The following is a 44,023-nucleotide window of genomic DNA, read 5'->3' as shown; positions in this document are numbered from 1 at the left end:
CTAAAAATGCGGTATTTAGTCAGCTTTTCGCCGCGTTAATTGCCTATGTTTTATTAAAGTTTTTACACAGCCGCATTCAATTGAAATCAGACGTAGACTCCTTGTCATTCGCAGGTTTTACACGCCTGTTTCTTTGGCATGCGCTTCCGGTGAAATGGCGAACGTACGTCGAAGAAATCTTATCATCAGCTCGGATGATTTATCAAAAAAGTGTTACGTGATTTTGGCTAATCAACACGCGTGTAAAAATTTACTTGTATAGCATTCCGTACGGTGAACCGTATCACAAGTAAGTGCGGTTTATAAGAAAGTCATTAAAGCATTGAAAAATGAATGCTTTGATGGCTTTTTATATTTATATTACGCCACAAATCATAACATGAATGTTATATGACGTTGGTAGATTGGGTATGTAATCCTTTATGTGGGTCTTTATTGAGTAAAAAAGCGGCAGTAGGCTTATGTGGTTCATTATTAACGAACTTAACCGCATTTTTATCTGGTGCATGGTTTGATGTCTCATTAATTGGAGGCGCTTTTGAAAAAGTCGCTTATGCGCTTCCGTTCATTCACGCAGTTGATTTAGTTCGAGCAATTGTAGCAGAAGACTTTAGTGCAATATTTCCTCATCTATATGTTGTCATAGGCTATGCAACCGTCCTGTTTAGTCTTTCAATTTTTGTTTTCAAATATAAAATTCAGAAAAATTAATAGCTTTGTTAAAGTTGATTATTGAAGTAGCAAATCTTAGCATTCGTTAAAGTGCTGAAAATTAAAAGTACTTGATAAATGTTTTAAACTGGCGCAAAGGAGGGTAAAGCGTAGCTAAGGAGTGATGACAATGGAAAAATCATGGCAAGCAGCGGGCTTTCGTCAATATAGCGGCTCGCAAATTGACGTTTATTACAACAAAGATATTTGTAGCCATTCCGGCAACTGTGTAAAAGGCAATGCGCATGTTTTCGATGTATCACGTAAACCTTGGATTGTACCAGACGCTGACCGTTATGAAGCGGTGGAGCAGACGATTGATACGTGCCCTTCTGGTGCGCTCCGTTACGTACGTAAGGAGGAAGCGCTGTGAACATTTTACAAGAAGAAGGTCGTTTTTACGTAGCCAACGGTGAACAAACAGTAGCCGAAATTACGTACACAACGCCCAATGACTCGCTCATTATTATTGATCATACGTTTGTAGATGATGCCTTGCGTGGGCAACATATTGGCGAACAACTCGTCGCAAGCGTCGTCGGGTTAGCGCGCCAACAATCGCGTAAAATTATACCACTCTGCCCTTTTGCGAAAAGCGAGTTTGAAAAGAAAACGAGCTATGTCGATGTGTGGCAAAAATAAAAACGTTAGAAGCCTCATGCCTCTAACGTCTTTTTTAAGCTCTTTTCACTTCAAGCGGTGGCAATTCGCGCTGCGGGATGGCGCTCGGTTTACCAAATAAATAACCTTGAAACAGCTCATAGCCCGCTTCACGTAACCACGCAAAGTCCGCTTCGTCCTCTACACCTTCCGCTAATGGCGTAGCGCCTACTTCTTGCGCTTTTTGTAAAAACAACTGCGCCACGCGTTGTTTTTCGGCATCGGCGTGCACCCCGCGCACATAGCCGATGTCTAACTTCATATAATCAGGCTGTAAATCCGTTAAACGCTCGATCGTATTAAAGCCTTCCCCTACATCATCGAGGGCATATTGAAAACCTTTTGTCTTATAATACGCTAAAATTTCTCGCAAATGTGCGATGTCCGCTACGTCATCGGACTCTACTACTTCAAATACAAAACAGTCGGGGTCTACACCGAGTGTGTTAGCGAGCTGTTCTGTTGATTGTAAACAATGTGCAGGCGAATAGATCGATGTCGGAATAAAGTTAATGAATACTTTTTCGTTCACCACTTTTGCGTGGCGCACTGCCGCCATGCGACACATGCGGTCTAAGGCATATAAACGCCCGCGTGTACGCGCTGCATCAAACACTTCATTAGGATAAATGAGCGAACCATCTTCACGCACAAAACGCGATAAAATTTCGTAAGCGATAATTTGACGCTCACGGTTAACGATTGGCTGCGAGTAACTCACGACAGCGCTCGCTTGCAGCAACTCGTCAATCCAGCTCGTCGCTAAAATTTCGCGCATTTCTGATAGCGGTCGCCACGGACCATCATCCACACAAAATGTTAATTCATGCATATCTAAAATGTCTTCGCTAAAATCTAAAAATTCTTTAGCACCCGCTTCACCAATCTTGATTTTTCGGTCACGAATGTCCGCCTTAAACCCGCGGCGCGCTAAATGTGTGCTTACTAATGGCAGCAATGCAATATTTTGTGAACCTTCAAACTTAATCGTGTACGACAATGCCGTCACGACACAATTTTTACAAACCATTTTATCCGCCTCCTTCTAAAATTGCTGTAATATCATTCGTAAGCTGAATATGCTGTAATGTGCCAATTTCTTTCGTACCTGCTCCGCCTAAATAAAAACGTGCGGTTTGTTCGCCCGCAAACTGATCGAGCTGCGCTAACATGTCTGGGTAAAGCGTAAAAGGACGCGTCGTCGTAGCTGACAACAGTACGATTTGCGGTCGCAACGTTAACACGGTGCCTTCGATAGCGCCAGGGGCTGGTAAACTGCCGACTAAAAATGTGCGACAGCCTTGCATCGTAAAATGCAGTAACGCGATATGAAGTGGCACTTCATGCGCCTCCCCCGGTAAACAAGCCCCTATTAATAAAGGCGCGTTCGGCTGAGGGATAAAAGAGCGACGCACGTGCACTAAATAGTCCCGCACGACCATCGAAGCCGCTGCCTCTTGGTACTCGCTCCACTCACCTTGTGCCCAGTACTCCCCAATTTTTCGCAAAAAAGGACGCACGACTTGCTGTAAAAAGGGCGTTAACCCCATATTATGATGCGCTTGCTGTAAAGTCGCCTGCATTTCCACTTCTCTACATTGTACACCATATTGTAATAATTGGATAACATAAGGATGTTCGAGTGGCGGTAATTGATGGGCCAAGTGCGCTTGTTTTGTAGCTTCTACCAATGTATAACCTTGTGCAGCGAGATCACGAACATAGCACAAACGTTGTACATCCGCTTCACTATAACTACGGTGACCGTTGGGCAAGCGCTCTGGCTGAACGACAGCGTAGCGCTCTTCCCATTTACGAATCACTTGCTTTGACAACCCCGTATGCGCAGCTACTTGCGTAATCGTATACTGTGCCATTCGTCAACCCTCCCCGTATTTGTACGCCTAGTATATCACGTTTTGTATAACTTTTGTACAACTAAAAATTTGACATCCTATTCGGAGACGTGGTAAATTTCTCACAAAGGAGATGGGACAATTGAACTTTTGGCGACGCAAACAACCGTTACAAAACGTACATTCTTTAGCATCCTCACCATCACATGCACCGATTATCTTAAAAGATTCACCTGAATTAACGAAACAACTTCGCTTAATTGGTATTGGAGAGGCAGAGCTTTATTGTATAACCTCGTATAAGCCATATGTCGAAGCGGGCATCGATGAAGTGACCGCTATTTTTTACGACAGCGTACTGGCCGTGCCAACGCTACGCAAAATTATTGAGGAGCGCACGGTCATTGATAAATTAAAGCGAACATTAGCCGCCTATTTAGTGCACATGTTTGACGGCAACTTATGTGCGGACACGCTCGCCGCAAAAAAGCAACTCGCGCGCCGTCACTTTAAAATCGGGCTCGCACCGAAATGGTATATGGGCACCTTTCAAAAACTGCAAGAAGTCATTGTAGCGCTTATTGTACAAGAGGTTACGGATGCTAAGTTACGCGAAGAAGTGGCGCTAAATGTAGCCAAACTCATTAATTTCGAAATGCAAATTGTACTAGAAGAGTATGACCTCGAAAATAGCGCACTGCGCGAACAACAATACAATGTGGTGAAGGATGAACTAAAAGGCTCGATGTCTTCAATCAGTGAGGAAGTGGCGGAGTTAACCGATAAAACGAGTGCTTCGTTAACACAAGTAATGACACATACCGACGTAATTTATACGACGATTACTGAAACGAAACAAACCGCGGCACATGTACATACCACAGCGGCACAAGGTAAGGCGGAAGTGGCGCGCCTTGAACAACAAATGGCGATGATTTTTAGCGATGCCCAGGCGATGACCGCTAAAATGGAAGAATTAAAACAAGCGGCAGCACAAATTATTAATATTGTAAGCTTAGTTAAAGCGATTGCCGAACAAACGAATTTACTCGCCTTAAACGCCTCAATTGAAGCGGCGCGCGCAGGTGAACACGGCAAAGGCTTCGCTGTCGTTGCGCAAGAAGTGCGTAAACTTGCCGAACAATCTAAAAATGCGGTCGAAACGATTACCGCATTAGTGGAAAATTCGACAACGCTTACGACGGATGCCGTACAAATGATTGCCCATATGCAACAAGAAGTACAGGACGGCAAAACGGTGACGGTAGCGACACAGACGACCTTTAGCGGCATTGTGGACGCTATTGCGCAAAACGAACAACAAATTCAAGCAGTCGTTGCTGACGTTACCGCGCTGCACGGCGTTGTGACGACCATCGACCAAGAAACCCAGCTCGTCGCTGCTTCTGCTCAGGCATTATACGAGACGACCAAGGCGTTATAATCTACAACAAACAACCGTTAGCTGTGCGTGCTAACGGTTGTTTTCTCCTTACAGTACGCGAACGGATTGATCGACCTCATGATATTCCATAATTTCAACATCATTTGGAATGAGATGCCCGTAGGTACGGATGTAGTATTCACCTAGCGTTTCTTTCCTCTTCTCGCTCTCATCGCGCAAAATAAAAAAGATTTTACGATAGTCTGGTGGCGCTAAATAAAAGTAATACATCGCCTCGTTCCAAACCGTTAATTTCGCACTCGGTACATTATCACCTGAAGTCCAGCGATGCGATTTACATTCAATAATGATTTTATTCGCTGCATTCTTAGTTTGCCATTTTGACAAACACGGTTTCTTCTTTTCCGTAATGTTCAGCTAGTGCACTAATAAAGTTATAAATAGCATGTGCACTTAAATTCGTTTCGACCCATATACCTGTGACTTCTAGTGGCAAACGAAAAGCATCTTTACTATAGTTGAGTAATTTCTGAAAACTTTTTTGTTTAGGTAAAGCTAAATAGCGTTCTAAATCATAGTCGGCTAACCACTCTAAATATGTTACTAACATCTTTTTCCACGTATCAACTGGATACTCTTTTTCATCAATTTTAATCGACTTCGGCTTCCTACCTGTCACTTCTAATGGCTCAAATACCGCATAGTAATTATCACTCATAATTGCCTGCGGCTCATCTAAAATTTGCGCTTCTTGCGGAATTGGCCAAAGTTGCAAGATTTGTTGCACCAGTTCTTCTCCGCGTGCCAAAATCGTAGTTTTATCCCAAGATGGGTACTCCCTTAAATCACGTGTAATTTTAATATTAGACACCGCATAAATCTCTTTTTTCTCTTCAAATAGTTTATTAGACAAATTAGAGTTATAAGCCGTTAGTGTTAAGTTACCTAAAACGTCGCCATATAATTTATGATCATCTGCCGCACTTCTTCCTAACGTGTTACGCCAACCAGGTGTTAAGGTTTGTGGCATAATATGTTCAATTGTCACTTCTTCAAAATCTACCGTTTCCTTATGCATATTTTGCTCAATTTGACTTAAAATCATCTTCGTTAAGCGAGGATTACGGTTATAAATATCGTTCGTTAGAATACTTTCGCGCACTTTATTATCCCGCGGAAATAGCGCTGTACCTGTACGGCTGCCTAAGAAACTATTCACCACTTGCTCTTCTGTCTTTCCTTCTGTCTCTGACGTTACTTTTACAAGCGTGCTAAATACTTTATTTAAAGCGTTGGTCGGAAAGTTTACAATAAGACGACGAATTAAATAGGCATTAAGTGTTTGTAAAATAGCCATTAATTGTTGTTTGGTAATACGCTGTTCTTCATATAAATTAAGTAGGCGCAGTAAATACGGATAGGTAACGGTAGACTTTAGCTGTAAAACACTCGTTAAATAATGTTGAATATCTCTGTCCATACCTTCTGGATTTAATAAAATGCTATAATGTCGCGCAAATTTTAATAAGTCTTTTAATAAGATTTCACTTGTTAAGTTTTCTGTAAACATGTACTGCTTAAAACTTTCATACACCTTACTTTTATTCGGAATTGTACTTGTTTTCATCGTTAAATAATCACGAATATAGTCCGATATTTTAGCGTTCGTTAACAGCTCCTCCATGCGAAGCCAATAATGATAATACAAATTTTTTTGCACTTCTGGCTCTTCATTCATCAACAAAAAGTTTCGAATTAAATCTGACTCTGTTAACGAGAGACCTGTCGAGTTTAAACTTTCGAAGATGACTTGCGGATTTTCGTCTTTTTTGCCTTGCTCTAATTGAATATATACGATTTTAAGTTTTTGTAGCGCTTCATAAAGAGCCATAGGCGAAGCGGATGAATGCAAAATAAGTGTACGCAAATACTTGTAGTTCATATGTATTTTAGATGTTTTTGTAGAAACATTATGAACAATTAACTCTAAAAAATCTTTGCGGTCATCTTCTACAGAAAGCAATTTATACTTATACGCTTCTTCTACATTACGGTTTTCGAAATAGGTTTCCCTAATATCTTCTTTGGTATTTTCATCTTCTATCGCATCTTGTAGCGCTTTTAACATAAGAAATGTTGTCGTAATACGCTGTTGTCCGTCAATGATAATATAGTCGCTACCCATCCCAGGAAACGAAGCTTTAACAAAAACAACGGTTCCTAAAAAATGCCCCTGCATATCTTCATTTAACGCAATGTCCTCAATATCTTCAAAATATTGTTCCACCTGTGCCTCTGTCCATTCATAACGTCGTTGATAAACAGGTATGCGAAATACCGATTTTGGTGAATATAAAAACTCTAACAATTTAATTGTACCTGCATCCATCTCTACACCTCATCACTTTTCTATTGTTATATTTATCAATATAACACAAAAAATCACACTGGCATAAATCCAGTGTGATTGCGCTACTCAAATCAAACAGCTACAGGCGCTTTAATGCTTGGATGCGGGTCGTAGCCTTCGATCGTTAAATCTTCCATTTCGATAGCGAAAATGGATGTCTTTTCTGGGTTAATCTTTAATGTTGGCAAGTCGCGTGGTGTGCGCGACAGTTGTTCTTCGATTTGTGCGATATGGTTATTGTAAATATGCACATCACCAAAGCTATGCACAAAATCACCAACGGCTAGCCCGCACTCATGCGCCACTAAATGTGTCAGTAATGCGTAGCTCGCGATATTAAACGGCACGCCTAAAAAGGTATCTGCGCTGCGTTGGTACAGCTGACAGCTTAACTTGCCATCTGCCACATGAAACTGGAAGAAAGCATGGCATGGTGGTAGTGCTGCTCGGTCTTCTTCTAAGTCTTCGGGATTCCATGCGGAAACAATAATACGACGTGAGTTAGGGTTATGCTTAATTTGGTCAATCGCCACTTGTAGTTGGTCAATGGTCTCGCCTGTCGATGTCGTCCAGTTGCGCCATTGTTTGCCGTACACATTGCCAAGATCACCATACTTACGCGCAAAGTTATCGTCTGTCAGTACGCGTTGTTGGTAGTGCGCCATTTGCTCGTCGTACTGCGCCTTAAACGCCTCGTCAACTAAGCTACGACGGCCAAAGTCGGTCATATCAGGGCCTGTGTACTCGCTTGACGTCACCCATTTTTTAAAGGCCCACTCATCCCAAATATGATTGTTATGTTCAAGCAAATAGCGAATATTAGTATCGCCCTTAATAAACCACAATAGCTCACTCGCAATTAAACGAAAAGGTACGCGTTTTGTTGTAAGTAGCGGAAAGCCTTTCGTTAAATCAAAGCGCAGTTGATAGCCAAATAATGAGCGTGTACCTGTGCCTGTACGGTCGCCCTTTTGCGTGCCTCGTTCTAGCACATCGCGGCACATTTGCAAGTAGTGTTGTTCCATTTTTTCATCACTCCAATTTTTTTATTATAGCATGTTACATCTGAGAAGAAAAAAGGTATAGAAGAGAAAGGAGTGATTTTATGCAGTTACATCACGGGACATTATATTGGCCTGCAACGACGACACCATTTGTAGCAGAAAAAATTAACGAGCCGCGCTCACATTACGACGTGGTCATTATTGGCGCTGGGATGTCGGGCGCACTAACCGCGCATTATTTAATGCAGCAAGGCTTAACGGTAGCGGTGCTTGATAAGCGTAACGGTACGGTGTACAGCATGATGGGCGCGAAAATGTTGGCGGCGCTACTGCAAGGCGCTACGCCAGAAGGAGCTAGCATCGTGGCACTCGAAGGACGAATGGGGTAACAAAAAAAGCGCATTGTTGTAAGTTAACAATGTGCTTTTAATACGTAGTATGTACACTTCACTAAAGTAAATCTTTAATTGCGAGTAGGTGAAGCCTATTAAAAAGTGTTTCTTCTCACTGGTGTATTAACACTAACCTTAAGAAATTCCGCTGTTTTTTTTATATGCAATGGTTCGAGTACTTCCTCCTTCTACCACTTGCCCCGATGGTATTATAACCTCTCCAAACAAACGAAGATCAGCACCTTTATAACGTTTCAACGAATTCATAAAGGCATCATCTTGACTAACATCCTTAGCAAATTCATAAAACATATTTTTTAAAGGTGAAGTTTCTAAATTACCGTGCCTATCATCAGAGAGCCATCTGTACAATGAAAACGCAAAAAATGCAGCCTTGTCATAGTCGGATAGATTATCAAATATTGTGTTATAAAGATACTTTTTTCCTGCACATCCAGAAAAAATAATGTTTTTAGCATTAGCAAACTCAACCAATTGTGCACTAGGCGCGGAAAAGTCTTTTTCTTCCACAAGTCTAGTGATTAACAAGGAGACATCCGATTTACTAGCCCACTCAGGTACAGGTATACCAAGATTTTTAGCATAAGCTAACTGTTTATCCGTAGGGGTTTTATAGTTATTTTCCTTAAAATTTTGATTTGTAAAATCAATAAATTCTAACTTTGTTGCTTTTGGACTTTTCTTTATAGGCGTAGGGCGCAAAGTACCTTCATAATCTGCCCTGTGCTTCTCAAGAACAGCTTTTGATTTGGTCTTAGTTTTTTTCTTACCAAATATTTTTTGTAATATCTTATTCATAAGTTTTACCTCCTATCTAAAATAATCATACCATTTTTATACATAAAAAAACCCAATTAGCGTACTAATTGAGTTTGCTTTTTTAAGGTCGCATAAAGTTTTGCGTAATGTACGGGGCGTATTCGGCATTAAACGCCGTCGCGATGCCAATATGCGTAAAATCGGCTTGTAAAATATTATCGCGGTGCCCTTTGGAGTCCATCAACCCTTCATGCGCTAAAATACTGTTAGTATAGCCGTAGCTAATGTTTTCACCTGACATGCGCGGCGATAACCCGCCTCGCTCTATGCGGTCGTGCGGCGCTTCACCACTTAGGTTCGTATGGCTGAAAAAGTTGTGCGTTGCCATATCTACGCTGTGTAAACGCGCAATTTGTGACAGTTTATCATGCCACAGAAGCGGCTGCAATCCGTAGTGCACACGCGAGGCGTTGAGGAGTTCAAACATTAAGCGCGAAGCATCTTGCGCATACGTTTCGCTCGGTGTGCGGTAAAAGCCGTCTTTTGCTTGCTCCATATCTTCACGCACCCATAAGATGGCACGAATGCGATTTGCGTCGTGCACATCGACAATATAACTGACGTAGCGCCCCTCGGTTAAATACGTCATTACGCGGTCCGTATCATTTAATTGATAGCGCACATTGCCTTTAACAATTTCGGTAAGGGGTTCGCCGTACTGCGCGAGCACATCGCTTTTTTTCATCCCTACTGTAATCGGTAAATCAAACGCTGTCGCTGGTGTCATCGTATACCCTGCGACGACTTCACTGCCGCGCTTACCCGTTAAGTAAAAATCTTGGTACGTGCCTGCCGCTTGCCATACGAAGTTATAGTCACTTTCGTACGTCGTAAGTGGCTTATCCGTTACGGTGAACGTATAGGTTTGTGCTGTTAACGCCTTGCCGCCTAAGTTTTTAATGCCCGCGGTAAACACCGCTTCATACGCACCTGGCGCATACGGTTCAATTGGTGTAATGGTAATCGTTTTATCTTTAGCACGCACTTTTACAGGCCAATTTTGGTCGCCGCGCTTCATCTGCACATTACCTTCTACCGTATGCACGTCAATGGTGTCCGTTAAAATCGCGGTAAACACGTGATCTGGCGCAACATCTTCGCGGTCAGCCGCTACGACAGGTAAAGCCGCAAAACAAAGCAACACGAACACGAACCATTTTTTCATCGCATTCCCTCCAAATACGCGCGCATCACGTTGCGGCGATGCTTCACTTGATGATGGTAGCTCAGCCAAATGACAACAGGCGGCACCACGCTATAGAGCACAAGTACATACCACGCACTCGTCACGCCAGGTAAGGTCAGACGCCACGCAAGCCCTGCCACATGAAAAACAAGTGTCAGCACAAATACAAGCAGGGGGTTGTAAATAAATAACCCACTACACAGCGCGCCCAGTAAAAAATAAAAGCCGAGTGCCGCTACCACAAAGAGCCACGAAAATTGCGCCCCTGGTACGACAAAATTTATAAGCACCCCACCTGTTACAAGCAACATCAGCGCCACAAAAACAAAGAGTGGTGCGCGGTAGTTCGCTAGCTTTACGTAAGCTTGGTGGTTAAACATTATAAATAGCGTTCCTTCTTCTTATTGACGTCAAGCACGTCGATTTTGGCATCAATCGCAAGGGAAAGATTGCGCAAACGATCTTGGATGGCGTTATAATCCGCATCGCCTGCCCCGCGCTGCATGACTTCAGTAAAATACGCTTCGTCAAAATTACCTGCTGTGCCAAACTGCGTAGCGGTATAACGCTGTGCCGCTTCGTTTGTCTCAGGCACTTGTTGTAAAATATTATCGCGCAGCTCCCAAATGCTTGCGGGAATGTCCTCGCGATTGGCTAGGATTAAGCGCTGTGCGCCCCAGTTACTATGGATAGAAGCGATTTCATTTCGCCATTTATATAAATACGGTACAGTTGTCATTTGTTTTCCTCACTTCACATAATATTTCGCAATCACTTTTTCATTGCGTACAGTAACTTCTTTTAAGCCAAGCTGTTTGGCTTCTTGTTGTTTCGAAAATAACGGCACACCATCACCTAACAGTACAGGTAGTGTAGTAATGTGGTATTCGTCAATTACGTTTTCGCGCTGCAATTGCCCGACAAGCGATGTGCCCCCCAGCAACCAAATATCTTTGCCCTCTTCGTTTTTCAGCTCACGCACGACGTCACATACGGACGCATGGGTGTATGTAATGTGCTCGGTATTTTCGCGCTCACTGCGTGTAAATACGTAGGACTGTACGTTTGGGTAAGGTTGTGCTTGACGCTCAATTTCATTAACGATTTGGTCATGCGTCACGCGCCCGAGTAAAATCGTATCAACCGTGCCGTGAAACGTCGTTAAATCTAGCGCGCGCAAATTTTCGGCAAGCCAGTCATAGCTTCCCTTCTTATCCGCAATATAGCCGTCAAGACTTGTTGCCATATACACAATTAGTTTTCTCATGCCCATTCCCCCTTTGACTTACGTTTACTATACCATGTTTAGTTCGGGCAAAAAAGCGCGCGCCTTCACGCATCGCACAGCTTAGCCGATAGTAAGTGTAAGGAGGTGGCAAATGATGAAGGTTAACCCTAATCCATTGCTCGGTACGTTACCACGAGCGAAAGCAGAAGTAGCGGCAGAAGGTGAAGATTTTTCGCAATTGCTTGCGGCTCGTTCCCGCAAGTTTTCAAAAGGTATGACAAAGGCAGCAATTAATAACCCTTATATTACGCGCCCTGATATGTCAGATGATGACGTCACAAAACTGATTAAACAACTGCAAAAAATGTTACAAGAGCTCCTTTTGTCGTTCGGTTTAACAAAAGACCCTAAGCTGTTAGCGGAAATGAAACGTGTGCAACAAGCGATTAAAGATTTGCAGGGCGGCATTGATACGAGCGAGTTCGAAAATCTGTACAACCGCGACTAAACGTCGTATGATACAACTAATCACATAATTTTTGCGGGGGAACTTTTCGTTGAGAAGGCGTATGCCTGACCCTTTGAACCTGTTAGTTAATACTAGCGTAGGGAGCAAATAATATACCGATGCTTCGGTCTATTTTTTCATGCGCCCACACGAGTTGGCGCATTTTTTTATGGGTAAGGTTGAGAAAAGACGCCTTCCCTCCTTATGGTGTGGCGAGGCGTTGGTGTTTTGCGCAGGTGGAGAGCCTTCGTGCGCACTTCTTGGTGCTTGTTGCGCAGGTGGAACACTTTCGGACGCACTTCTCGGTGCCTTTTGCGCAGGTGGAACACTTTCGGACGCACTTCTCGGTGCCTTTTGCGCAGGTGGAACACTTTCCGTGTCTGCTTTCCAACTGCGTTGAAGTTGAGCAGTCGTCCTAGCTTTAAAATGCTCCAATGCCTTGCGAAGCTTAACGCCTTTCTTAAGCTTTTTGGTGTAATCCAGTGAAGTGAGCTAAATCCTAGGGTCGTGTTGCACTTTCATTCGAAGTAAAAAACACTTCGTATTCAAGCACTACCACGCCCGACGGATTTTACCAAGCTCCCTTCACATTTTGGAGTTCCAACGCCTATCGGAATTGACCAAGCCCTCTCAAGCTTTTATCTTTATCCAGTTTCGCAAAGCAGTTGCTCGGTCACTTCGGTCGCTCGTGGAAAGACAAAGAACGTCTTTCCCGAACGCCCTCCAGTGCCAGCGCAACTGAGCGCTTTGCTCAAGCTTTTTGGTTTTATCCAGTTTCGCAAAGCAACGACTCGGTCACTTCACCCGTTCAGTGAAAGGCAAAGTACGCCTTTCCTTCACGTGTTTCAGTGCCTACGTCGTTAAACGCTTTGCTCAACTTTTAATATAATGGAGGTAGATTATGAACGCTTACAACGTGCGGCAAGCTACGCCGCTTATTCACTGCATTACCAATACTGTCGTTGCCAACTTTACCGCCAACGGTTTGCTCGCAATTGGTGCCTCGCCCATTATGGCAGATGCGCCGGAAGAAGCGGGCGCGATTACGGGCATCGCAAATGCCCTACTCCTAAACATTGGCACGCTGAATGCACGTACGGTCGAAGCGATGACCTTAAGCGCACAAGCGGCCAACGCTAAAAATATTCCTATCGTACTCGATCCTGTCGGTGCGGGGGCGTCGCCGTTTCGCCTTCATACGACGCAAGTGTTGCTCAATTACCGCATCGCTTGCATTCGCTGTAATGCCGGCGAACTTGCAGCCATTGCGGGTGTAGCGTGGGACGCAAAAGGTGTGGATGCAGGCAGTGGTACAGCCGACATTATCGCGCTCGCTAAAGAAGTGGCGCACCGCTACCAAACGATCGTTGCGGTCACAGGCGCACGCGATATTATTACCGATGGCACGCGCGTCGTAAAAGTGTACGGCGGCAGTGCGCGGCTCACCGAAATTACAGGTGCTGGGTGCTTATTATCTGCGGTCGTCGCTGCCTTTTTAGCGACGGAGCGGTCACTTGAATCCGTGGCGCGCGCTATGAAATTTTATAAGCGTTGCGGCGAAAAAACGCAGGATGCGGCATTCGGGGCGATTACGACTGCCCTTCTCACCGCACTTCATACATTAACGCAAAAAGGAGCGATGTCACATGAAAGTAGCATTAACGATTGCAGGTTCTGATTCTGGCGGGGGCGCTGGCATTCAGGCCGACCTTAAAACATTTCAAGAGCTTGGCACATTTGGCACGAGCGTCATTACAGCCATTACCGCCCAAAATACATTAGGGGTGCACGACGTCCATCCTGTGCCTGTCGCAACAATCGAAGCACAGCTTGATGCGGTGCTTGCCGATTTTGAAGTAGCCGCGGCGAAAACGGGCATGTTGTTTTCAGCAGCTATCATTACGGCGATTAGCCAAAAGCTACGCGGAACGAACATCCCACTCGTCATCGACCCTGTAATGATCGCAAAAGGCGGTGCGAGTTTACTTCAACAACAAGCGATTGATGCGATGAAAGAACAGCTCATTCCGCTTGCGACCATTATTACACCAAACATCCCAGAGGCGGAAGTGTTAGCGTCGATGACCATTTCGTCTGAAGCCGATATGCAACAGGCGGCGCGTACGTTGCTATCTATGGGGGCAAAAGTCGTCATCATTAAAGGTGGTCATGCCGACAACCCTACGGCGGCGCGCGATTATGTGGCGACCGCACAGCAAGCATTTATTGTCGAAACGCCGTTTGTGCCGACCAATCAAACGCACGGCACAGGCTGTACGTTTTCTGCGGCATTAACTGCCGAACTCGCAAAAGGTACGGCGCTTGAAGAAGCGGTCATCATTGCGAAGCAGTTTATCCAAAGCGCCATTGCGCATCAATTATACTTAGGTGCAGGTCATGGCCCGACAAATCATAGCGCCTTTCAGCGTTTCGAACGTTTTGAGGTGAAGCGCTATGAAGCGTGAACAACTTCGCACGTATTTTATTATGGGTAGCACGGATGCCAGCGCTCCGCTCGATGTGCTTGAACAAGCGTTAGCGGCGGGCGTTACGCTGTTTCAGTTTCGGGAAAAACAGCTCACGGGTGCGGCGTATGAACAGTTTGCGCGCGACTGCCAAGCACGCTGTAAGCAGTACGGTGTGCCGTTTATCGTCAATGACGACGTGGCACTAGCGGTTAAATTACAAGCTGACGGCGTGCATGTGGGCCAATCGGATATGGCGGCGACAGCAGCACGCGCCTTATTTGACGGCATACTCGGCGTATCGGCGCATAACGAAGCTGAAATCGCTAAAGCTATCGCAGACGGTGCCGATTATGTCGGCATCGGGCCTATTTTTGCGACGACGTCTAAACCAGATGCCGAAGTGCCGTGCGGTGTAGAAAAGTTGCAAGCGATGCACGAAGCATTTCCTGCATTACCGAAAGTAGCGATCGGTGGCATTTCGCACGCCAATGTCGAAGCAGTGCGCGCCACAGGTGTTGACGGGGTTGCGGTGATTTCGGCAATTGCCGGGGCGAAAGATGTAGCAAGCGCTGTAAAAGCATTCAATTTATAGCCGTTTCGTGTTACTATAAACGAGAGGTGGTTAACATGATTAATGTATTACGTACGAAGCAGCATGCTTTATATCCTTTAAAGATTACTCTTGCGCTCGTAGGACTAACCATGTTGTTTTTTGTACTTGGCACTTTACTGCCAGACGCAAGCGCATTGTATGAGGCACTTTTAATTATTTCAGGCGCTGGTTTTTTAGTAGCGCTCGTTCTTGGTTTTGTGACACATAACAAAAATGTCATGGTGATTAACACCATCGTGAGCGTGTCATTTGTAGCCATCGTCGGTATTTTACTAAATTACGTATGACAGAGAAAATCAGTACCGCGTCTGTGGGTGCTGATTTTTTTTGAAATGGAGGCTTATTATGTTGACCCAACAACAAATCGTCGAACAGCTCGTGCACAAAGCGCGCGTTGTCATTGTCCAACCACTCGGCTGGGGCAAGCGCGACATTTACCTACAAGCGACGCAACAGTTGCGCGACCAAGATGAAGGCGTAACTGTTGTTATTAGCCGCGTCGCTGTTCAGACGGCTACGAGTGCTTGTATCGACGCCGTAACGAACCAAACGTTTGCAGAACGTGCCCAGTTAATTGAAGCATGTAACACGCAACAGTGCGACACGCTCTATATTTCGCCTGAACAATTAGCCGATGATAGCTTATTTGCGGTGCTCAGCCAACTGCGCATCGCCCTACTCGTCATCGAAGAAGCGCATCATTTATCCCAGCTTGGCGCAATGAGTGACCCGCATTATTTACGCATCGCTAAGCTGCTTAACGTCTTACCCGAAAACATTCGTGTACTCGCGACAACGGCAACCGCCAATCGCCGCGTGACCGAAGATATCGCTAAAAAAATTGGTGCTAGCGTGTGCAGTAAAGGACCTGTGAGCTTAGGTTCTGTTCACTTACATAAAGTTCTGTTACCTACGACCGAAGCGCGCTACGCCTGGCTTTGGCAAAACCGACAAACGCTTCAGCGACCGAGCCTCATCTATGCCGCTACCGTGCGTGAATGCGAGCGCTTGAGCGAATGGCTCAACGAAGCGGGCTGTCAGACGCTCGTCTATCACACAGGGCTCAGCTTGCGCGAACGCACAAAACGCGAGACGGCATTTACGGAAGGGCGTGTCCAAACGTTAATTTGTACGACCGCTACGACCACATTTTTTAATAAGGAAGATATTCATACGATCATTCATTATGACCGCCCGCTGTCGATCGTGACGTATTACCAACAACTGACGAATGCGGGGCGCGGCATTCAAGCAGCACTCGCCGTCATTTTATACGATAATGCGCTAAAGCCGCACGTGCCAAATCCAGCGACCCAACAAGCGAACTACCAAGCGGTCATTGACTGTATCGCGCAGCACGACGGCATTACGCTCACCCAGCTAAAAGCGCGCTTAAACCAAGCTGATCATCAACTGACTGCACATTTACAGCATGCGCTCATTGATGGCTTAATCGAAAAGGAACGCACCGTATATTACCGCACGCCAAAGCCGTTTCTTTTACAACAAGCGTATACGCGTCACGTCGAAGAAGCGCGTCAGCTTGAGTACAACGGCCTTAGCTATTTACTACAAGTGCCGACTTGTTTAATGCAGACGATGGCCGCTGCGCTTGACGACACGACCGCCGCTCCGTGTGGCAAATGTAGCTACTGTACGCAGCTTGCACCGACGGAAGACCGCATTCGCCCACAAGCGAGCGACGCTGTGACGAAGTTTTTCGAAGCGCGTGCTGTGACGTTTACGCCGCATAAAAAGTCAGCGATTTACGGACGTGCACTACGCCACCGCCTATCCGCAAGCCTTGCGCTTGGCAGTAGCGATGAGCCGCGCGGGATACAGATGATGCAAGAGTATAAGGCGCAAGCGTTTTCGGAGACGACTTTACACCGAGCTGCGAGCGCACTACAACCGCTTTGTACCGAAAACACAGTTATTACGGCACTGAGCACAGGGCAGACGTTTGCCAAAATGCTCGCAAAACGCCTAGCGCTTCCTTATATCGAAGCGTTTGCGCCGCTTCCTGTAACTACAGAGACGCGCTTAAATGACGTACAACAAGAGACGTATGCGCGCGAGGCCATTACGTGCTACGACGTTGATGTAGCGGACAAACATGTGATTATCGTTACCGCGGTAACACGCTCTGGCTGGACGCTCGCCATTGCGGCAGATTACCTCGGCGCAAAACAAACGACGGGCTTTGCGCTCATTGACGAAAAGGAGGAAGTACGCGATGGCCTTGACACAAAGTGAACGCGCGACGTATTTATTTTGCGCACCGCTCAGCCATACCCGCACGACTCCGCTGACGTTAGCGGAGTGGCAATTGGTACGCGAAACGCTTGAAGCACAACACGCCCGCCCGAAACAATTGCTTACGACAACGTTTGATTTACCCGCGCCTATCCACACTAAAATTATGGCGCGTCGGCAACTCGGCATCGCCTTATACGAACTCGAAAACGCCATTCACCAAGGGTTTAGGGTGATGTTTGAAGCGGATATGCCCGTGCGGTTAATGCGCCTCATAAGCGCAGCACGCCCGCCCTATTTATACTATAGCGGCGACCGCTCCTTGCTTGCTTTGCCGCACGTACTTACGATTTTGCAGACGGATTTGCTGACTACGCTTGCGCCGACTGTCGTTATGACGACGCAAGTTGATGAAGCGGTCATGGCGTACCTCGCACGCGGTGGGCGCGTTATCGCCATCGTCGCCGAAGGGTTAAATACGTATACACGCCAAAAAGCCGTGCGCGACTTAATCGCCCACGGTCAACTCGTACTGTTAACGATGCAGCCGCTCGGTAGTAAAACGACGCAAACGGACTGGCAAATCTACTGTGCCCTTCATAGCGCTGATGCTGCCCTACTTGGCGACGTAGCGCGCGATGATGCGCTAGTTCCTGCAATACAGCGCGTGTGCGAAACGAACGCAACGCGCCTTTATGCGACAGGCGAAGGGCCGTTTGTCGACGCGCTCATTTCGACCCAACAAGCGACGCGCTTTACGACGCTTGAAGCGCTAACTAGCGGTCAAACGACGACGGACGCAAGCCGCTTCCCTGAACTGCTTGCACGCCTTACAAAAAAAGAATTACCCGCTTGGCAAGTGGCGCTTTACGACGCACTTGATGAGGCGAGCGCACACGTGTCAAAAGATGCGTTAACTGCACTCATCACTGCACATCTTGCCGACGACTAATAAAAAAAGCGAACGCTGCATAAACATCTGCGCGTTCGCTTTTTACCATATTATACGCTTGCGTACTGGCTACGCAGCTCTACTTTTAAAATTTTGCCGGACGGGTTACGCGGTAGTTCGTCTACAAAGCGCACAGACTTCGGCTTTTTATAGCTCGCTAAACGCCCTTCGCAAAACTGAATAATATCTTCTGCTGTCGCTTGAGCCCCTTCTTTTAACGCTACGACCGCTTGTACCGACTCACCCCATACAGGGTCTGGTACGCCGATCACCGCTACTTCTAAAACGCTCGGATGGTTGTATAACACATCTTCAATTTCGCGCGGGTAAATGTTAACGCCGCCGCTAATTAACATATCTTTTTTACGGTCAATGATGTAGTAATAACCGTCGGGATCTTGCATCGCGAGCTCCCCAACTGAGAAGTAACCGTTCCAAAACGCTTGCTTTGTCGCCTCTGGGTTGCGGTAATATTCATCGAGTAAGTAAGGGCCTTTAAAGTACAGTTCGCCTACCTCACCTACTTTAACGGGCTGTTTATCTTCATCGACAATAATGCACTCCACAAATGGGAATGGCTGCCCTACTGAGCCGTCTTTATGAATGTCTTTCGGTTTAATATTTAACGTGACCGCACTTTCCGTTGCGCCGTAAAACTCATGTAAATCAACGCCTTGGAAGTACTCCACAATTTTATATTTCGTTTGTGTCGGTAATGCCGAGCCTGCTGAAATAAAGACGCGCAGTGAGCTCGTATCATATTTTTTAATCGTTTCCTCTGGTAAATTTACGAGGAAATTATACATCGTCGGTGCCATAAATGTATTCGTAATGCCGTATTTTTCTACGTCCGCTAAAAACTTCTCAGGACGATACGCTTCCTCTACGATAATTGTGCCGCCTGCTGTAAGTTGCGTCATAAGGAAAATCCACGGTGCTGCGTGGTAAATTGGACCAACGACCGCATGCACGTCCGACTCATCAATTTTATATTCTGCCGCTGTGACAAGCGCCGTAAGCATACGTGAGCGATGCGAAATAACAACGCCCTTTGGCTTGCCTGTTGTGCCTGATGTGTACCCGAAATACATCGTGTCGGTTTCGACGACATCACTCGGAGGCACGTCAGGTGTGCCGCTTTGTAAAAACGTATCATACGTTGAACCTACAACTAAAAACGTATCAATTTGGTTACTCGCACCACCGATACGCTCATACTCGCTAACGTACTCAGGCGTCGTAATATAGCCGCGGCTCTCAGAGTGCTCTATAATGTAGGCAATCTCAGGACCGACCGCGCGGAAGTTAATCGGCACGACAATTACCCCAATTTTCGCTAAGCCGACGATAATTTCGATATAGGTGCCGTTATTTTTCATCATAACCGCGACCTTATCCCCTTTTTTGTAGCCTTGTGCTAAAAACGCATTCGCGAGGCGATTGGCACGTTCATTTAACTCGGCATACGTGTACGCCGTATCCTCAAAAATGACCGCCGTTTTATCGCGGTACTTACTCGCATTCTGATTCATGATGTTACCGAATGTTAACATAAGCTACTACCCCTTTTTGTGTAATATTTCTACTTCATCCCCAAAATTATGACGTTATTTTCGTAAAATCATTTTTTACTATAACGTTACTTACTATCTTAACGAATATTCCGACCATTTATCATAAGCTATTATACCCAAAATAACGAAGAATTTTTCACTAATTTTAATAATTTTCAGTCATTTTTAATATTCTTTAGATTTTTCCGCAAATTCCCATACTATTACACACAAGCTATTACAGTTATGCACCATAAGCATAATAAAAAAAGTCACCCAACAAATGTTGAGTGACGTTACGTTATTTTGTGCTAATGCTCGGTGCTGGCGGTGCGTTATACACGCGTGAATGGGGATCAACCGAATGCGTCAGCCAAATGTTACTGCCGATGACGGTATCGTGCCCAATTTTCGTTTTGCCGCCTAAAATGGTCGCCCCTGCATAAATGACCACATTGTCTTCGATATCAGGATGACGTTTAACGCCTTTGATCGGGTTGCCGTCTTCATCTAATGGGAAGCTCAGCGCGCCAAGCGTTACGCCTTGATACACTTTAACGTTGTTGCCAATCGTACATGTTTCGCCGATTACGACGCCTGTGCCATGGTCAATAAAGAACGACTCGCCAATCGACGCGCCCGGGTGAATGTCGATGCCCGTCAGTTGGTGGGCGTACTCCGACATAATACGCGGTACGATTTTAACGTCGAGGTTATACAGCTCATGCGCAATACGGTGGAAGCTCACCGCCGTAATGGTCGGATAGCTCAGTAAAATTTCTTCTGTCGAAAGCGCCGCTGGGTCACCATTATACGCAGCTTGAATGTCCGTTTGAATTTTACGGCGAATTTCAGGGAACGCGTCAATGAGCGCCATTACAATGCGCTCCGCTTCTTTTTGGCACGCATCTGGGCAATCCGCAAAGTGATTGTAGATGAGCACGCGCTGCAAAATATCACGTAAATCTAATGCCGACTTGCGAATATTGTTGCTGATGGCAACGTTAACGCGCGTATGATCTACTGGTTTATATGTGTACGTACCTGGAAACAACACTTTGTGGAACGTATGCAAAATTTCGATGACTTTATCGCGCCCTTTAAAGCCGATGGAGTTTTCCAAATCGAAGTTCGCCTCATTCATCTCTGTCAAAGCGTTCGCAATGCCCGGTACTTTTAAGTTTAGCCAATCATTTAATTCCATAGTTGCACCCCTAACCTTTAATGTACCCTACATTGTACACTTTTTTGACGGAAAATGCTTCGGATATTGCTAACAGAAAAGATGAGAAGAGCGAGATGTACATTTTCTTTAAATTTTGTATAATATTAATGGAATTAAATTAAACATTTGGAAAAAGAGGTTATACTATGTCAATGATTACGCCAGCGTTACTCACTTATTTAACAGAGCATGATAAACAATATGATCAATATAAAGAAGGCATCGTTATTTACGAGCAAGAAATGCCCTATTTATTTATCCCTGTTACGGATGAGACATTTGAGATTACACGATTTACGGAACTACATAATCGGTACAAAGCTCCTTATGTCGCATTAAATAAAGACGGTGTACCTACGATTTATAATTATTTTTTCGGGCATGGCATATATTTTACGGATATTTCAAATATTGAAGCATTTTTAGACATCCCTTACCTAGATTTATTTGAATATGATATCTGTCACCGCGTTTACGACTACAACACCATCACAGACGATGCGATTACGTCATCATTTATTACAGGTGGCATTGGCACTATCTAAATTAATTGTGAAACATTGGACGATGCAATTAGCAATTTTTAATATTGTTTATGAACTTGTTGCCACTATAATACTTATCGTTATTGTAACGAATTCAAAATTATTAAATCCACCATTTGTTACGTACATGTCGGATTTATTTACGGTTACGGAAGGCAAGTTTAAAGGTGGATTAGTTGTCGGGGTAATCGCAATTTTTGTAGTATTTGCGATTTGGAATAGTATGGATGGTTTCCGAAAAGCAAATAATCGATGATTGAAAAGTTTCTTTCACAATGAATAAACCAATAGAAGTTCTAAAAGGTTACATTTAGGTGAGCGGACCAAGCACACAAGCCGCGAAGCCACGTTTTGAGCGTGTCTTCACGACTTGTCTTCGTGCTTTGTGTAAGGTCTGCTCACAAGTAGATCTAGCTCCTAATCTTTCGAATTATATGGGCGGCTTACAGTGGTAGGCCGCACTTTCTAAAATTAGGCTATTCTTCTGTAACGTTTATACTTGAAGAATTGTTTAATAGAAGGTCTTTTTCAATCACAATCGCTTTGAAATGTGGTCGATAATGGCTGTTGGTGTGATGCCATAGTTTGACTGTTCTTTCCCTAATTGTTCAGCGCTCGTTGCGTGATAGTAGCTAGCTGCCTGCATTGCTTCTAGTGGAGTGGCGCCTTGTGTAGTAAAAGATGTGAGAAGTCCTGTTAATACATCTCCACTACCACCTTTTCCTAAAGCGTCATTTCCATAAGGGTTAATCCATAGTTTTCCTTCGGGTGTTGCAATAATTGAACGATGCCCTTTTAATAACAAATACACTCCATATTTGACGGCGAATTGTTTTGCTACATCAATTCGGTTTTTCTCCACTTCTTTTACCGACACCTCTGTTAATGTCGCCATTTCTCCAGGATGAGGTGTTAAAATGATATCCCCTTCATAATCTTTCAATTTATGCAAATGGTTTTTAATAAAATAAAGTCCATCCGCATCGATAATAATTGTTTGACGATTTAATTTGGATAGTAATGTTTCGCATATTTTTTCGCCGTCTACTTCACGACCAAGTCCAGGACCGAAAGCGATTACTTTAAATTTTGAAAAGTCTACTTCATCCAAGTTGCTCTCATCTTCTATTGGGAACAATAAAATTTCTGGACACTGTGTTGCAACGATTGGGTAAATTGCTTTAGGAATAGCGAGTGATACAAGTCCGACTCCTGTGTGAAAAGCAGCTTTTGCTGTATAAATAGGCGCTCCAATATAATTAGTACATCCACCAATAACGAAACAATGTCCGAAAGTCCCTTTATGACCGTGTGGAATTCGTTTCGGAAGTGCATCTTTTGCAATCGGTTCATCGAGCAATATAGGCAAATCGAGTTCTAAAGTATCGACAATTTCAAGGGGAACTGAAATATCGACCACTTTCCATTCTCCGATAAATTGTGGTCCGTCACCGATGAAAAATCCGATTTTTGGCATTGCGAAAGTGACTGTTTTCGTTGCTTTTACCGCTACGTTTGCCACTTCTCCGGTATTTGCATTCACACCAGATGGTATATCAACCGCAATAATTTCTTTGTTTGAACGATTAATTGTTTCGATTATTTCTTTAAACGGGTAGCGAACGTTTCCGATAACACCTGTTCCTAAAATAGCGTCAATAATGACATCGCTATTATTTATGTAGCTTTGTAATGTTTTTTGATTTTCATCATTGTATTGGAAATAGGGGAGATTTCTATTTTTGTATGCTTCGAAATGAATTTTTGCATCGCCTTTTAAACAATCCTCTGAAACAGCTAGGCAAAGCATCACATCGAAACCATAGTCAATTAGTCGTCTAGCGATTACAAAGCCGTCACCTCCGTTATTTCCTCCACCAGCAATAACAAATACTTTTGCATTAATAGAATAATGAGCAATTACTTCTTGAACAACGGCATTACCTGCATTTTCCATTAATACAACACCAGGTAATCCTAGCTGCTCTATTGTATAACGGTCGCATAGTTGCATTTCTTTTTGGCTTGCTACAAACATGAAATAACCTCGCTTTCAACAGAATTTCATCACTCTATCTTCATTATAAAGAATAAAAATCAAATATAAAAATAAACAAAATAGGATATGTGAGTATATAATCCTAATTTGCATTAATTATATTAAAAAAATGGTCTAGAATAAATTTAAGGTACTTTCAATATTTTTGTGTAAATGACGATTCACCCGTTCAAGGGAACTCATCACCTGTGTATTCAATTGTACCTATTCGAAGTATTGATTTGAGTGTGTTCATTGGTTTAACAACATTCGAATTCACGGAACACTAGGCTATTTAACGCCTATGGAATTCAAGCTACAACCCCTATAATTTTTGTCCAGTTTAGTGTTGACATTCCACCACTCTCTCATAAAGAGAGAGACGCGTTTGGGAGCACTGAGCGAGCATCTTCTTGTTGACATTCCACCACTCTCTCATAAAGAGAGAGACAATCAATCCGCTCTGAGGTTTATCGTGCATTAATATTTCAATCCACTCTCTCATAAAGAGAGAGACCGTATAAAGCGTACGAGCTGCCAATTTGCGAGATAATTTCAATCCACTCTCTCCATACAGAGAGAGACCACACGTACGGACGACGCTGAAGGGCTAATTGTAATTTCAATCCACTCTCTCCATACAGAGAGAGACGACTGTGGGTAGAGATGGCACGATATAATCCAAAATTTCAATCCACTCTCTCCATACAGAGAGAGACGGTTATTTTCTTATCATTTATAACTACTATAGATAATTTCAATCCACTCTCTCCATACAGAGAGAGACTTTGTTGGCGCTTATTAAACTAAAACTAAAAAAGATTTCAATCCACTCTCTCCATACAGAGAGAGACGCTCGACGTCATCGCATCTTTCCAGCCGTAAAGTATTTCAATCCACTCTCTCCATACAGAGAGAGACCATCTCTTTTAACACTTGTCACTACCGCAGTTGTAATTTCAATCCACTCTCTCCATACAGAGAGAGACTGCGACCATCTTCATTGTTGTTTACTTTACCAATATTTCAATCCACTCTCTCCATACAGAGAGAGACCATGATAGACTAAACCTCCATGTGTCATACATGATTTCAATCCACTCTCTCCATACAGAGAGAGACGCTCATGTTCAAAATAAAAAATATGTGTGAGGAGAATTTCAATCCACTCTCTCCATACAGAGAGAGACGATTAAGTTGCTATCAACGTATCTAGATTACCGTATTTCAATCCACTCTCTCCATACAGAGAGAGACATACATCTTAAAAAAGAAAACCCAGCAATTGTAATTTCAATCCACTCTCTCCATACAGAGAGAGACTGCGAGGGGTTGTGTCTCGCTATGTTTATTGTACTATATATAGAGATTTTTACCAGTTTGATCATGATATTTGAATAAAATTATAGCAATCAATTGAATTTAGTGTGCGAACCTCCCAGGAAAAGCATGGGCGCTTAGGGTTCGCCGCACACCTTATTCCGCTAAATGCGTTAAGACCTACTTCTTATTAACAAAGAGCCAATTGCTGCTTTTTGACCCGGCTTCATCCTCAATAGTAGGTAAGGTTTGACTGATGTTATTTTTCTTCTTATTATTTGTAAACCATTGGTGTGAAGCTTCATTATCCCCTTTTTCAGTCTTAGGGTATGAAACTTTATCTCTACGTTTCATATATAAACTCAATATTTTTTGTAAGTCCGTATTAGTAATAGTAAAATTAGTAGGTCTCGGGATATCAACTACCTGATATAAGCCTTGTTCTGTGATCTTTCGTTGCTTGATTGTATTTATTTTGATTTGTATACTCCCGAGCCCCAGTGGTTTACCACGCCCTATTTTGTGTGCGTGTTTTATAGACTTATTAATATCTAGTGTATTACAAAGCTGCCCAAGTTCCTCAGTTGTTAGATTCTCAAAATAAATCGTACTTGTAAAATGAGCACCTGCTTGAAGCATTTGTACATTGGTTTCCATCTCACTTACTATTGCTAAAGGTGGATTATGATGTTCTATTACATTTTTAGAAGGTGTATGATGCCAATAAAATTTGCGTCCATTAATTTTAATATCTTTAGGCTGTAGGCGTTTATTGTCTGCGTAATCATACGTCCAGTAGTTCGCATCACGCGGGCGTTTTGTATAAAATTCGACCGCTCCTGGATTAGGCTGTCCTAGTGCTTGTAACTTAGCGTAACCTTGATAGAGCCCCTTACCCCCAGTATATTTAGCGTCGCCAAAACGAATGCGAGATGCTAACATATCATTTTCACTCACAAAACCAAATAGATTACATGTTGGACATACTTTACTTTTACACGTACAAGGTTCATGTCCTTCAATGATTGCTGGTAAGCTATTAAAAAATACTTCTTGTGATAACATAGCGGGTGCTAAACGAGTTTTCTCTGTGTAGTATACAGGTAACATTGCACCTTCCTTAGCTGTTGCAAAAAAGTCTCGTGATAATCTATACGAATCTTCGCCATTTTTAGCATTGCTTTGGTATACCTTTAGCACTTGCTTAAAATTTTCAACACATTCATCTGAGACAGATACAGTACCACCTGTCTTAACAAAAACTGACTCATATTTTTTAGTTAAAAAAGGTCCGCCTTTGTAAAATACACCTTCTTTATAATCTTTGTGATACGTGGTGGAATAGTTTCTAACTTTGTCTTTGTCATTTCTGTACTTCCAATAAATTTTCTGCCCTGATTTAGGTAGGTTTCGATCATTTTTACTAACCTTCACCCGTTCACAATAAGCAATTTTCCATTGGTCACTGTCTTTATAAAGTAAGCCTAGTCTTTGCTTGGGTATTGTTGAACGGCGATGGAACGGGGCTTCGTTGATTTGTGAAAGACAGCCGTTGTATGCCGCTTCGTGTACACTACGCAACATCCCTCGCAGCTCTGAGCCAGGGATTACAGGGTCACTACTCGTAGGATAGGTAAAAAAATCGAGCGCATCTGTACTTTCCTTTTCTTGATAGCCAGGAATAACTAGCGGGGTTATTGTAGTAATTGTATATGTGAGGTAGCCTGTTATGTCACCTTTACTTGCTTTCTTACGTTCACAGCTCTCAGACAGTGGTACAAAATTATAAGGGTTAACAAAATCTTCTTTAGTCATCATTTTGCCTCCTTAAATGTAACAAATTTTACAAGTCGCTCGTCTTCAATGCCATACGTAAATGGAGTATCTCCAGCAAAGTCCTTATCTTGAAATACAATATACTTACGGAACACTAGTCCCACTTGTTCACATTTTTTAGATGCTATAGGCACTGTGATTGTTGTACCCCGTTGTTCTTTGAGTATCGCTTTGCTTTTACTACTGCATGCTACAGTACCCCACAGTTTATGCGTCTCATCAATATACACCGTAGGCTCACCTTCACTACCGTCTTGGATGGTACGCCAAATAAAGGTATTGGTATCTCGACGAACAATTTTAGTTTCTGCTTGTTCCGTAAAGAGGCGCACTTCTTGCACATAATCTGTATTTAACTTAATGTCTTTTATGTGACATAAACTTACCTCAGATGCCGTCTCGATATAAGCATCGCTGTTTTCATGTTCTTGAATAAACGCTAGCAGCTCACTCGCCTTGATAAGCCCGTTTGTTCTAATCCTTTTTCCTTTAGTCGCTTCTAGCTTCATTTACACGCGCCCCCTTCATATAATCCATCGCTGCCTTGCAATACTTTACTTCATCTTCAAGTGCTGTCTTTACTGTCAGTAAGCCACGGCCAATTGCTGTTTCCCCGCCGATTGCTAGCAACCCTTCGTTCATATCTCGAATGACCCAGTATAATAACCCTCGTATCACATCGCAGTCTAACAACTCTGTTTTATGCCAACGAATAGTTAGTGTAGTGTTACCACCACAAAGTGACTCACCTGTAAATAAAGCACCATCCATCGTAGCACCTGAAAAACGGTCAATAGCATTACGTGTGTACTTTATAAAGGTACTATCTACAATGCTAGATTCTTCAAACCTCAGTAGTGATGCACTGCCATCGCCATGCTTATCACCAAACAATTGTTGTACTACACTTGTATTGGCACTCGGTAGTTGCTGTAGAATCGTTGTCAGTCGCTGTCGAAATGCCCCTGCCCATGTAGTGCCTGGTATCACAGGAGTTCCTCCCATTTGAAGCGGGCTATGTGCATATTCTGTCTGTCGTACATCTCGAATAACTAACGTATCTTTAATCGCTAGTTCTAGCGAAAGGTAGCTCATTTGTGTTGTGATAGAAGGTAATTCGACTTTTTCAAATCGATCCCAGTCCCAATCTAGCCACACTAGGCTATCTCTTGGATAATCAAACACTTGCTTTTCTACTTGCGTTAATTTTACTTTGCCATAACCTCTACTTGTTTTACCGCCTAATGTTAACTCACCACTATAAAGTGCCGTCAACAATTTTTGCATTGCACTAGCGTCATCGGGTTGCTTATCTTTCTCACGTGCTATAATTTCAAAACGCATCGTAAAAGATGTACCTGTTGGCAATACTTCAACGGTAAATTTAGCTTGTGGCTGCGCTACTTTATTGTCGAGCTTTACGTGATCGCGCACTACTACATTACAATCTGCAAATGTAACATCTGATACAAAAATACGACTTTGACGAAAATCATTTTCTGCTGCCATGGCTGCGCCAAATAACTCGCTATTGTTGCCAAGCCAGTGACGGAGAGCGCCTGCCAATGCTGTACCTGGCATAAAAGGTTCGCCTTTATAATTACGCATTACATCCATTGTAGTATTTGTGTCATGTCCAGACCCAATATGAAGTGGGGATGCCAATTGTCCTGTAATGTTATAGTAGGTTCGTTTAACGATTTGCATTACTACGCACCTCCAATTCAGCCAGATAAAACAGTTCACTTATTATTACGCCTTCATGTTCTTGGTCAAGTTCATAGTTGGATACTATAGTTTTTATCGTATCACTGATTTCTTTAACCATTGTACGGAATTTTTCTTGTTGTTTAGCCGTTAACGTTTTTTCGTCAACTAAATGCGCTCGCATCGCAAACCGTTCGCTATTATGGTAACCCTTTAACTTACTCACGAAATCATGCAATGCGCTATCATTTTTAGCCGCTGTTAACCGATTATCAAGTTCAATCGCATGTGTAAGTGCATTGACAATAGGATGAGATATAGTAGAAGGCTGTTGTGATGTTACCGCTTCAATGCTAAATTCTTCACTAGTATAGGCAAGCACATAAAGTTGCCCACAACCACGAGCTGTTTCTTGCCCCCATTGTTGCTGTTCAATTAGTGACCAATCTGCTTCCTTATCTGTAGACACCACAAAAACAGTGCCTGCATCAAATGCTTGGTACTTAGGCTTTGGTAAACGCCACTTGGCATTATAACCAGCTATTACCGTTTGCTTACTATAGGTTTTTTCAAGTGTTACGGTTACACCAAGCTTAGTCGAAATAGCATTTAGCAATAACGCGCTATCTGCCACATTACGACCATAACTGTTTTGCCATGTCAAAGGCGAAGCCACATAAATGGCTACTTTCTTAGCGCCTTTTTGAGCTTTAGGAAAGCTAGGTGCTACAGAGAAATGCGAGCTAAACTTTGCAGCCCCGTACTCCGCTGTACGTGAGCGACCAATATGAATGATGTGATTAGCTTCTTCAGCTAACTCATAAAGTAAGGCAATATCTTGTCTATTGCCTTTTAGCTCTCCTACAAACTGCTGCCCTTTTTGGAGTGCCGTATAATAGTAAAATTGCCCTTTATCATCTTTAATCATATCCGTACCCTTTGTATCATTAAGCGCTCGCCCAATACTACGGTCCTCAGGTCTTGAATGGTGCATACGGTATTCTTTTGGTACATCATACGTATAAACTTTATCATTAGCTATACGTGCTAACGTATTCATTTTACGCAAAGGGCTCTGCGTTATTGTACCTTCATAATAAGCACAATTTGTATTTTTCTCTCGTTGGATATGTAACGGCATTGGCATGAAGCGGTGCTCATTTACGTAAGGGTACGCATAGCCAAAACTCACTGCTCCATCTAAAAACAGTCGCTTAAATGTTTCATCGGTATGCGCTTCATTTCCTAACTTGTACTTTTTAATATAAAGGCTTGCAAAAACGCCTAGTAAGACACTACCTGGCACAAAATCGGTACAGCTATAGTACAACCCTTCATCACCTGCTAATAAAGCGGGTTGCTGTAAAGTTATGACATACGTTTGACACGCTTTTACTTGTTGTATAGGCAGTTGAGCCACTTCTTTTATAAAACAACGTACTTCTCCTAAACCACGCGTACGCCCATACCCTAAATGACGCAAACCCTTTACACATTTTTGCAGTAGCTCAAAATGGCTAGCAGAATCTAGCTCAATTCGACTTGTAAACTGTGTACCCTCATGAATGGCTCGCAATGTACGAAGCGCACCCTTTTTAGCTGTGCCATCTGTTTGCATTGCTGTTTTCGTATAAAGCTGCGTAAACTTCTCTACTACTTGCTGCGGCTGAAGGCTGGTAATGGCTTGTTGTAGCCTCTCGTAATCCTCAATCTCACTGCATGTAGGTAAAAGCCCTTCTGGCAACTTGGTCATAACGGCATCATACATTTTAAAGCCGCTTCGCTCCATTTGTCCGCTATCACCAAATAAACCTTTCACTGAATCATCTGTACACAATTTCCAATCTTTTAACTCTTTAGCTACACCACGCAGTGCACCTTTTAAACGTTTTGCTGGGATAAGAGGTAAACCATTTTCATGGGCAATGTCTTGATCTACAACACCCGGTATACTGTCCCCGCTCCCAGGCACTAGCGGGCTTTTGAGCTCAATCGTTAGTTCATATACAGGCATTACATAGCCTCCTCTACAAAATCAAGCAATTGAATCGCATCAAAGACATAGGCTGGTAACGGTGCATCATGCGCTAGGTTTGTGCCAAGTAATGCGGCTTTTGTAAAACCACGTCCCTCTGCTTCCTTACATACCATAGTTACTGCTTCTTCACTTATTAAATGTGCTTCGTAGAGTGCCACTAAGCGTGACTTTGGCCAAGCTTCATTTTGTAAATGCGCCATAAGACGTCGTAGCTCTGTTAATTGGTCAGTGTCATATACCGTTAAATTTGCTGCATCCATTGTAGTAACGTAACTGCCACGTACTAAGTAGTAAGCTGTATAGCACCCTTTTTTATTTTTATAATATTTCTTTTTAGCTTGCTGGCAACTTTGCTCTGCCACTTGGTAAGCTAAATCAAATGGAAAATGCCCATGCACATAGGCAATGCCTGCACAAGCTTCAATTTGATCATGCTTGTCTTTTAGCTTTTGTAAGAAGCTGTTAACAAATGGCAAGGCAAGATTTGCTTGGCACATAAAGGTCACATCATCCCCGTCTAAAATAAGGGGACGCAAAATATTCTCACTCTTATTTAAGGACTGTACCGTCTCCTCAAAAACATCTTTAAACAGCTGTGTAATTTCACAGGAAAGCTTGCGATGCTTTTTAATCGCTTCTGTCATACCGCCTTCTGTACCTTGCAGCTCCTGTTTAATCCAGTCGCCCATCCCATTGCCATCAATATGCACAACCGCAATATAACTATTTTCGCCTTTTTGTTGCTTCATCTCATCAACTTCTTTAATATAGCCTTCCCATTGCCCCTTAGTAACTTGTTCTTTGAGAGATTGCTCTGTTGATAAACCTAGGCAATCGGTAATTGATTGCCCTTTAAATGGTTCTTGCGCAAAAATCGGCAATGTTTGGTTGAGCTCTGCACGGATTTGTTGGGATTTTGTCTCCGCTAACTTTTGCATAAGCTGTTGGTATAGTTCATGATAATTGCTAGCTTGCGCTGAAAAAATTACCGCTTCTGTTGCCATCATTAAAGTTGCACTCTCTATTAACACCTTTGTCGCAAATGCACGATTGACCTTATGATACAACGAAAAATCTCGGTAAATTACTAAGGCATTTCCGCCCCCAATATAAACGACTTCTGCCTTTATTTTAGTATCACTAAAGATGGTAGGGTCTTTTTCCCAATCGACTTTCACTTCATCTTTACCTTCTTGCTTTAGCACATCGACAAAATGTTTAGTAACCATAGTACCTACGATAATTGAGCCGCCAATGTTTTGTTTTAAGCGATTTGATGCAAAAATATAAGGTTGAATGCCTGTAATATCATAGATAGCTAAAAGAAAACCGTTATTTGATTTGGACATTGTCTCTACCTCCTTCTGGATTGACGCCAAACTCAGCGCTTGATTAAACATTCCCACGTAAGATTGATGGGGAAAGAACATCGGGTTATTAATTAACATGAGTAGCTGGTTGAGTTGTAATGTAAAAGTAAGTAAGGGCTGGTCAGCTATTTGGTAATCTGATAATTTCCGAGTACTTTCTTTAACCTTAGCGATTTTATCCTCAGATGGATTACCGTGATGATTGAGTGTCATATACCATTCCGTTAGCTCATCTAATGTACTGTGTGTCGTAGTAAATGCACCGTCTTTATCTAGGTGAAGGATAACATCAAATAACCTTTGCAGTTTGTTCTTCGTTGTACCCTCGCTTAATTCATTTAATGTACCAAGTACCATAATAGGACGGGTTGCTGTTTGAGTGGATGGCTTATCCCCTATGCCATCTACTATATAGCCCTCTGTTCGTAAATATGCATTTTCTCTAGTCTGAAGCGTTTGAATGCTCTGCACCCACTTAACTAAATTAGCGTATACTTTAGTGTCGAGAGTTCTACTTTTACTTTGTACGACAATTGCTACCGCTTCAATTGGAATAAACGAAATATTGCCATAATTAAATATGTACGGGGTGTACTGCTCGTCATAAATCGCAATATCTACTTCAGCCGAAATATTACCTAAAGCATCCATTAAAAATACACTTTGAGCTAAGTTATATTTTTTAGGCACAATATTACGAAATAGCTCAAGCCACACCAATTCACGACTTGTACCTGTTGTCAGGTGATGGTTTGGGGTAGCAAGTTGGAGTTGTTGCCCAATACGCTTTCCCGTATTGCCGTAATATTTTTTTAACCGTGTAATGTGCTCCTTCATTTAGTTTCACCCCTAAACATTTTTGCATAAGAAGCATGAGGGAAAAACATCGGGTTATTAATTAGCATCAACAGTTGATTAAGCTGAAACATTAAAGACATAAGCACTTGCTCCTCTGTACCATCGTATACACGTAATGCTTTAAGCGTTCGCTCTGTTTGTTTTTCATTTGTTTTACCCTTGCTTTCACCAACGTGGTTTAACATCCTATGCCAATAGCTTAGGCTCTTATCTTCATACGCTATAACTTTATTAAGTTTATTATCACTTCTGCTTAAAGTAATATCAAAACCTTCCACCGCTTCATTTACACAAGCTATCGTAATCGGGCGTGTCGCTGTTTGAGTAGAGCGGGCTGAAGAATCTTTTGTATCTAACAGTGTAAATTGAATGCGAACATAGGCATTAGCTTCTGTTTTCAATTCCTTAATTTTTTCGAGCCATTTTTCTACATCTAATTTGCTACTCTCGCCTTTACAAAGCACTACCGCAAACACCGCTTCGATTGGAATATACTTAATCATGCCGTAATTAAAAATGTAAGGGGTGTACTGCTCATCATAAATCGCAATGCTCACCTTCTCAGAAATATGTTCGCTTGAATCAATAATATAAACATTCGTTGCGACATTGTATTTGGTTGGTACAATTCGTTTAAATATCGGCTGCCAAATCTCTTCTGCACTTGACTCTGCACTTGCCGCATCAATATTTAATTCTTCTACTAAAATTTCTTCTAAATGCTTGTAATTTTCGACGAGTTGTTTAAGTGTCTCTACTTTCATTTTTTTCACCTCATGCATAATTTATATGATATGATCCAAAACCATGTGTCGCATTGCGTCCAATATGTAGTAAACTACCTGCCTCAAGAAGCGGCGTAAATGGCGTAATATCTCCCTCATATTGCCCCCAACCTGTTAAAACTTCCATTGTTAGAGCTTGGTTTTTTTGATTCATCGAATAGCGGGTAAATGATGTAGGTTGCCACTCGCAATCCACAAGTTTGACTGCTTTGGCTGCTGCTAACATCGACGCATAATCCCAAGTAACATCGCTTGTTGTATAGGCCTTTGATAACAACTCTAGCCTACGAGCTATCGCTTTAATAATTTGATAAAATGCGGGCTTTTCGATTAACACCTTACTTTGCTCTAGCCGTAATGGTGCTGTGAATGTCAGCAACACGCTCGAAGCTTGTTGTGTACTAACGGTTAAAGGTTGAGGCAGGATATTTTCGTACCATATTTGATCGTTAAACCACACTAATCTCCCTGTGTCTTGATTTGTGATTTTTTGAAGTTTGAAGGGCAAACGAGCTGCTCCCCACCCCAAATGATTCATATTTTCAAATACTTGAATAAATAAAGGAACAGGTGCATCACTTAATAGGGTGACATTAAAACAACATATGTCCCCCTTGTGCCATTCCGTTTGATTGCCTGTAATTGGTGTTAAAATCATGCGATTTACAGAGCCTGCTGCATTTTTGGGTGACATAAAATAATTCGCATAATCGCAGTTTGAGGCAACTGGGCAAACATGACACTTAACCTGAGGCGTTGCACAAACCATTTTGCGTAAGCTGTGCCCTATGAGTCCTCTTAAGGTAGAACCTAAATAAGCAGGGAGCCTCCCCTTCGCTTGAGCGCTAAAACTCACACGGAATGTAATTTTATGTATATGTGCAAACATTTTTTCACCACCTTTTAACTTTTTATTTCCATTTAACTGTATCACACCACACTTTTTATTTCATATTTTAACCAAAAAATTGATTTCAACTTAATATAATGTTCCATAATGGTTTGGTGGGATTTATGGCCAGACTGCTTGGCAATAGTCGGGATATCCGCACCTTTTTGATACATCGCTGTGAATCGCTGTTTTTGTTAAGCTAAAACTGAGCCACAAACGCAATTGACAGGAAGATATAGAGGTGATTAGTTTGGAGAAAAAGCAATGAGTACTGATTGAGTACTACAAGCACAATATGAGCCAACGTCAAATTGCAGAAAAGCTCAAAATGTCTCGTAATACCGTAAAAAATACAGTGAGCAAGATCTAGCAGCTAGACAACGTGACACAAGGAATTTACCAAGCACAGATAATTACGTTACGCCTCCTGCATATAAAAAGCGTAAGCGTAAAGTGAATATGCATAAGCAGTAATTAAAAATTATTGATATACATGAAAAACTTCTAGAGGAAGGTTTTAAAATTGGCTACACTACGGTTCGCAACTTCGTGAATCGTGAGGGAAAAAAGGTAAAAGAAGTCTTCATTCGTCAAGAGCCAACAGCTGGTCGTGAAATTGAGTTTGATTGGGGAGAAGTAAAATTATTCATTAAAAACAGCGACAAACACCGATTTAACAGTGCTTGTCGCTGTTTTAATGTTACTAAGCTTTTATTTAGAAACGTTTTAAAGCTATAAATATACAAGAATATACAGCTATTGTTTCCCAAACTTTGCAACTTTTTTTAAATAAAAAAAACCTACACATAAAGTTATGAAACCAAATACTTTATATGTTATCGTTTTAAATTCTTCGTTAACCACTGTTATATTCAGAAACAAACAGCCTACTAGAATTATCACGATTCCTATAAGGGCATTAATTACCTTCACAGTATCCACCTACTAAAATTATTATTATTTCTATATTTATTTCGATAATCTATAGGCCATATCCTTTAAATCCACGATTTCTGCCTTTCCTTTTGCAATTAATCGGTCAATTTGCTCTTTCACACTCCGTGGTGTTAATTTCAATCCACTCTCTCCATACAGAGAGAGACAATATCGGTTGGCGCCCGCCTTGTCAGATTAAATATTTCAATCCACTCTCTCCATACAGAGAGAGACATCGACACAGGGTTATTTAAAGTGACAGCACGTATTTCAATCCACTCTCTCCATACAGAGAGAGACGACAAGCGTAACGGCTTTTTATCGGCTTTCCCAAGTATTTCAATCCACTCTCTCCATACAGAGAGAGACAGTTGTTAACAGTGGTTGCGGGCGAAGTATCAAAAATTTCAATCCACTCTCTCCATACAGAGAGAGACTATACTTATAAAAAAAAATAAACCATAAAGTGAGATTTCAATCCACTCTCTCCATACAGAGAGAGACTAAGTCGGCTACTGTACTCGAAAACGATACGATGATTTCAATCCACTCTCTCCATACAGAGAGAGACTTATCTGTAACCATTAAATGTGTGCGCGGGTGTATTTCAATCCACTCTCTCCATACAGAGAGAGACTCGCACTTGATCCACGCCCTCACTTGCTTTTCATCATTTCAATCCACTCTCTCCATACAGAGAGAGACTGTTACAACTCAACGACAACCACTATTGTTGGCGAATTTCAATCCACTCTCTCCATACAGAGAGAGACTGCTTACATCTATCTACCTTATATGGAGCGGTTGATTTCAATCCACTCTCTCCATACAGAGAGAGACTGTATGCACTTCGTGCTTCCTTCTGCTTTTCTACATTTCAATCCACTCTCTCCATACAGAGAGAGACTTACAGCGTCTGGGGTAAAAGCAGTTAACTTACTATTTCAATCCACTCTCTCCATACAGAGAGAGACTTGACCTCACGCCGTTAGAGGGTTCAGCTATCGATTTCAATCCACTCTCTCCATACAGAGAGAGACGTTAAAGCGAACGTTGCCCAAGCGTTACGACGAGTAATTTCAATCCACTCTCTCCATACAGAGAGAGACAACATCGCTGCGTCAATCGCTGTAAATGGCGTTATTTCAATCCACTCTCTCCATACAGAGAGAGACTCATAAATGTCTTGTGTAAAATTCATGTATTGCCCATTTCAATCCACTCTCTCCATACAGAGAGAGACGAGTAAATCGTGTTCAATTTCTGATTCGTTTTCGATTTCAATCCACTCTCTCCATACAGAGAGAGACTATTTCATTACCAAACTCGCTTTCTTCATTGTATATTTCAATCCACTCTCTCCATACAGAGAGAGACAAATTCATCGAATATAATTGTTGTGATTTTCGGATTTCAATCCACTCTCTCCATACAGAGAGAGACTTGTAATGGATAGCTTCAGCGCAACAGGAGAGACAATTTCAATCCACTCTCTCCATACAGAGAGAGACGCTAAATATTTTGGTGTGTCGCCGCACGAAGTCATATTTCAATCCACTCTCTCCATACAGAGAGAGACAATCGCTTCACTGATAATAAAAGTTGCGACAGGGATTTCAATCCACTCTCTCCATACAGAGAGAGACTGTAGCGGTCCATAGCATTTGCTTAGACATATATTTATTTCAATCCACTCTCTCCATACAGAGAGAGACAACAACTGATTAACGCTTTACCGTCGCTGTTAAAATTTCAATCCACTCTCTCCATACAGAGAGAGACCAAAATGCGTGGTCAATCGTACAACCAATTTTAATTTCAATCCACTCTCTCCATACAGAGAGAGACCAAAATGCGTGGTCAATCGTACAACCAATTTTAATTTCAATCCACTCTCTCCATACAGAGAGAGACTTAAACAGGCGGTTCGCTTCACTACCACGTTCGCCATTTCAATCCACTCTCTCCATACAGAGAGAGACTACTTCCATGCCGAATGAATGTGCCGATGCCGCTATTTCAATCCACTCTCTCCATACAGAGAGAGACGAATATTACGAGCGCAACAAGCCTGTACAAACGATTTCAATCCACTCTCTCCATACAGAGAGAGACGCGGTACTACGTGTGTAGCAGCTGTCAATACAGGCAATTTCAATCCACTCTCTCCATACAGAGAGAGACGCACTTCCTAGCACAAAACCCGAAGGTGCAACGCATTTCAATCCACTCTCTCCATACAGAGAGAGACGTTAACTCTAAGCCGTCAACTTTAACCGACGGGAATTTCAATCCACTCTCTCCATACAGAGAGAGACCAACAATTTCGTCTAACCATTCTTGCATGTCGTACATTTCAATCCACTCTCTCCATACAGAGAGAGACAACAGAAGTTAATTCAGGCGGAATTGTAATGGCATTTCAATCCACTCTCTCCATACAGAGAGAGACTGTCGCCTGGCGTTGCTGACTCAAGCAGTTCGATTATTTCAATCCACTCTCTCCATACAGAGAGAGACACGGCAAACAGCTACGCGACAATGTCAGCAAATCCATTTCAATCCACTCTCTCCATACAGAGAGAGACGCTGCCTTTCCAAATTGCTAAGTCGAGCATCGGAATATTTCAATCCACTCTCTCCATACAGAGAGAGACGGCGTCCAACCTTCAACAAAATTCATTGCTGCTTCATTTCAATCCACTCTCTCCATACAGAGAGAGACATACACCGATAACAGTGTATTGGTGTCTCTAGGAATTTCAATCCACTCTCTCCATACAGAGAGAGACATCGAATTATTAACAAAGCGATTGGAACAAGAAATTTCAATCCACTCTCTCCATACAGAGAGAGACGCTTCGTCTTGACGCAAGCGATTCATTTCAACTTATTTCAATCCACTCTCTCCATACAGAGAGAGACCAACCGCAATTTCGAAGCGGATATCGTAGATACATTTCAATCCACTCTCTCCATACAGAGAGAGACGCAAACTCGCCATCTGGTTTTCGGACCATCACCATTTCAATCCACTCTCTCCATACAGAGAGAGACAGACGCACCGATTACACGTAAAAACGTAACATTTATTTCAATCCACTCTCTCCATACAGAGAGAGACGACGAGAACGAGCCAGACAAAAACGTTTAGCACTCATTTCAATCCACTCTCTCCATACAGAGAGAGACGCTTATGTCGTTTTGGGCATTTCGTGGCCAAGCGATTTCAATCCACTCTCTCCATACAGAGAGAGACGACAAGACTTATTCAAAGCGCTGTCTCGTACGCCAATTTCAATCCACTCTCTCCATACAGAGAGAGACGAAGTTATGAATGCGTGGAGTGCTGACATGTTAATTTCAATCCACTCTCTCCATACAGAGAGAGACGTTGTTACTGTTGCCATTGGTCTACCTCCTTGAAGTCATTTCAATCCACTCTCTCCATACAGAGAGAGACGTTTACCTAACATAAAGTATGCTGCGAAGGTAGCAATTTCAATCCACTCTCTCCATACAGAGAGAGACGCTCAGAAACGAACTCAGAACCTTTAGGAGGGCATTTCAATCCACTCTCTCCATACAGAGAGAGACACAAATCATCGAGATCGTTGTGTACTGTCGAAAAATTTCAATCCACTCTCTCCATACAGAGAGAGACGTAAATATAAATGAGGTGAGGCAATGAGTAGTATATTTCAATCCACTCTCTCCATACAGAGAGAGACTTATGCGTCATGCAGCCGTACCTACATATATGCTAATTTCAATCCACTCTCTCCATACAGAGAGAGACGCTGTAGATAATGCACGTCAAACAAAAGATCATATTTCAATCCACTCTCTCCATACAGAGAGAGACGAAAAATGTTGCATGTCCACGCGTTGACACCTTTATTTCAATCCACTCTCTCCATACAGAGAGAGACCATAATCTGTTTGAGCATCAAATAACGCATTTTCATTTCAATCCACTCTCTCCATACAGAGAGAGACTGCGAGGGGTTGTGTCTCGCTATGTTCATTATACTATATGTAGTGGTTTTTACCAATTTTGGCATGAACTTTATGAAAAGAAATCGAAATCAGGCGAATTTAGTGTGCGAACCTACCAGTAAATGCATGGGTGCTTGGGGTTCGCCACTTCTTTCTCCCCCAAACCCATTCCACACGACGGCATTTTTTGCTATACTTATACTTTATTTTAATGAACGTGAGAGGAGATTTTATGGCGACTTTACAACAACAATGGTTTGGCAATGTACGCAAAGATGTGCTGGCGGGTATGGTGGCGGGGCTTGCGCTCATTCCTGAGTCATTGGCATTTGCTTTTATATTAGGCGTGGACCCAAGTGTGGCGCTGTACGCGTCATTTGTGATTGCGGTGATTACCGCCATTGTGGGTGGACGAACGGGCTTGATTTCGGCAGCGACGGGGGCGATGGCGCTTGTGTTGGTGAGCTTGATGGCCAATCACGGGCTGCAATATGTGCTAGCGGCAACTGTGCTGACGGGGATTATTCAAGTTGTGCTTGGGCTGCTTGGCGTGGCGCGCCTCATGCGCTTTATTCCTAATGCGGTAGTGCTTGGCTTTTTAAATGCGCTAGGCATTATGATTTTTATGACGCAGCTACCTTATTTAGTTGGCGTTAGCACCGCGAGTTATTTCTTTGTGGGCGGCACATTATTACTCGTTTACCTTGTGCCACGGTTTTTTACTGCCATTCCCGCGACGCTGATTGCGATTGTGGTCATGACAGCGTTGGCTATTTTTACAGGAGCCAAACTGCAAACGGTTGGTGATTTAGGCACGATGCCCCAAACACTGCCTATGTTTTTATTGCCTGACATTCCGCTCAACCTTACTACGCTAAAAATTATACTGCCCTACTCATTGGCGCTTGCGGTTGTTGGTTTACTGGAAACCTTACTCACTGCGCAAGTGTTAGATGAAGTAACGGAAACACCGAGCGACAAAAATAAGGAAGCACGCGGGCAAGGTATTGCCAACGTTGTAACCGGCTTCTTTGGTGGTATGGCGGGCTGCGCACTCATTGGGCAATCCATGTTAAATGTGCAGTCAGGGGGACGCGGACGTTTGTCTACGTTAACGGCAGGCGTATTTTTAATGGTGTTGATTTTATTATTTGGCGATAGCGTTATTCATATCCCGATGCCTGTACTAGCGGGCATTATGGTGATGGTGAGTTTTACGACATTTAATTGGGGATCGTTTCGTTTTATGCGCCAAGCACCAAAAGCTGAGGTGCTCGTGATGCTTACGACCGTAGCCATTATTTTATATACGCATAATTTAGCAATTGGCGTCGTGATTGGCATTTTGCTGAGCGCACTCTTTTTTGTCGCAACCATTTCGCGTATTACGGTAAAACAAGATGGCACGCACTATTTTGTCGAAGGCCCGCTATTTTTTGCGTCAACTAAAGCGTTTTGCCAAGCGTTTGACACTGTTAGCGCTAAAGCCGTGACGATTGATTTTAGCGCCAGCCACCTTTACGACGAATCAGCGGTTGCTGCCATCCAAAAAGTCCAAGTCCAATTACAGAAAAAAGGGACCACTGTGCAACTGACCGGGTTAAACCAACCAAGTGCCGCCCTACTGGCCCGACTTTCTCATTAAAACACAACAACCCCTCACTTTGGTGAAGGGTTGTTTTTGTGTACGATGGCTTCTGCGCGTGTGAAGCGCGTAGTATGCGGGATGCCTGACACCCGTTGCATATAACTATATTTTGTAAATGTATCGCCTTCAAAAAAAGCGAGTAACACACGGTCATCCAAATACGTAATACTTGTATCACGTAAACGCGTAGCAGGTATACCTACAGCGCGCATCTCCTGCTCGCTAGTATACGGCGTAACAATGACTACCTCATCCCACTCGCCTGAAACATAATCTGCCAATTTAATACGGTCAGTTGCTGCTGCAAGCTGTGTCGCACTCGTTGTATCCTCTTTAATTTTATAAACATTATAACCCGCACCGACTACTAGCAACATAACCGCTCCAATCAGCCACCATTGCACCTTCATCTCCTTCACCTCTTTACGAAAAACGCACTTCACTAACAATAAGTTGCCCTATTTTAGGACTAAATTTGTAAATTAGTAATAAATGATTATAATAAAAGGGAAAACGTTATTACTAATTTACCAAAAGGAGTGTGTAATGGATGAAATGGTATCATAACTGGGTTATTATTGTACTTTTACTTTTGAGTGGTTTTACTACATATGGGCTGACTAGCCTAGTAGGTGGATTGTTGCTTGCCTCTCGTTTGGTAACAACACGCGCCGCACAAGGACAAGGTGAGTATACTAAGGTCGAAAATATCCGCAGCGTGTTACAAACAAAACGCCAAGAGCTTACTAAAGTCGAACATAATTTACAACAAGCCGAACAATTATTTAAAGAAAAAGAGGATGCTTATATCACAGCCATCCGCCAAGACTTTGAACAAGAACGACAACAAATTTTACAACAAGCTAATGAAGAAGCTAAAACGATTCATCTCGATATTCAAGGTTTTATTGATGAAAAGCATGAACTCGAAGCGTTAACAGAAAAACTGCGTAAACAAACAACCACACAGGAAAATCGTTTGCGCAAATTAAAAACGGAATACCAAGGCATCCATCAATTAACCCAACACTTCCCTGAAGCTATTAATATGACAAAGCTAGAACATGAAGTAGCGCTATATGTAAAAGATTTAGACGAAGCTGAGCTTACGAAGGAATTATTGACATTAGATTGCCATTACTTAAACTCTAAAGAACTACGCAAACAAATGAACCGCGTTAAAAAGGACGTCTCTCAATTATTGGATGCCTACGTTGATCGCTATAATACAAAAGCAAACAAAACCATTTATCAGCTTTTAGTAATTGGCTTACAAGCCGAATTACAAAATGTCATTTACTCATTAAGTTATGCCAAATTAGAAGAAGCACAGACGCAAATTAAAGAGATGATTCGTCGTTATTTAGCAATTTGTGCCGATGGTAATGCGAGTATTTTACCTACGATTACCCGCTTCTTAACAGAAATCGAGCCACTCTACTTACAAGCTGTCGAAATCGAATACCACTTCTACCATAAACGGGAGCAAGAACGTGAGGAACAGCGTTTAATTCGCGAACAAATGCGTGAGGAAGCGGCTGAACGTAAAGCGCTAGCCGAGCAACAAAAGAAAATTGAACAAGAAGAAGAAAAGTACAATACCGAATTACGCCGCACACAGGAGCTTTTAGCAAATGAAGCGGATGCTGAAAAGTTAGCAGCCCTGCAAGCTCGCATCCTTGAACTTGAGCAATTGCAAAGTAAAGTAGCTGAGGAAAAAGAAGAAATTCTTAAACGTGCTAACGGCAAAGCAGGCTATGTGTATGTCATCTCTAACTTAGGTGCATTTGGCGAAAATAAATTTAAAATCGGTATGACGCGCCGTCTTGAGCCAATGGATCGCATCGACGAACTTAGCAACGCTTCTGTGCCGTTCCGTTTTGATGTCCATGCGCTGATTTTCTCTGACGATGCAGTAACGCTTGAAAAGCAATTGCATGAACAATTGGATGAAAAACGTGTAAATAAAGTAAACATGCGTAAAGAGTTTTTCGAAACAACCATCACAGAACTCGAGGATATTGTCACTACTCTCGACCCAACTGTTGAGTTCCGCCCAACACTTGCCGCACAGGAATACCGTCAAACCTTAGCACTGAATCAACCATTACAACCAGCGTAATCGTACCTGCCCTCACTTTATGGTGAGGGTTTTCTTTATTTCACTTATATTTACTTCATAACAGTATGAAATTTTCATTACCATCTAAAGGGGTTATTTCTGTAGTAAAGCAGTATAATAGAAAGATAATTAGTGATTGGAGGTGGTAAAATAGTGACTTATACGATCAATCCCACAAGTACAGAAATACAAAAAATTGGAGCTATACCACAATGTATTATTGATTATTATAATTTACAGTGTATTTCTGCAGAAGTTCACCTTCCTCCTGGTGTGCTCAAACATTTAAAAAAACGTGGCCACTGGGATGATTTTTTACAATACTACGAAATTATTCCACAAATGATTGCTGCTCCTGATTATATTGGACAAAACCCCAAAGAGCCAAATACTATTGAAATATATAAAGTTATTTCTGATCACATTATTCTCCCTTTGAACTACCCCCACTTAACACCTTACGGGTTGTTTGAAGTGGGGGATTCCTACGAACTCCGTTCTATCGAACAGATATTTAGTAGGCTAACCCCGTAGCCCCTACGGTTAGAAGTCTTATCGCTTCATTTTTAATATTTTGTCCTGCGTTAATATCTCTATCGTGATGTATTCCACAAGATGGGCAATCCCATTCACGAAGATTTAGATGCTTAACGTCTTTGTTT

The 44,023-nt window shown here is 42.7% G+C and carries 39 protein-coding genes, 3 pseudogenes, 2 CRISPR repeat arrays and 1 riboswitch; of the genes and pseudogenes, 20 read left to right on the top strand and 22 right to left on the bottom strand.

The window, feature by feature from the left end; translation table 11 throughout:
* The 4 genes and pseudogenes from DDE80_RS15410 to DDE80_RS07765 all read left to right on the top strand — a co-directional run.
* Positions 1-221, top strand: a pseudogene (locus DDE80_RS15410) (IS4 family transposase); the annotation flags it as partial.
* A gap of 214 nt (positions 222-435) precedes the next feature.
* Entirely contained in the window at positions 436-711 is a 276-nt protein-coding gene (locus tag DDE80_RS07775; RefSeq protein ID WP_108307100.1) for a hypothetical protein, read from the top strand.
* 130 nt (positions 712-841) lie between these two features.
* On the top strand, positions 842-1,084 hold the full coding sequence (locus tag DDE80_RS07770) for a (4Fe-4S)-binding protein (protein WP_108307099.1): 243 nt from the start codon (positions 842-844) through the stop codon (positions 1,082-1,084).
* Positions 1,081-1,353 carry a GNAT family N-acetyltransferase gene (locus DDE80_RS07765; protein ID WP_108307098.1) on the top strand — a complete coding sequence of 91 codons (273 nt, stop codon included), beginning with the start codon at positions 1,081-1,083 and terminating at the stop codon, positions 1,351-1,353. The genes DDE80_RS07770 and DDE80_RS07765 overlap by 4 nt, the downstream gene beginning before the upstream one ends.
* 34 nt (positions 1,354-1,387) lie before the next feature.
* On the opposite strand, the gene DDE80_RS07760 is transcribed toward DDE80_RS07765, so the two are convergent.
* Positions 1,388-2,401: an EAL domain-containing protein gene (locus tag DDE80_RS07760; RefSeq protein WP_108307097.1), complete on the bottom strand. Its 1,014-nt coding sequence runs from the start codon at positions 2,399-2,401 to the stop codon at positions 1,388-1,390.
* 1 nt (position 2,402) lies between these two features.
* Complete coding sequence (locus DDE80_RS07755; RefSeq protein ID WP_108307096.1) at positions 2,403-3,248, bottom strand: MerR family transcriptional regulator; 846 nt, start codon at positions 3,246-3,248, stop codon at positions 2,403-2,405.
* Between the two features lie 121 nt (positions 3,249-3,369).
* On the opposite strand from DDE80_RS07755, the gene DDE80_RS15130 reads away from it, so the two are divergent.
* Positions 3,370-4,671 carry a globin-coupled sensor protein gene (locus tag DDE80_RS15130; RefSeq protein ID WP_161952296.1) on the top strand — a complete coding sequence of 434 codons (1,302 nt, stop codon included), beginning with the start codon at positions 3,370-3,372 and terminating at the stop codon, positions 4,669-4,671.
* Between the two features lie 48 nt (positions 4,672-4,719).
* On the opposite strand, the gene DDE80_RS07745 is transcribed toward DDE80_RS15130, so the two are convergent.
* The 3 genes from DDE80_RS07745 to DDE80_RS07735 all read right to left on the bottom strand — a co-directional run bounded on the left by DDE80_RS07745 (position 4,720) and on the right by DDE80_RS07735 (position 8,067).
* Positions 4,720-5,019, bottom strand: a complete 300-nt coding sequence (locus tag DDE80_RS07745) for a hypothetical protein (protein WP_201261511.1) — start codon at positions 5,017-5,019, stop codon at positions 4,720-4,722.
* Entirely contained in the window at positions 5,000-7,021 is a 2,022-nt protein-coding gene (locus tag DDE80_RS07740; protein ID WP_108307094.1) for a DUF262 domain-containing protein, read from the bottom strand. The genes DDE80_RS07745 and DDE80_RS07740 overlap by 20 nt, the downstream gene beginning before the upstream one ends.
* A gap of 92 nt (positions 7,022-7,113) precedes the next feature.
* Positions 7,114-8,067, bottom strand: a complete 954-nt coding sequence (locus DDE80_RS07735; RefSeq protein WP_108307093.1) for a thymidylate synthase — start codon at positions 8,065-8,067, stop codon at positions 7,114-7,116.
* An 80-nt stretch (positions 8,068-8,147) separates the two neighbouring features.
* Here DDE80_RS07735 and DDE80_RS07730 point away from each other — a divergent pair, with 80 nt between their 5' ends.
* Entirely contained in the window at positions 8,148-8,435 is a 288-nt protein-coding gene (locus DDE80_RS07730; RefSeq protein WP_108307092.1) for an FAD-dependent oxidoreductase, read from the top strand.
* 138 nt (positions 8,436-8,573) lie between these two features.
* On the opposite strand, the gene DDE80_RS07725 is transcribed toward DDE80_RS07730, so the two are convergent.
* The 5 genes from DDE80_RS07725 to DDE80_RS07705 all read right to left on the bottom strand — a co-directional run bounded on the left by DDE80_RS07725 (position 8,574) and on the right by DDE80_RS07705 (position 11,731).
* Positions 8,574-9,257 (bottom strand): hypothetical protein, encoded by a 684-nt coding sequence (locus DDE80_RS07725; protein WP_108307091.1) that lies wholly within the window; start codon positions 9,255-9,257, stop codon positions 8,574-8,576.
* A gap of 82 nt (positions 9,258-9,339) precedes the next feature.
* Positions 9,340-10,443 (bottom strand): CAP domain-containing protein, encoded by a 1,104-nt coding sequence (locus tag DDE80_RS07720; protein WP_108307090.1) that lies wholly within the window; start codon positions 10,441-10,443, stop codon positions 9,340-9,342.
* A complete protein-coding gene (locus DDE80_RS07715) occupies positions 10,440-10,844 on the bottom strand; it encodes a hypothetical protein (protein ID WP_108307089.1) in 405 nt (134 codons plus the stop codon). Before DDE80_RS07715 ends, DDE80_RS07720 begins: the two co-directional genes overlap by 4 nt.
* The gene (locus DDE80_RS07710; protein WP_108307088.1) at positions 10,844-11,203 is read right to left on the bottom strand and encodes a hypothetical protein; all 360 of its coding nucleotides are present in this window, start codon (positions 11,201-11,203) and stop codon (positions 10,844-10,846) included. The genes DDE80_RS07715 and DDE80_RS07710 overlap by 1 nt, the downstream gene beginning before the upstream one ends.
* A gap of 9 nt (positions 11,204-11,212) precedes the next feature.
* Positions 11,213-11,731: a dihydrofolate reductase family protein gene (locus DDE80_RS07705; protein WP_161952295.1), complete on the bottom strand. Its 519-nt coding sequence runs from the start codon at positions 11,729-11,731 to the stop codon at positions 11,213-11,215.
* Positions 11,732-11,843: 112 nt separating this feature from the next.
* Here DDE80_RS07705 and DDE80_RS07700 point away from each other — a divergent pair, with 112 nt between their 5' ends.
* The 7 genes from DDE80_RS07700 to DDE80_RS07665 all read left to right on the top strand — a co-directional run bounded on the left by DDE80_RS07700 (position 11,844) and on the right by DDE80_RS07665 (position 18,489).
* Positions 11,844-12,200, top strand: a complete 357-nt coding sequence (locus DDE80_RS07700; RefSeq protein ID WP_153060881.1) for a hypothetical protein — start codon at positions 11,844-11,846, stop codon at positions 12,198-12,200.
* 25 nt (positions 12,201-12,225) lie between these two features.
* Positions 12,226-12,321: riboswitch (TPP riboswitch) on the top strand.
* A 780-nt stretch (positions 12,322-13,101) separates the two neighbouring features.
* Positions 13,102-13,878 (top strand): hydroxyethylthiazole kinase, encoded by a 777-nt coding sequence (thiM, locus tag DDE80_RS07690; protein WP_108307084.1) that lies wholly within the window; start codon positions 13,102-13,104, stop codon positions 13,876-13,878.
* On the top strand, positions 13,847-14,665 hold the full coding sequence (gene thiD, locus DDE80_RS07685) for a bifunctional hydroxymethylpyrimidine kinase/phosphomethylpyrimidine kinase (RefSeq protein WP_108307083.1): 819 nt from the start codon (positions 13,847-13,849) through the stop codon (positions 14,663-14,665). The genes thiM and thiD overlap by 32 nt, the downstream gene beginning before the upstream one ends.
* On the top strand, positions 14,655-15,260 hold the full coding sequence (thiE, locus tag DDE80_RS07680; protein WP_108307082.1) for a thiamine phosphate synthase: 606 nt from the start codon (positions 14,655-14,657) through the stop codon (positions 15,258-15,260). The genes thiD and thiE overlap by 11 nt, the downstream gene beginning before the upstream one ends.
* 35 nt (positions 15,261-15,295) lie before the next feature.
* Positions 15,296-15,568 (top strand): hypothetical protein, encoded by a 273-nt coding sequence (locus tag DDE80_RS07675; RefSeq protein ID WP_108307081.1) that lies wholly within the window; start codon positions 15,296-15,298, stop codon positions 15,566-15,568.
* A 58-nt stretch (positions 15,569-15,626) separates the two neighbouring features.
* Complete coding sequence (locus DDE80_RS07670) at positions 15,627-17,537, top strand: helicase-related protein (protein ID WP_108307080.1); 1,911 nt, start codon at positions 15,627-15,629, stop codon at positions 17,535-17,537.
* Positions 17,518-18,489 carry a hypothetical protein gene (locus tag DDE80_RS07665; protein ID WP_108307079.1) on the top strand — a complete coding sequence of 324 codons (972 nt, stop codon included), beginning with the start codon at positions 17,518-17,520 and terminating at the stop codon, positions 18,487-18,489. The genes DDE80_RS07670 and DDE80_RS07665 overlap by 20 nt, the downstream gene beginning before the upstream one ends.
* Positions 18,490-18,539: 50 nt before the next feature.
* On the opposite strand, the gene DDE80_RS07660 is transcribed toward DDE80_RS07665, so the two are convergent.
* Entirely contained in the window at positions 18,540-20,042 is a 1,503-nt protein-coding gene (locus DDE80_RS07660) for a class I adenylate-forming enzyme family protein (protein ID WP_108307078.1), read from the bottom strand.
* 301 nt (positions 20,043-20,343) lie between these two features.
* Complete coding sequence (gene epsC / locus DDE80_RS07655) at positions 20,344-21,246, bottom strand: serine O-acetyltransferase EpsC (protein WP_108307077.1); 903 nt, start codon at positions 21,244-21,246, stop codon at positions 20,344-20,346.
* Positions 21,247-21,413: 167 nt separating this feature from the next.
* On the opposite strand from epsC, the gene DDE80_RS07650 reads away from it, so the two are divergent.
* The gene (locus DDE80_RS07650) at positions 21,414-21,812 is read left to right on the top strand and encodes a hypothetical protein (RefSeq protein WP_108307076.1); all 399 of its coding nucleotides are present in this window, start codon (positions 21,414-21,416) and stop codon (positions 21,810-21,812) included.
* A complete protein-coding gene (locus DDE80_RS07645) occupies positions 21,799-22,068 on the top strand; it encodes a hypothetical protein (protein ID WP_108307075.1) in 270 nt (89 codons plus the stop codon). Before DDE80_RS07650 ends, DDE80_RS07645 begins: the two co-directional genes overlap by 14 nt.
* A gap of 276 nt (positions 22,069-22,344) precedes the next feature.
* On the opposite strand, the gene DDE80_RS07640 is transcribed toward DDE80_RS07645, so the two are convergent.
* Positions 22,345-23,850: an NAD(P)H-hydrate dehydratase gene (locus DDE80_RS07640; RefSeq protein WP_108307074.1), complete on the bottom strand. Its 1,506-nt coding sequence runs from the start codon at positions 23,848-23,850 to the stop codon at positions 22,345-22,347.
* A gap of 241 nt (positions 23,851-24,091) precedes the next feature.
* Here DDE80_RS07640 and DDE80_RS07635 point away from each other — a divergent pair.
* Positions 24,092-24,181, top strand: a pseudogene (locus tag DDE80_RS07635) (IS3 family transposase); the annotation flags it as partial.
* Between the two features lie 221 nt (positions 24,182-24,402).
* Positions 24,403-25,173: direct repeats of the CRISPR family, unit length 33 nt; unit sequence ATTTCAATCCACTCTCTCCATACAGAGAGAGAC.
* Positions 25,174-25,350: 177 nt separating this feature from the next.
* Here DDE80_RS07635 and DDE80_RS07630 read toward each other — a convergent pair.
* The 7 genes from DDE80_RS07630 to cas6 are packed head-to-tail and all read right to left on the bottom strand — an operon-like array spanning position 25,351 to position 34,653.
* Entirely contained in the window at positions 25,351-26,985 is a 1,635-nt protein-coding gene (locus tag DDE80_RS07630; RefSeq protein WP_161952294.1) for a TIGR03986 family type III CRISPR-associated RAMP protein, read from the bottom strand.
* Positions 26,985-27,515: a type III-D CRISPR-associated protein Csx19 gene (gene csx19, locus DDE80_RS07625; protein ID WP_108307072.1), complete on the bottom strand. Its 531-nt coding sequence runs from the start codon at positions 27,513-27,515 to the stop codon at positions 26,985-26,987. Before csx19 ends, DDE80_RS07630 begins: the two co-directional genes overlap by 1 nt.
* Positions 27,496-28,713: an RAMP superfamily CRISPR-associated protein gene (locus tag DDE80_RS07620; protein ID WP_108307071.1), complete on the bottom strand. Its 1,218-nt coding sequence runs from the start codon at positions 28,711-28,713 to the stop codon at positions 27,496-27,498. Before DDE80_RS07620 ends, csx19 begins: the two co-directional genes overlap by 20 nt.
* Entirely contained in the window at positions 28,700-30,727 is a 2,028-nt protein-coding gene (locus tag DDE80_RS07615; RefSeq protein WP_108307070.1) for an RAMP superfamily CRISPR-associated protein, read from the bottom strand. The genes DDE80_RS07620 and DDE80_RS07615 overlap by 14 nt, the downstream gene beginning before the upstream one ends.
* Positions 30,727-32,958, bottom strand: a complete 2,232-nt coding sequence (locus DDE80_RS07610) for a DUF6602 domain-containing protein (protein ID WP_108307069.1) — start codon at positions 32,956-32,958, stop codon at positions 30,727-30,729. The genes DDE80_RS07615 and DDE80_RS07610 overlap by 1 nt, the downstream gene beginning before the upstream one ends.
* Positions 32,955-33,743 (bottom strand): DUF6602 domain-containing protein, encoded by a 789-nt coding sequence (locus DDE80_RS07605; RefSeq protein WP_108307068.1) that lies wholly within the window; start codon positions 33,741-33,743, stop codon positions 32,955-32,957. Before DDE80_RS07605 ends, DDE80_RS07610 begins: the two co-directional genes overlap by 4 nt.
* Positions 33,744-33,753: 10 nt before the next feature.
* On the bottom strand, positions 33,754-34,653 hold the full coding sequence (gene cas6, locus DDE80_RS07600; RefSeq protein ID WP_108307067.1) for a CRISPR system precrRNA processing endoribonuclease RAMP protein Cas6: 900 nt from the start codon (positions 34,651-34,653) through the stop codon (positions 33,754-33,756).
* 298 nt (positions 34,654-34,951) lie between these two features.
* Between cas6 and DDE80_RS15745 the strand changes: the two are divergent.
* Positions 34,952-35,307, top strand: a pseudogene (locus tag DDE80_RS15745) (IS21 family transposase); the annotation flags it as partial.
* 419 nt (positions 35,308-35,726) lie between these two features.
* Positions 35,727-39,591: direct repeats of the CRISPR family, unit length 33 nt; unit sequence ATTTCAATCCACTCTCTCCATACAGAGAGAGAC.
* 232 nt (positions 39,592-39,823) lie between these two features.
* Positions 39,824-41,236 carry a SulP family inorganic anion transporter gene (locus tag DDE80_RS07585; RefSeq protein WP_108307065.1) on the top strand — a complete coding sequence of 471 codons (1,413 nt, stop codon included), beginning with the start codon at positions 39,824-39,826 and terminating at the stop codon, positions 41,234-41,236.
* Positions 41,237-41,250: 14 nt separating this feature from the next.
* Here the strand turns inward: DDE80_RS07585 and DDE80_RS07580 are convergent, their stop codons facing one another.
* A complete protein-coding gene (locus DDE80_RS07580; protein WP_108307064.1) occupies positions 41,251-41,649 on the bottom strand; it encodes a hypothetical protein in 399 nt (132 codons plus the stop codon).
* Between the two features lie 140 nt (positions 41,650-41,789).
* Here DDE80_RS07580 and DDE80_RS15295 point away from each other — a divergent pair, with 140 nt between their 5' ends.
* Both DDE80_RS15295 and DDE80_RS07570 read left to right on the top strand, forming a co-directional pair.
* A complete protein-coding gene (locus DDE80_RS15295) occupies positions 41,790-43,361 on the top strand; it encodes a GIY-YIG nuclease family protein (RefSeq protein ID WP_201261510.1) in 1,572 nt (523 codons plus the stop codon).
* A 153-nt stretch (positions 43,362-43,514) separates the two neighbouring features.
* Complete coding sequence (locus tag DDE80_RS07570; protein WP_108307063.1) at positions 43,515-43,895, top strand: PBECR3 domain-containing polyvalent protein; 381 nt, start codon at positions 43,515-43,517, stop codon at positions 43,893-43,895.
* Here DDE80_RS07570 and DDE80_RS07565 read toward each other — a convergent pair.
* Positions 43,876-44,023 (bottom strand): zinc ribbon domain-containing protein (locus tag DDE80_RS07565; RefSeq protein ID WP_153060880.1); only part of this gene is annotated, 148 nt, incomplete at its 5' end. The two genes, DDE80_RS07570 and DDE80_RS07565, sit on opposite strands and share 20 nt — an antisense overlap.

The organism is Metalysinibacillus jejuensis, from assembly GCF_003057615.1.
Classification (GTDB): domain Bacteria; phylum Bacillota; class Bacilli; order Bacillales_A; family Planococcaceae; genus Metalysinibacillus; species Metalysinibacillus jejuensis.
The sequence above is the reverse complement of the archived record's forward strand: the minus strand, read 5'-3'. Positions and strand labels throughout refer to the sequence as shown.

What these genes read in the sequence shown, in the direction of transcription:
- DDE80_RS07735 (WP_108307093.1), bottom strand. Translation starts at nt 8,067, where the DNA reads ATGGAACAACACTACTTGCAAATGTGCCGCGATGTGCTAGAACGAGGC.
- DDE80_RS07715 (WP_108307089.1), bottom strand. Translation starts at nt 10,844, where the DNA reads ATGTTTAACCACCAAGCTTACGTAAAGCTAGCGAACTACCGCGCACCA.
- DDE80_RS07630 (WP_161952294.1), bottom strand. Translation starts at nt 26,985, where the DNA reads ATGACTAAAGAAGATTTTGTTAACCCTTATAATTTTGTACCACTGTCT.
- DDE80_RS07740 (WP_108307094.1), bottom strand. Translation starts at nt 7,021, where the DNA reads ATGGATGCAGGTACAATTAAATTGTTAGAGTTTTTATATTCACCAAAA.
- DDE80_RS07610 (WP_108307069.1), bottom strand. Translation starts at nt 32,958, where the DNA reads ATGAAGGAGCACATTACACGGTTAAAAAAATATTACGGCAATACGGGA.
- DDE80_RS07770 (WP_108307099.1), top strand. Translation starts at nt 842, where the DNA reads ATGGAAAAATCATGGCAAGCAGCGGGCTTTCGTCAATATAGCGGCTCG.
- DDE80_RS07640 (WP_108307074.1), bottom strand. Translation starts at nt 23,850, where the DNA reads ATGTTTGTAGCAAGCCAAAAAGAAATGCAACTATGCGACCGTTATACA.
- cas6 (WP_108307067.1), bottom strand. Translation starts at nt 34,653, where the DNA reads ATGTTTGCACATATACATAAAATTACATTCCGTGTGAGTTTTAGCGCT.
- csx19 (WP_108307072.1), bottom strand. Translation starts at nt 27,515, where the DNA reads ATGAAGCTAGAAGCGACTAAAGGAAAAAGGATTAGAACAAACGGGCTT.
- epsC (WP_108307077.1), bottom strand. Translation starts at nt 21,246, where the DNA reads ATGGAATTAAATGATTGGCTAAACTTAAAAGTACCGGGCATTGCGAAC.
- DDE80_RS07755 (WP_108307096.1), bottom strand. Translation starts at nt 3,248, where the DNA reads ATGGCACAGTATACGATTACGCAAGTAGCTGCGCATACGGGGTTGTCA.
- DDE80_RS07705 (WP_161952295.1), bottom strand. Translation starts at nt 11,731, where the DNA reads ATGAGAAAACTAATTGTGTATATGGCAACAAGTCTTGACGGCTATATT.
- DDE80_RS07605 (WP_108307068.1), bottom strand. Translation starts at nt 33,743, where the DNA reads ATGAAAGTAGAGACACTTAAACAACTCGTCGAAAATTACAAGCATTTA.
- DDE80_RS07670 (WP_108307080.1), top strand. Translation starts at nt 15,627, where the DNA reads ATGTTGACCCAACAACAAATCGTCGAACAGCTCGTGCACAAAGCGCGC.
- DDE80_RS07720 (WP_108307090.1), bottom strand. Translation starts at nt 10,443, where the DNA reads ATGAAAAAATGGTTCGTGTTCGTGTTGCTTTGTTTTGCGGCTTTACCT.
- DDE80_RS07760 (WP_108307097.1), bottom strand. Translation starts at nt 2,401, where the DNA reads ATGGTTTGTAAAAATTGTGTCGTGACGGCATTGTCGTACACGATTAAG.
- DDE80_RS07620 (WP_108307071.1), bottom strand. Translation starts at nt 28,713, where the DNA reads ATGCAAATCGTTAAACGAACCTACTATAACATTACAGGACAATTGGCA.
- DDE80_RS07580 (WP_108307064.1), bottom strand. Translation starts at nt 41,649, where the DNA reads ATGAAGGTGCAATGGTGGCTGATTGGAGCGGTTATGTTGCTAGTAGTC.
- DDE80_RS07585 (WP_108307065.1), top strand. Translation starts at nt 39,824, where the DNA reads ATGGCGACTTTACAACAACAATGGTTTGGCAATGTACGCAAAGATGTG.
- DDE80_RS07710 (WP_108307088.1), bottom strand. Translation starts at nt 11,203, where the DNA reads ATGACAACTGTACCGTATTTATATAAATGGCGAAATGAAATCGCTTCT.
- DDE80_RS07665 (WP_108307079.1), top strand. Translation starts at nt 17,518, where the DNA reads ATGGCCTTGACACAAAGTGAACGCGCGACGTATTTATTTTGCGCACCG.
- DDE80_RS07650 (WP_108307076.1), top strand. Translation starts at nt 21,414, where the DNA reads ATGTCAATGATTACGCCAGCGTTACTCACTTATTTAACAGAGCATGAT.
- DDE80_RS07700 (WP_153060881.1), top strand. Translation starts at nt 11,844, where the DNA reads ATGATGAAGGTTAACCCTAATCCATTGCTCGGTACGTTACCACGAGCG.
- DDE80_RS07725 (WP_108307091.1), bottom strand. Translation starts at nt 9,257, where the DNA reads ATGAATAAGATATTACAAAAAATATTTGGTAAGAAAAAAACTAAGACC.
- thiE (WP_108307082.1), top strand. Translation starts at nt 14,655, where the DNA reads ATGAAGCGTGAACAACTTCGCACGTATTTTATTATGGGTAGCACGGAT.
- DDE80_RS07730 (WP_108307092.1), top strand. Translation starts at nt 8,148, where the DNA reads ATGCAGTTACATCACGGGACATTATATTGGCCTGCAACGACGACACCA.
- DDE80_RS15295 (WP_201261510.1), top strand. Translation starts at nt 41,790, where the DNA reads ATGAAATGGTATCATAACTGGGTTATTATTGTACTTTTACTTTTGAGT.
- thiD (WP_108307083.1), top strand. Translation starts at nt 13,847, where the DNA reads ATGAAAGTAGCATTAACGATTGCAGGTTCTGATTCTGGCGGGGGCGCT.
- DDE80_RS07615 (WP_108307070.1), bottom strand. Translation starts at nt 30,727, where the DNA reads ATGCCTGTATATGAACTAACGATTGAGCTCAAAAGCCCGCTAGTGCCT.
- DDE80_RS07660 (WP_108307078.1), bottom strand. Translation starts at nt 20,042, where the DNA reads ATGTTAACATTCGGTAACATCATGAATCAGAATGCGAGTAAGTACCGC.
- thiM (WP_108307084.1), top strand. Translation starts at nt 13,102, where the DNA reads ATGAACGCTTACAACGTGCGGCAAGCTACGCCGCTTATTCACTGCATT.
- DDE80_RS07675 (WP_108307081.1), top strand. Translation starts at nt 15,296, where the DNA reads ATGATTAATGTATTACGTACGAAGCAGCATGCTTTATATCCTTTAAAG.